This window comes from Actinospongiicola halichondriae, assembly GCF_049103745.1.
GTDB lineage: Bacteria > Actinomycetota > Acidimicrobiia > Acidimicrobiales > Salinilacustritrichaceae > Salinilacustrithrix > Salinilacustrithrix halichondriae.
Genome location: NZ_CP171622.1, coordinates 3,730,967 through 3,788,637 on the forward strand (window position 1 = coordinate 3,730,967; position 57,671 = coordinate 3,788,637).

At 69.3% G+C, this 57,671-nt stretch carries 52 protein-coding genes and 1 tRNA gene (2 of these 53 running past the window's edge); 27 read left to right on the forward strand and 26 right to left on the reverse strand.

What is annotated here, in order from left to right:
• The 3 genes from AB8619_RS18535 to AB8619_RS18545 all read right to left on the reverse strand — a co-directional run.
• A protein-coding gene (locus AB8619_RS18535) for an EAL domain-containing protein (RefSeq protein ID WP_436794105.1) crosses the window boundary here: on the reverse strand, positions 1-203 show its start. The gene continues 1,033 nt to the left of window position 1, outside the view; only the first 203 of its 1,236 coding nucleotides appear in the window; the start codon lies at positions 201-203; its stop codon lies off the left edge, out of view.
• 88 nt (positions 204-291) lie between these two features.
• Positions 292-1,242, reverse strand: coding sequence for an amidohydrolase family protein (locus AB8619_RS18540; protein ID WP_436794106.1), 951 nt, complete (start codon positions 1,240-1,242; stop codon positions 292-294).
• Positions 1,243-1,256: 14 nt separating this feature from the next.
• Positions 1,257-2,273: a DUF7064 domain-containing protein gene (locus AB8619_RS18545; RefSeq protein WP_436794107.1), complete on the reverse strand. Its 1,017-nt coding sequence runs from the start codon at positions 2,271-2,273 to the stop codon at positions 1,257-1,259.
• A gap of 119 nt (positions 2,274-2,392) precedes the next feature.
• Here AB8619_RS18545 and AB8619_RS18550 point away from each other — a divergent pair, with 119 nt between their 5' ends.
• The 8 genes from AB8619_RS18550 to AB8619_RS18585 all read left to right on the forward strand — a co-directional run bounded on the left by AB8619_RS18550 (position 2,393) and on the right by AB8619_RS18585 (position 12,817).
• Positions 2,393-3,784: an aldehyde dehydrogenase family protein gene (locus AB8619_RS18550; RefSeq protein ID WP_436794108.1), complete on the forward strand. Its 1,392-nt coding sequence runs from the start codon at positions 2,393-2,395 to the stop codon at positions 3,782-3,784.
• Between the two features lie 135 nt (positions 3,785-3,919).
• The gene (locus tag AB8619_RS18555; RefSeq protein WP_436794109.1) at positions 3,920-4,882 is read left to right on the forward strand and encodes a helix-turn-helix transcriptional regulator; all 963 of its coding nucleotides are present in this window, start codon (positions 3,920-3,922) and stop codon (positions 4,880-4,882) included.
• A 153-nt stretch (positions 4,883-5,035) separates the two neighbouring features.
• Positions 5,036-6,055, forward strand: coding sequence for an ATP-binding cassette domain-containing protein (locus AB8619_RS18560; protein ID WP_436794110.1), 1,020 nt, complete (start codon positions 5,036-5,038; stop codon positions 6,053-6,055).
• On the forward strand, positions 6,052-6,855 hold the full coding sequence (locus tag AB8619_RS18565; protein WP_436794111.1) for an ABC transporter permease: 804 nt from the start codon (positions 6,052-6,054) through the stop codon (positions 6,853-6,855). Before AB8619_RS18560 ends, AB8619_RS18565 begins: the two co-directional genes overlap by 4 nt.
• A 62-nt stretch (positions 6,856-6,917) precedes the next feature.
• The gene (locus AB8619_RS18570; RefSeq protein WP_436794112.1) at positions 6,918-8,501 is read left to right on the forward strand and encodes a peptide chain release factor 3; all 1,584 of its coding nucleotides are present in this window, start codon (positions 6,918-6,920) and stop codon (positions 8,499-8,501) included.
• A gap of 29 nt (positions 8,502-8,530) precedes the next feature.
• Complete coding sequence (locus AB8619_RS18575) at positions 8,531-10,654, forward strand: serine/threonine protein kinase (protein WP_436794113.1); 2,124 nt, start codon at positions 8,531-8,533, stop codon at positions 10,652-10,654.
• A complete protein-coding gene (locus tag AB8619_RS18580) occupies positions 10,651-11,847 on the forward strand; it encodes an RNA polymerase sigma factor (RefSeq protein WP_436794114.1) in 1,197 nt (398 codons plus the stop codon). Before AB8619_RS18575 ends, AB8619_RS18580 begins: the two co-directional genes overlap by 4 nt.
• Before the next feature lie 73 nt (positions 11,848-11,920).
• A complete protein-coding gene (locus AB8619_RS18585) occupies positions 11,921-12,817 on the forward strand; it encodes a GGDEF domain-containing protein (RefSeq protein ID WP_436794115.1) in 897 nt (298 codons plus the stop codon).
• A 2-nt stretch (positions 12,818-12,819) separates the two neighbouring features.
• Here the strand turns inward: AB8619_RS18585 and AB8619_RS18590 are convergent, their stop codons facing one another.
• Genes AB8619_RS18590 through AB8619_RS18605 form a run of 4 tightly spaced genes read right to left on the reverse strand, consistent with a single transcriptional unit; the run spans position 12,820 to position 16,585 of the window.
• The gene (locus AB8619_RS18590) at positions 12,820-14,295 is read right to left on the reverse strand and encodes an alpha/beta hydrolase (RefSeq protein ID WP_436794116.1); all 1,476 of its coding nucleotides are present in this window, start codon (positions 14,293-14,295) and stop codon (positions 12,820-12,822) included.
• Positions 14,292-14,792, reverse strand: coding sequence for a DUF1003 domain-containing protein (locus tag AB8619_RS18595; protein WP_436794117.1), 501 nt, complete (start codon positions 14,790-14,792; stop codon positions 14,292-14,294). The genes AB8619_RS18590 and AB8619_RS18595 overlap by 4 nt, the downstream gene beginning before the upstream one ends.
• A gap of 12 nt (positions 14,793-14,804) precedes the next feature.
• Positions 14,805-16,091: a magnesium transporter MgtE N-terminal domain-containing protein gene (locus tag AB8619_RS18600; RefSeq protein ID WP_436794118.1), complete on the reverse strand. Its 1,287-nt coding sequence runs from the start codon at positions 16,089-16,091 to the stop codon at positions 14,805-14,807.
• 53 nt (positions 16,092-16,144) lie between these two features.
• Positions 16,145-16,585, reverse strand: coding sequence for a PaaI family thioesterase (locus AB8619_RS18605; protein ID WP_436794119.1), 441 nt, complete (start codon positions 16,583-16,585; stop codon positions 16,145-16,147).
• A 33-nt stretch (positions 16,586-16,618) separates the two neighbouring features.
• Here AB8619_RS18605 and AB8619_RS18610 point away from each other — a divergent pair, with 33 nt between their 5' ends.
• Genes AB8619_RS18610 through AB8619_RS18620 form a run of 3 tightly spaced genes read left to right on the forward strand, consistent with a single transcriptional unit; the run spans position 16,619 to position 20,167 of the window.
• Entirely contained in the window at positions 16,619-18,205 is a 1,587-nt protein-coding gene (locus AB8619_RS18610) for an outer membrane protein assembly factor BamB family protein (RefSeq protein ID WP_436794120.1), read from the forward strand.
• A gap of 44 nt (positions 18,206-18,249) precedes the next feature.
• Complete coding sequence (locus tag AB8619_RS18615; RefSeq protein ID WP_436794121.1) at positions 18,250-19,641, forward strand: wax ester/triacylglycerol synthase domain-containing protein; 1,392 nt, start codon at positions 18,250-18,252, stop codon at positions 19,639-19,641.
• 7 nt (positions 19,642-19,648) lie between these two features.
• On the forward strand, positions 19,649-20,167 hold the full coding sequence (locus AB8619_RS18620) for a DUF1353 domain-containing protein (protein ID WP_436794122.1): 519 nt from the start codon (positions 19,649-19,651) through the stop codon (positions 20,165-20,167).
• 17 nt (positions 20,168-20,184) lie between these two features.
• Here the strand turns inward: AB8619_RS18620 and AB8619_RS18625 are convergent, their stop codons facing one another.
• From AB8619_RS18625 to AB8619_RS18640, 4 genes are all read right to left on the reverse strand, one after another.
• Positions 20,185-21,345 (reverse strand): acyl-CoA dehydrogenase family protein, encoded by a 1,161-nt coding sequence (locus tag AB8619_RS18625; protein ID WP_436794123.1) that lies wholly within the window; start codon positions 21,343-21,345, stop codon positions 20,185-20,187.
• Positions 21,346-21,390: 45 nt separating this feature from the next.
• Complete coding sequence (locus tag AB8619_RS18630) at positions 21,391-22,086, reverse strand: hypothetical protein (protein WP_436794124.1); 696 nt, start codon at positions 22,084-22,086, stop codon at positions 21,391-21,393.
• Positions 22,087-22,144: 58 nt separating this feature from the next.
• On the reverse strand, positions 22,145-23,332 hold the full coding sequence (locus AB8619_RS18635; RefSeq protein WP_436794125.1) for a hypothetical protein: 1,188 nt from the start codon (positions 23,330-23,332) through the stop codon (positions 22,145-22,147).
• A gap of 123 nt (positions 23,333-23,455) precedes the next feature.
• Entirely contained in the window at positions 23,456-24,478 is a 1,023-nt protein-coding gene (locus tag AB8619_RS18640; RefSeq protein WP_436794126.1) for a TauD/TfdA family dioxygenase, read from the reverse strand.
• A gap of 240 nt (positions 24,479-24,718) precedes the next feature.
• Here AB8619_RS18640 and AB8619_RS18645 point away from each other — a divergent pair, with 240 nt between their 5' ends.
• A complete protein-coding gene (locus AB8619_RS18645; RefSeq protein ID WP_436794127.1) occupies positions 24,719-28,177 on the forward strand; it encodes an Ig-like domain-containing protein in 3,459 nt (1,152 codons plus the stop codon).
• A 17-nt stretch (positions 28,178-28,194) separates the two neighbouring features.
• Here the strand turns inward: AB8619_RS18645 and AB8619_RS18650 are convergent, their stop codons facing one another.
• Together AB8619_RS18650 and AB8619_RS18655 are read right to left on the reverse strand one after the other, a co-directional pair.
• Complete coding sequence (locus tag AB8619_RS18650; protein WP_436794128.1) at positions 28,195-29,844, reverse strand: PEP-utilizing enzyme; 1,650 nt, start codon at positions 29,842-29,844, stop codon at positions 28,195-28,197.
• On the reverse strand, positions 29,844-30,800 hold the full coding sequence (locus AB8619_RS18655; protein ID WP_436794129.1) for an SAM-dependent methyltransferase: 957 nt from the start codon (positions 30,798-30,800) through the stop codon (positions 29,844-29,846). Before AB8619_RS18655 ends, AB8619_RS18650 begins: the two co-directional genes overlap by 1 nt.
• An 86-nt stretch (positions 30,801-30,886) precedes the next feature.
• Here AB8619_RS18655 and AB8619_RS18660 point away from each other — a divergent pair, with 86 nt between their 5' ends.
• From AB8619_RS18660 to AB8619_RS18670, 3 genes are all read left to right on the forward strand, one after another.
• Positions 30,887-33,718, forward strand: coding sequence for a helix-turn-helix transcriptional regulator (locus AB8619_RS18660; protein WP_436794130.1), 2,832 nt, complete (start codon positions 30,887-30,889; stop codon positions 33,716-33,718).
• A gap of 82 nt (positions 33,719-33,800) precedes the next feature.
• On the forward strand, positions 33,801-34,394 hold the full coding sequence (locus tag AB8619_RS18665) for a hypothetical protein (RefSeq protein ID WP_436794131.1): 594 nt from the start codon (positions 33,801-33,803) through the stop codon (positions 34,392-34,394).
• Positions 34,391-35,134 (forward strand): cupredoxin domain-containing protein, encoded by a 744-nt coding sequence (locus AB8619_RS18670; RefSeq protein WP_436794132.1) that lies wholly within the window; start codon positions 34,391-34,393, stop codon positions 35,132-35,134. The genes AB8619_RS18665 and AB8619_RS18670 overlap by 4 nt, the downstream gene beginning before the upstream one ends.
• Positions 35,135-35,139: 5 nt before the next feature.
• On the opposite strand, the gene AB8619_RS18675 is transcribed toward AB8619_RS18670, so the two are convergent.
• Entirely contained in the window at positions 35,140-35,952 is an 813-nt protein-coding gene (locus tag AB8619_RS18675) for an acyl-CoA thioesterase (protein ID WP_436794133.1), read from the reverse strand.
• Between the two features lie 80 nt (positions 35,953-36,032).
• Here AB8619_RS18675 and AB8619_RS18680 point away from each other — a divergent pair.
• Positions 36,033-36,109 (forward strand) — tRNA-Ala (locus tag AB8619_RS18680).
• Positions 36,110-36,253: 144 nt separating this feature from the next.
• Positions 36,254-37,699: an alpha-L-fucosidase gene (locus AB8619_RS18685; RefSeq protein WP_436794134.1), complete on the forward strand. Its 1,446-nt coding sequence runs from the start codon at positions 36,254-36,256 to the stop codon at positions 37,697-37,699.
• Here AB8619_RS18685 and AB8619_RS18690 read toward each other — a convergent pair whose 3' ends face one another.
• A complete protein-coding gene (locus tag AB8619_RS18690) occupies positions 37,700-38,146 on the reverse strand; it encodes an SRPBCC family protein (protein WP_436794135.1) in 447 nt (148 codons plus the stop codon). It lies immediately after the preceding gene.
• 18 nt (positions 38,147-38,164) lie between these two features.
• On the reverse strand, positions 38,165-39,631 hold the full coding sequence (locus AB8619_RS18695; protein ID WP_436794136.1) for an FAD-dependent oxidoreductase: 1,467 nt from the start codon (positions 39,629-39,631) through the stop codon (positions 38,165-38,167).
• 145 nt (positions 39,632-39,776) lie between these two features.
• Between AB8619_RS18695 and heR the strand changes: the two genes are divergently transcribed.
• The gene (gene heR / locus AB8619_RS18700; RefSeq protein ID WP_436794137.1) at positions 39,777-40,571 is read left to right on the forward strand and encodes a heliorhodopsin HeR; all 795 of its coding nucleotides are present in this window, start codon (positions 39,777-39,779) and stop codon (positions 40,569-40,571) included.
• Positions 40,572-40,591: 20 nt separating this feature from the next.
• Here heR and AB8619_RS18705 read toward each other — a convergent pair whose 3' ends face one another.
• The 3 genes from AB8619_RS18705 to AB8619_RS18715 all read right to left on the reverse strand — a co-directional run bounded on the left by AB8619_RS18705 (position 40,592) and on the right by AB8619_RS18715 (position 42,836).
• Complete coding sequence (locus AB8619_RS18705) at positions 40,592-41,047, reverse strand: hypothetical protein (RefSeq protein WP_436794138.1); 456 nt, start codon at positions 41,045-41,047, stop codon at positions 40,592-40,594.
• Positions 41,048-41,054: 7 nt separating this feature from the next.
• Positions 41,055-41,393, reverse strand: coding sequence for a hypothetical protein (locus AB8619_RS18710; RefSeq protein ID WP_436794139.1), 339 nt, complete (start codon positions 41,391-41,393; stop codon positions 41,055-41,057).
• A 72-nt stretch (positions 41,394-41,465) separates the two neighbouring features.
• On the reverse strand, positions 41,466-42,836 hold the full coding sequence (locus AB8619_RS18715; protein WP_436794140.1) for a YibE/F family protein: 1,371 nt from the start codon (positions 42,834-42,836) through the stop codon (positions 41,466-41,468).
• Between the two features lie 190 nt (positions 42,837-43,026).
• On the opposite strand from AB8619_RS18715, the gene AB8619_RS18720 reads away from it, so the two are divergent.
• The gene (locus AB8619_RS18720; RefSeq protein WP_436794141.1) at positions 43,027-44,076 is read left to right on the forward strand and encodes a metal ABC transporter solute-binding protein, Zn/Mn family; all 1,050 of its coding nucleotides are present in this window, start codon (positions 43,027-43,029) and stop codon (positions 44,074-44,076) included.
• 22 nt (positions 44,077-44,098) lie between these two features.
• On the opposite strand, the gene AB8619_RS18725 is transcribed toward AB8619_RS18720, so the two are convergent.
• Entirely contained in the window at positions 44,099-44,665 is a 567-nt protein-coding gene (locus tag AB8619_RS18725; protein ID WP_436794142.1) for an isochorismatase family protein, read from the reverse strand.
• Between the two features lie 109 nt (positions 44,666-44,774).
• Here AB8619_RS18725 and AB8619_RS18730 point away from each other — a divergent pair, with 109 nt between their 5' ends.
• Positions 44,775-45,455 (forward strand): cupin domain-containing protein, encoded by a 681-nt coding sequence (locus tag AB8619_RS18730; RefSeq protein WP_436794143.1) that lies wholly within the window; start codon positions 44,775-44,777, stop codon positions 45,453-45,455.
• Between the two features lie 59 nt (positions 45,456-45,514).
• The gene (locus tag AB8619_RS18735; protein WP_436794144.1) at positions 45,515-46,564 is read left to right on the forward strand and encodes a hypothetical protein; all 1,050 of its coding nucleotides are present in this window, start codon (positions 45,515-45,517) and stop codon (positions 46,562-46,564) included.
• Here the strand turns inward: AB8619_RS18735 and AB8619_RS18740 are convergent.
• Complete coding sequence (locus AB8619_RS18740; protein ID WP_436794145.1) at positions 46,551-47,291, reverse strand: hypothetical protein; 741 nt, start codon at positions 47,289-47,291, stop codon at positions 46,551-46,553. The two genes, AB8619_RS18735 and AB8619_RS18740, sit on opposite strands and share 14 nt — an antisense overlap.
• A gap of 180 nt (positions 47,292-47,471) precedes the next feature.
• Here AB8619_RS18740 and AB8619_RS18745 point away from each other — a divergent pair, with 180 nt between their 5' ends.
• The gene (locus AB8619_RS18745) at positions 47,472-47,894 is read left to right on the forward strand and encodes a response regulator (protein ID WP_436794146.1); all 423 of its coding nucleotides are present in this window, start codon (positions 47,472-47,474) and stop codon (positions 47,892-47,894) included.
• Positions 47,895-47,909: 15 nt separating this feature from the next.
• Here the strand turns inward: AB8619_RS18745 and AB8619_RS18750 are convergent, their stop codons facing one another.
• Both AB8619_RS18750 and AB8619_RS18755 read right to left on the reverse strand, forming a co-directional pair.
• Entirely contained in the window at positions 47,910-48,599 is a 690-nt protein-coding gene (locus tag AB8619_RS18750; protein ID WP_436794147.1) for a nitroreductase family protein, read from the reverse strand.
• 31 nt (positions 48,600-48,630) lie between these two features.
• Positions 48,631-49,521 carry an SDR family NAD(P)-dependent oxidoreductase gene (locus tag AB8619_RS18755; RefSeq protein WP_436794148.1) on the reverse strand — a complete coding sequence of 297 codons (891 nt, stop codon included), beginning with the start codon at positions 49,519-49,521 and terminating at the stop codon, positions 48,631-48,633.
• A 62-nt stretch (positions 49,522-49,583) separates the two neighbouring features.
• On the opposite strand from AB8619_RS18755, the gene AB8619_RS18760 reads away from it, so the two are divergent.
• The 5 genes from AB8619_RS18760 (at position 49,584) to AB8619_RS18780 (ending at position 54,861) form a co-directional block, all read left to right on the forward strand.
• Entirely contained in the window at positions 49,584-50,849 is a 1,266-nt protein-coding gene (locus AB8619_RS18760; protein ID WP_436794149.1) for an amidohydrolase family protein, read from the forward strand.
• Positions 50,850-50,854: 5 nt separating this feature from the next.
• Positions 50,855-51,703 carry an acetoacetate decarboxylase family protein gene (locus AB8619_RS18765; RefSeq protein WP_436794150.1) on the forward strand — a complete coding sequence of 283 codons (849 nt, stop codon included), beginning with the start codon at positions 50,855-50,857 and terminating at the stop codon, positions 51,701-51,703.
• The gene (locus AB8619_RS18770; RefSeq protein ID WP_436794151.1) at positions 51,700-52,965 is read left to right on the forward strand and encodes an amidohydrolase family protein; all 1,266 of its coding nucleotides are present in this window, start codon (positions 51,700-51,702) and stop codon (positions 52,963-52,965) included. Before AB8619_RS18765 ends, AB8619_RS18770 begins: the two co-directional genes overlap by 4 nt.
• Positions 52,962-54,197: a cytochrome P450 gene (locus AB8619_RS18775; RefSeq protein ID WP_436794152.1), complete on the forward strand. Its 1,236-nt coding sequence runs from the start codon at positions 52,962-52,964 to the stop codon at positions 54,195-54,197. The genes AB8619_RS18770 and AB8619_RS18775 overlap by 4 nt, the downstream gene beginning before the upstream one ends.
• 91 nt (positions 54,198-54,288) lie before the next feature.
• Entirely contained in the window at positions 54,289-54,861 is a 573-nt protein-coding gene (locus AB8619_RS18780) for a hypothetical protein (protein WP_436794153.1), read from the forward strand.
• Positions 54,862-54,875: 14 nt separating this feature from the next.
• On the opposite strand, the gene AB8619_RS18785 is transcribed toward AB8619_RS18780, so the two are convergent.
• The 3 genes in view from AB8619_RS18785 to AB8619_RS18795 are tightly spaced (at most 4 nt apart) and all read right to left on the reverse strand, a layout consistent with a single transcriptional unit that may run on beyond the window.
• Complete coding sequence (locus AB8619_RS18785) at positions 54,876-55,793, reverse strand: transglutaminase family protein (protein WP_436794154.1); 918 nt, start codon at positions 55,791-55,793, stop codon at positions 54,876-54,878.
• 1 nt (position 55,794) lies between these two features.
• Positions 55,795-56,772, reverse strand: a complete 978-nt coding sequence (locus tag AB8619_RS18790; RefSeq protein ID WP_436794155.1) for an alpha-E domain-containing protein — start codon at positions 56,770-56,772, stop codon at positions 55,795-55,797.
• Positions 56,773-56,776: 4 nt separating this feature from the next.
• Positions 56,777-57,671 carry the 3' portion of a circularly permuted type 2 ATP-grasp protein gene (locus tag AB8619_RS18795; protein ID WP_436794156.1) on the reverse strand. 560 nt of this gene lie beyond the right edge of the window, so the window shows 895 of its 1,455 coding nt (coding positions 561-1,455); its start codon lies beyond the right edge, outside the window — the gene reads right to left on this strand; it ends in the stop codon at positions 56,777-56,779.

Here is a 57,671-nt window from a genome sequence, read left to right on the forward strand (position 1 = left end):
GACTCGAGATCACCCACGAGTCCTCCGGCCTTGGCGGCGGCGAAGAGGTCGAGGGGCATGGCGAGCGGCGACTCACGTGGGCCACGCGCGAGCGCCTCGTAGCCGGCGAGCGAGAGGTCGTCGAGCCAGAGGATCGGCTGGAACAGGGGTTCCACGGCGTCGACGGCCGTCAGCAACTCGTCGATCGAGTAGACGGCCGTCATCGTGCCCGCGTCGTTTCGTGCCCGATCATCTGGCTGAAGTGTGCCAGCCGTCGTTCCGGGACTGGTGGCACATGGGGCGCGGGCGGGGTCACAGCCGGTAGACGCGGCGAGCGGTGCCGGCGAACAACGCGTGCTGTTCGTCGACGTCGTATGGCTCGGCGATGACCCGCATGGCATCCCAGTAGGTGGCGAAGTCGAGCGAGAACTTGTCGACGGGGAAGTTCGACTCGAACATGCACCGTTCCGGGCCGAACGACTCGATCGCGTGGTCGTACCACCGGCGTTGTGCGGCCACGAACGTCGCCACGTCGGGTCGGGAGGACTCGTCGACGTGCCAGCCGAAGCCGTTGTCGGGCATGGCCAGGCCGCCGAGCTTCAGGACGACGTTCGGACAGCCGGCGAGGTCGCGGATGTCGTCGGTCCAGGTCGCGAAGATCTCGTCGTGGCGACCGGCCCACGGTCCCACACCGAGTGGCGTGCCGAAGTGATCGAGGACCATGGTGGTCTCGGGTACCGCTCGGGCGAGGTCGAGGAACTCGCGGTTCTGCACGTGGTAGTGCCACGTGTCGTAGGTGAGGCCGCGCACGCCGAGGCGGCGTACCCCGCGGCGGAAGTCGGGGTCGGCGCCGAGGGCGACGGGAGCACGCCCGGGGATCATGAGCGAGTCACGGACGTCGTCGGTCGCGCGGCACAACGCATGGCGGATGCCCCGGAATCGGCCGCCCGCAGCGACGGCGTGCGCGTCGAGCACCTCGTCGAGGACGCCGGGAGGAAGGCGCAGGTCGGTGCTGGCGACGATGCCGGCGATGGTCGCACCCGCCGCCGACTCGCTGGCCTCGGCGATCGCGGCGACGAACTCCGTCTCACCGACCGGGCGGAGGTGGGCCGGCCCCTCCGTCCGGTACTCGGATCCGCACTCGACGAAGACCGTCTGGACGATCTCGGGCACCATCGCCGTGTCGGCGTGCAGATCGGCGAGCAGGTACTCGCCCATCCCGCGGTCGTGCCAGAGATGATGATGCGGGTCGACGATCTCCATGCCGGGCTGCCTCGTCAGACGACGTCAGCGCCGATGGGACGGCCGTCCTCGATCTGGTCGAGGTACTCGCTCATCCCGATGCCGGTCTGTCCACGACATTCGAACTTGGTCATGGCCTCGGTGATCCGGGTGAGGAGTTCGTTGCCCTCGGGGTCCTTGCGGCGGTTGCGCAGCGGGATGAGCGACAGGACCTCGCCGGTGACCTCGTAGGTGTCGTGGTCGGTGGTGACCGTGCACCGCATCGCTGTCTGGTAGTGGTTCTCGTCCCAGTCGGACTCGATGGTGCAGTCGCGGATGAGGTGGTATTCGTCGCCCTCGAGGACCATGCCGCCGGGCCGGCCGCCGACGATCGAGATCATCATCGCGAACTCGTCCGAGAACACCAGCGGGAGCCAGCGGTACCACGAGATCGCCTGCCAGAACCGCGGACCCCACGACTTGTCGCGCAGGCCGAGGCCGTTCATGTCGATGGTCTCGTCGCCGACCCGGATGGTGCCGGTGACCGCGCAGTGCTGTTCGTAGTGCGCCTTCGAGAACGACTTCTCGGCCTCGATCACGAGGTCGCTGCCGTCGTCTTCGTAGACCGGTCGGCCGCCGTACATCGGTGACGTGCCGTGGTAGTCGAGGTCGACCTCGCACTCCTCCCACGGGTTGTTCTTGAACGCCGTGCGGGGATCGGCCATCTGGCCGGGATCATCGAGCACGCAGACCTTGCCGGAGTACCGGACCTTCAGGTGCTTGAAGGGCTCGACGACGTCGATCGAGAGGCCGCCCGCGTTCATCTCGTCGTTGTTGTCGATCTGGGGGCGGGCGTAGACGAAGCCGACCCGGCCGCCGGAGAGATAGATGCAGACCGTCATCTCCGCGTAGCCCTCGTTGACGCGGTTGCCGATGCGGAACCAGCCGCCGAGCTGCTGCTCGAGGTCGAAGGCGTTGAGGTACATCGACTCGTTGTAGTTCGAGGCCTCGTCGGGCTGATGCGTGTACTCGTCCTCGGGTTCGAGGACGGTGATGATCTTGCGGTCTGCCACGGAGGCCCCCTGTTTCTGGATACGGCTGTTGCCACCGTAGCCGCCCTCCTGTGGGGACCACCGAGACGCCAGCCACCGAGGACCCGGAGGTCGTTCTGCTCCGGGTAGCTTCGCCCGCCATGAGCCCCGGCGTGCGTGCTGTCGTCAACCCATCGACCGGCCAGACCGTGGCCGAGGTCCCCGAGGCCACGGCGGCCGATGTCGACGCCGTCGTCACCCGCGCTACGGCGGCGCACGGCGACTGGTCGCGGTCGACCGTTCGGAACCGTCGCGACGTCCTGCGCACCATCGCGTTGTTGATCCGCCGCGACGCCGACGACCTTGCACGGCTCGAGTCGGCCCACGCAGGCAAGCCGATCGCCGCGGCCCGCGGCGAGGTCGGTGCGGCGGCCGAGGTGTTCGAGTTCTACGCCGGTGCGGTCGACAAGATCCACGGCTCGACCATCCCCGGCAACGCCGACGGCACGTTGCTCACCTTCCGCGAGCCGGTCGGCGTGTGCGCCGCGATCGTGCCGTGGAACTTCCCGCTCCTCATCCTGTGTTGGAAGCTGGCGCCTGCGCTGGCGATGGGCAACGCCGTCGTCGCGAAGCCGGCCTCGCTCACCCCGTTGACCGCGCTCGCGCTGTCGCACCTCGCCGTCGAGGCCGGTCTGCCCGAGGGCACGTTCCAGGTGGTGACCGGACCCGGTGGCGCGGTGGGCGAGGCGCTCGTCACCCACCGGGACGTCCGCAAGGTCACGTTCACCGGTTCGACCGAGGTGGGGCGTCGGATCATGGCGCTCGCCGCCGACGACGTCACCCGGGTCGGTCTGGAGCTCGGCGGGAAATCGGCGAGCGTGGTCTTCGACGACCTGTCCGACGACCAACTCGACGTCTGCGTCGAGTCGTCGATCTGGTCGGTGTTCGACAACGCCGGTCAGGACTGCTGCGCACGCAGCCGGATGTTCGTCCACGAGTCCGTGGCCGACGCGTTCACCGAACGCTTCGTCGCCCGGGCGTCGTCGATCGTGGTCGGTCCGACCGAGGACGAGGCGACCGAGATGGGGCCCTTGATCTCGTCGGGCCAGCGAGAGGAGTCGGAGGCGTTCGTCGCGTCGGCCGAGGCCGAGGGTGCGCGGCGTCTGTGTGGCGGCGAACGGCCGGACCTGCCGGGCCACTACCTGACGCCGGCGGTGTTCGATCGCGCCACGCTCGACATGCGCTTCATGCGAGATGAGATCTTCGGCCCGGTCGTCGGCATCCAGACCTTCCGGACCGAGGACGAGGCGGTGGCGTTGGCCAACGACTCGATCTACGGCCTCTCGGGCTCGATCTGGTGCCGCGACATCGGCCGCGCACTCCGGGTGTCGCGCGCGATCGAGACCGGGATGCTCTCGATCAACACGTCGTCGTCGGTCCACATCGAGGCGCCCTTCGGCGGCGTCAAGCAGTCGGGGATGGGCCGAGACCAGGGTCTCGCCGCCCTCGACCACTACTCCGAACTCAAGACCGTCTTCATCGCCAACGACTGACCCCCCCCCGAAGCCCCGAAAAATCTGGTTCTGGGTGCAAGAAGTGGACGTCAGATGGCGATTCGCGCACCCAGAACGGGATGTGAGGGGTGATTGCGGACGAGATGTGGCCGCAATGCGCGCGACAGTGGGCTCGTGAACGACCCGACGACGCGGACCTTGCGTCTGCTCTCGCTGCTCCAGACCCACAAGTTCTGGCCGGGCGGTGAGCTGTCCGAACGACTCGAGGTGAGTGGCCGGACGCTTCGTCGTGACATCGACCGACTCCGCGAGCTCGGCTACTCGGTCGACGCGACACCCGGGGTGGCGGGCGGCTATCGGTTGGCGGCCGGACCGCACATGCCGCCACTCGTCCTCGACGACGACGAGGCGATCGCGCTCGCCGTCGGCCTGCGTGCCGCCGCCGGAGCGGCCATCGCCGGCATCGAGGACACGGCGATCCAGGCGCTGGCCAAGCTCGAGACCGTGTTGCCCGACCGACTGCGACGACGGGTGAACGCGCTGCATGCCAACACCGCCGAACTCCGGTGGGCCTCTGCCGACGCGTTGGTGGATCCCGAGGCCCTGGGGACGCTCGCCCAGGCCTGTCGCGATCGGGAGGAGGTGCGGTTCGACTACGTGCGCAAGGACGGCGAGGCGTCGGCGCGGCTGGTCCAACCGCACCAACTCGTGTCGGTCGGTCGACGCTGGTACCTGGTCGCGTTCGACGTCCGGCGCGACGACTGGCGCACCTTCCGACTCGACCGGATGGAGACGCCACGGCTGGCGGGCGTGCGGTTCGACGAGAGAGCGCTCCCCGACGGGTTGGATGCCGCGGCCTTCGTCGGTCGCTCGATCCGCCAGAGCCCGACGGCGCACGAGGCCGACGTGACGGTCGTGGCCGAACCCGATGCCGTGGCCGACGTCGCCCGCTGGCTCGACACCGGCATCGAGAATCTGGGTGACGGGCGGTGCCGCGTCCATCTACGGTCCGACACCCTCGGCTGGCTGCTCACGCAGGTGACCACGTTGGCCACCCACTTCGACGTGTCGGTCGACGGTGGTGACGACCTGGCGGAGCTCGTCGCCACCACGGCCGCACGCCTGGCGAAATCCTGAACCCCCGACCGATTGCGGCCACGATCCGACCGCAACTGTTCGTACCGTCGGAATCGCCAGATCCCAGACGACGAGTCCCCGGACGATGAGTTCCGGACGCCGGACACGTCATCACTGCAACGAACCGAATCCGAAGAAGCCCCTGGAGTTCCCATGTCATCCCCCATCGCCATCCGGGCCACCGGCCTCACGAAGCGCTACGGCGACGTCCTCGCCCTCGACGGCCTCGACCTGACCGTCCCCGAAGGGTCGGTCCTCGGTCTGCTCGGCCCCAACGGCGCCGGCAAGACGACCGCGGTCTCGATCCTGACGACGCTGCTCGTCGCCGACGAGGGGTCGGCCACCATCGCCGGCGCCGACCTGCGCACCGAGCCGCAGCTCGTGCGCGAGCGGATCGGGCTCTCGGGCCAGTACGCCGCAGTCGACGAGGTCCTCACCGGCTACGAGAACCTCGACATGATCGGACGGCTCTACCGCCTCGGGAGGAAGCGTTCGCGAGCGAGGGCCCGCGAGCTGCTCGAACGATTCGACCTGGTCGACGCCGGCGACCGTCCGGTGAAGACGTACTCCGGCGGCATGCGCCGCCGACTCGACCTGGCCGGCGCCCTCGTCGCCGAACCGCCGGTGCTGTTCCTCGACGAGCCGACCACCGGGCTCGATCCTCGTAGCCGGATCGAGCTGTGGGGGGTCATCCGCGAGCTGGTCGAACGCGGCGCCACGCTCCTGCTCACCACGCAGTACCTCGAGGAGGCCGACCAACTCGCCGACGAGATCCTCGTCATCGACCGTGGCATCGAGTTGGCACGCGGGACGTCGGACCAGCTCAAGACCCAGCTCGGCGGTGAGCGGATCGAGGTCACGGTCGCCTCGTCCGCTGCGATCGACGGCGCCCTCCAGGTCCTGGGCGGCGTCGGCATGGGCGACGTCGACGTCAACACCGCCACCCGCACCCTGCAGGTGCCGATCCAGGGTGGTGTCGCCACACTCGCGACCGCGGTCCGGGCGTTCGAGGAGCGCCAGATCGCCGTCACCGACATCGGCCTCCGTCGGCCGACGCTCGACGACGTGTTCCTCACCCTCACCGGACACCGCACCGACGACGAGACCCAACCGTCGGCCGATGCCGACGACCGGCGAACGCCGTCGTCCGAGCTCGAGGAGGTGGCGTCATGACCGCCGTCTCGCTCGTCTTCGCCGACGCCGCCGTCGTCGCCAAGCGCAACGTCATCAAGATCACCCGGGTACCCGAGGTGCTGGTTTTCGTCCTGCTCTCACCGATCATGTTCGTGCTGATGTTCAGCTACGTCTTCGGCGGCTCGATCGACATCCCGGGCAGCAGCTACCGCGAGTTCCTGATGGCCGGCATCTTCGCCCAGACGGTCATGTTCGGCGCCACGTTCACCGGTGCCGGGATCGCCGAGGACATGCAGAAGGGGATCATCGACCGTTTCAAGTCGCTGCCCATGTCGCGGTCGGCCGTCCTGGCGGGCCGGACCGCGTCCGACGTGATCTACAACCTGCTGTCGCTCGCCATCATGGTGATCACCGGCCTGCTGGTCGGGTGGCGCATCCGCGGTTCGATCCTCGAGTCGATCGCGGCCCTCGTGTTGCTCCTCCTCTTCGCCTACGCGATCTCGTGGGTGATGGCGTTGGTGGCGCTGTACGTGCCCAGCCCCGAGGTGATCAACAACGCGTCGTTCATGGTCATCTTCCCGATGAGCTTCGTGGCCAACACGTTCGTCACGTCCGACAGCCTCCCCGGCCCACTCCAGACCTTCGCCGAGTGGAATCCGGTGTCGACCGTGACCCAGGCATCACGCGAGCTCTTCGGCAACATCCCGGAGGGGACGCCCGAACCGACCGCATGGCCGCTCCAGCATCCGGTCGTCTACACGCTGGCCTGGGTCGTGCTCCTCGTCGGTGTGTTCGCGCCGCTGTCGGTGCGTCGGTACGAGAAGGCCTCGACCAAGTAGTGCCTGGCGTCCGGTAGGGCCGGAGTTGGTGGCTGTGGGGTCGTCGCGGCCACGATGAACCCGTGTCCAAACCCGTCGAGGAAGCCGAGCGGCGCCGCACGTTCGCCATCATCAGCCATCCGGACGCGGGCAAGACGACCCTGACCGAGAAGTTCCTGCTGTACGGCGGGGCGGTGCAGGACGCCGGTCAGGTCAAGGCCCGTGGCGAGCGTCGGCGCGTGCGTTCCGACTGGATGGAGATGGAGCAGCAGCGCGGGATCTCGATCACGTCGACCGTGCTGCAGTTCCCCTACCGCGACACGGTGCTCAACCTGCTCGACACCCCGGGTCACCGCGACTTCTCCGAGGACACGTATCGCGTGCTGGCCGCGGCCGACGCCGCGATCATGGTCCTGGACGCGAGCTCGGGCATCGAGCCCCAGACCCTGAAGCTGTTCGAGGTCTGTCGCGAACGCCGGATCCCGCTCCTGACCTTCATCAACAAGTGGGACCGCCCGGGCAAGGAGGCGCTCGAGCTCACCGACGAGATCGAGAAGACCCTCGACCTCGCGGCCATGCCGGTCACCTGGCCGGTGGGCATCGCCGGTGACTTCCGTGGCCTGCTCGACCGACGCTCCGGCGACTACATCCGCTTCAGCCGATCGGCCCACGGCGCGACCGAGGCCGGCGAAGAGGTCCTCGGAGCGGAGGAGGCCGAGGAACGCGACGGCGAGAGCTACGTGAACGCCATCGAGGAGATCGAGCTGCTCGAGGCGTCGGGCTCCGACCTCGACCGCGACTTCTTCCTGTCGGCCGATGCGACCCCGGTCTTCTTCGGCTCGGCCCTCACCAACTACGGGGTTCGTCTGCTGCTCGACGCGGTGGTCGACCTCGCTCCCTCGCCGCGTCCTCGCCCCGACGTCGACGGCGCCGAGCGTGCGCTCGACGATCCGTTCTCCGGGTTCGTGTTCAAGGTGCAGGCCAACATGGACAAGAGCCACCGCGACCGCATCGCGTTCGTGCGCGTGTGTTCCGGCGAGTTCGAGCGCGGGATGGTCGTCACCCACGACCGCAGTCGCAAGCCGTTCTCGACCAAGTACGCCCACTCGGTCTTCGGCGCGGAGCGCGAGACACTCGAACAGGCCTACCCCGGCGACGTGGTCGGTCTCGTGAACGCCACCGAGGTCCGTGTCGGCGACACGTTGTGGCTCGACGAGCCGGTCACCTTCCCGGGGATCCCGGCGTTCGCCCCCGAGCTCTTCGCCGTCGCCCGTCCCAAGGACGTCGGCCGCTTCAAGCAGTTCCGCAAGGGCATCGCCCAGCTCGACGAGGAAGGCGTCGTCCAGGTCCTTCGTGACCGAGACCTCGGCGACCAGGAACCGATGCTGGCGGCAGTGGGTCAGATGCAGTTCGAGGTCGCTTCGGCCCGCCTCGCAGACGAGTTCGGTTCGCCCGCCGAGCTGTCGATGACCCGCTACTCCATCGCTCGGCGCACCGACGAGGAGACCATGCAGCATCTCAAGGGCATGACCGGCGTCCGGGTTCTCGAACGGTCCGACGGCGCACTGCTCGCCCTGTTCGAGTCGACGTACTGGTTGCAGCGCATCGAATCCGACAATCCCGACTGGACGCTCGACGCCCTCGTGGCCGAGGGCATGGCGGGCTGAGTCACCGGAGCAGTCGGTAGCCTCCGGGGATGCCCGGAATGCCTGTGCCCGGAGCCGAGTGGGCCGGCTTCCGAATCGAGGAGCAGATCGGGTCTGGTGGTTTCGCCCAGGTGTTCTCGGCCTGGGAAGTCGGCGTCGATCGACGTGTCGCGCTCAAGGTCGTCCCGGCCGGGACCGATCCGGCGGCGACCGCCCGCTTCGTGCGCGAGTCCCGTCTGGCCGCCGATCTCGCGCACCCCGGCATCGTGCCGATCCATCGTGTGGCCGAACTCGACGGGATGGCGTACCTCGTCATGGGGCACATCGGGGGCGGGGACCTGGCGCAGGAGATCCACACGTCGCCGCTGACCCTCGACCGTGTCCGGTCGGTCATGGGGCAGCTCGGCGGGGCCCTCGATCGAGCGCACCGCGCCGGTGTGGTCCACCGCGGGGTCGAACCGGCGAACGTGCTGTGTGGCGATGGCGACGAGGTGTACCTGACCGGCTTCGGCGCCCCCGAGGCCTCGGTGCACGATGCATCGCCCGAGCTCGTCCGTGGCGAGGTGCTGACCCCGGCCAGCGACGTCTACGCACTCGGTTGCACGCTGTTCGAGTGTCTGACCGGCCGTGTGCCCTTCCCGGCCGAGACGCCGGAGCAGGTGGCGTCGCACCACCTCGGGTCGCCACCGCCGCGGGTGACCGCGCTGCGGCCGGACCTGTCATCGGAGCTCGACGAGATCGTCGCCCGGGCGATGGCCAAGGACCCGGCCGAGCGTCACCCGTCGACACGCCACCTCGCCGAGGCCGTCGCCCTCGTCCGCACCGACACGGCGGGCTCCCACGAACCGACCGCGGCGATCCTCGCCGTCGAACCGGAAGCCGCCGAACCCGACGTCGTCGGTGGACGCTCCGTGTTCGACGAACCGACGGCGGTCAGCGCACCGCTCACCGCACCCGTGGCCGTCACGGCGCCACCGATCCGACGCGGCGATGCGCCGCTCGACGGCGCAGCGTTCGGGATCTACGAGGAGGAGCGTCGACGATCGCGACTCCCTGTCGTGATCGGTGCGCTCCTGGTCGTCGCGACGTTGGTCGTCGGCGCACTGGTGCTCCGCGCGATCAACACCGATGCCGAGCTCAGCAGTGACACGGCACCCTCGACGTCCTCGACCACGCCCGACGAGGACGCGTTCGAAGTGACGGTCGACTCGCTCCGGGCGCTGGTCCCGTCAGCGGTCGACACCTGTGTCGAACCGCAGAGTGACGCCGTCGACGTGCCCATCGTGTTCCTGTGCCCCCTCGACGGCGTGCCCGAGTCGCTGGCCCTCGAACTGCATGCGTCGACGGCCGACCGTGACGCCCGCTTCGCCCAGTTCGTCGACGACCTCGGTGTCTCGGACCGTGACGACGCCGAATGCGCGCTCGGCCGCATGGGTCGCCACGACTACGCGGCCGATGGTCACGGAGGCGAGGTCGCCTGCATCGAGACCGGAGGTCTGGTCGAGTTCGTCTGGACGCGCGACGACGCGCCCGTGGTCCTGGTCGCGAGCGGTGGCGGACGCTTCGCCGAGTACGAGGATGCGTGGGAGGAGCTCGCCGAGCGCACCGACGGGACGTTCCCGTTGCCCGAGGAGCAGATGTTGCTCGACGCACTCCCGCAGGAGTTCCTCGTCGACTGCGCCCGGGACCTGACCTTGGCGATCGACGCCGGCGGCGAGGTCGCGGCGGCGTGCAAGCCGCCCGACGCCAGTCCGACGGTGATCTCCTGGGTCCTCTTCGCGGACGACGATCCGATGGACGACTGGATCGACTCCCAGCGGGCGTCGCTCGACTCGAACAACTTCGACACCACCGACGATGGCTGTTCGCCGCAGGGCTTCGGACAGGTCGACTCTCTGGAGGAGACGACCGAGGTCCCGGACGAGGACGAACCCGCCGACAGCGGTGAGGCGGCCCCGATCGCCGGCCCCCCTCCGGACGCGGCGTACCTGGACTACGACATCGACGGTTCCAACGGCACCGTGCTGTGCTTCGTCAACACCAACGGACTCAACGCCGTCTTCTGGACGCGGGACGGCTCGCGCATCGGCTCGATCGCCGTCTCCGATCGCGGGGCGGGCGACTCGATGATCGACCTGTTGCGCTGGTGGCGAGACGGCGGACACCGACCGTGAGCCGACCGACGGATCGCGAGCTCTCCACCGCTCGTCTCGTGGTCGACCGGGTGGTGCGCGCTCGGATCTCGGACCCCGTCGATGCGGAGGACCTGACGCAGGAGACGCTGGCGCGCGTGATCGCGGCCTGGGACGACGTCGGACCCGACGACCTCGAGTCGTTCGTGGCGACGGTCGCGCTGAACGTCATGCGTGACCAATGGCGTCGCACCGCCACTGCTGACGTCAAGCTCCCGCACCTGATCGACCTCCGTGAGCCCGAGCGGCCCGACGACGTCGCGGTCGATGCCGAGATGTCCGATGCGTTGCACGGTGCGCTGGCGCAACTCCCCGCCGATCGCCGCGATGCGCTCCTCGCCCACGAGCTCTCGGGCGTCACGACCGCAGAATTGGCCGGGCCGACGTCGTCGCCGGGCGCGATGGCATCGTCGTTGGCCAGGACCCGCGCACACCTCCGGGTCGGATTCCTGCTCGCACACCGGCGCGTCGACCTCCCCACGGATGCGTGCCGACCGGTGCTCGACGCCGTGTCGTCCGCCGACTCCCGCCGTCGGGCGCGTCTCGACGTCGAAGACCACCTCGCACACTGCGCGACCTGTGCCGAACTCGCACCGCTCCTGCGTCGTGGTGGCGGCATCTGGCTCGGGGTGGCCGCGCTCGTCGCTCCGACCCTCAAGCGTCGCAAGCGCGAGCTGGGGGCTGCCGCAGCTGCGACGGCGGTGGTCGGTGCGCTGATCCTCACGGGAGGGGCCGACGCAGACGACGTCCGACCGGATGCCGCATCGGGGGTGGCCGCCCCGCCGACCGAGTCGCCTACTCCCGTCGGCGAGGCCGCGCCGTCGGCCGACGCTCCGGCCGACCGGACGGACCTCGATGCGCCGGCGGAGACACCGCCCGATGCCTCCGCTCCGCCACCGTCACCGCAGCCCTCCGCCACTCCGGGACCGCAGGTCGTGGTCGAGGACGCGGACCAGCAGCCGGAGGCGTCGTCCCCAGACGACGACGAACTCCGACCCGCCGTCCACCTTCCGCGACCGAGCGCGCTGCTGGGCTCTGACGTCGTCGCCGACCACCCGCTCCTCAGCCCGCTCGAGCCCGTTGCGTGCGAGCTCCTCGAGATGCTCGGTGATGCCGGCCTCCCGCTGTCGTGTCGGTCGTCGGAGCCATCGGATCTGGCGCTCCTCGGCGGCTGACCCTGATGGGTCGAACGGATCAAATCGCCCAGATCGACGGCATGCGGGAGGGCGTCGTGCGTCCCAACTCGCGATGACCGGAACTCCGTCCGTGCACGACACGAACACCGCCTCGTGGCCCCGCGCCCTGCTGGCCGCGTCGCCGGACGGGTACGTGGCGCTCGATCGCAACGGCTCGGTCCGCTACGCCAATCCTGCTGCCGCGGATCTGCTGGGTTGGTCGCTCGAACAACTGGCGGTCCGCGCCTTCGCCACGATGTTCCATCCCGACGACGAGGAGTCGGCACGCGAGACCATCGAAGGGCTGGTGGCCGAGAGAGCGGGCCTCACTCGCGCACGCCTCCTGGCTCGTGCCGAACATGGTGTCGTCCGGGTGTTGGACGTCGTCCTCCGCGACCTCCGCCACAGCGAGGCCATCGAGGGCTTCGTCGTGACGATCCGAGACTCGACCGCCCAGGTCCAACGTGAGCGTGACCTGTCACACCAGTTGGCCCACGACACGTTGACCGGCGCGATGAGTCGCGGTGAGTTCCTCGAACGGGTCGAGGCCGCGTTGACCGACCGTCGCCGTCGGCGGCCCATCGGCGTCCTGTTCGTCGATGTCGACTACTTCAAGCTGGTGAACGACCAGTTCGGTCATCACGTGGGAGACCGATCGCTGGTGTCGGTCTGCGAGATCATCCAGGGCGCGGTCCGCGACGGCGACATCGTGGCCCGCTTCGGGGGTGACGAGTTCGTGGCGCTGTTGTACGACGTGCAGGGTTCCGCCGATCTGGGCGACGTCGCCGAGCGAGTGGTCGAGTCGGTACGGCTCCGCGGTCAGGTCGACGACGAGGTGCTGGCGGTCACGGTGAGTGTCGGCGGTGCGCTCAGCGCCGAGGACGGGGTCGCCGGTCTGCTGCACCGCGCCGACCACGCGCTGCTCGACGCCAAGAACGGCGGACGCGACCAGGTCGTGCTCGACGGCTGAGGTCAGCAGCGGGAGTCGTGCGCCGGTGGCTCGAGGTCGACGAGGTAGTCGACGGCGATGGTGTCGACGCAGGAGCTGCCCTGGAACGTGATGGTGTGTCCTTCGCCCTCGTAGGTCAGCAGCACGCCGGAGGTCAGGCGCTCGGCGACGGTGACACCGTTCTCGTACGGCGTCGCCGGATCGCCGGTGGTCGACACGACGAGGATCGGCGGTGCGCCGTCTGCGGTGACGCCGCCGACCGGGTCGGGTTCGACGGGCCACACGGCGCAGCGGATGTAGTCGTTGACGATCGCCTCGCCGAAGCGGGGAGCGTCGGCCTCGGCCGCTGCCGCGCGTGACAAGAACACGTCGGTCGAGTCCGGCCACGCCGAGTCGAGACACGACACCGCGAAGTAGATCGAGAAGTCGGCCAGCCCGGCGTAGCTGTCGGCGAGGGCGACCATGCCGGCCCCGTCACCAGCGAGCGCATCGGCGAGTGCCCGGTCGAGCGATGGCCACAGCGTCTGGTTGTAGAGCGGATAGGCGAGTGCGATGGCTGCCTCGCCCGGGCCGAGGACCCTGGCACCGTTCGACGACTCGACGCCCTCCTCGGCGAGTGCCAGCACCTCGTCGACCACGTCGAGCGGGTCGTCGAGACGGCAGTTCGACCGGGACGGGCACGCCGCCGCCCAGTTGGCCAGTGCGGTCTCGAAGCCCTTGGCCTGGTCGATGGCACTGTCGATGCCCGCCGGCTCGGGGTCGACGAGGCCGTCGATGATCATCGCTCGGACACGGTCGGGGAACAGCTCGGCGTAGGCCTGGCCGATCGAAGTCCCGTAGCTGTAGCCGACGTAGGACAGCCGGTCGTCGCCCATGCCTGCTCGGATCAGGTCCATGTCGCGGGCCACGTTCTTGGTCCCGAGGTGGGGGAGCATCGCCCCCTTGGCCGCCTCGCAGTCGTTCGCGTACCGGGTCGAGATGTCGATGAGGGCCGCGGCGTCGGTCTCGTCCTCGATGGTGGGGTCGGCCGAGTACAGGGTCGCGGGGTCGAGCCCGCAGTCGAGTGGGGTCGACTGCCCCACACCGCGCGGGTCCATGCCGATGATGTCGAACCGTTGACGGATCGAGTCGGGGATGGGGAACTGGGTGATGAGGTCGGCGGCACCGGCGCCTGGCCCACCGAAGTTGAAGAACAGTCCGCCGATGCGATCACCGGTGGCGGGGAGGCGTTTCACGAACAGCGAGATGGTCTCGCCCTCGGGGTCGTCGTGGTCGAGCGGCACGACGACCGTGGCGCACTCGCCGCCTCCGCAGTCCGACCAGTCGACATCGGGTGGCGTCGGGGCGGGTTCCGTCGACGGGGTGGGCGCGGGGACGGTCGACGAGGTCGTGGTGGTCGACGTCGTAGCCGCTCGCTCGGGCGCCGCGTCGCTCCCACATGCTGCGACGAGCAACGAGAGCGTGACGAGGGCGATCCTGATCGAGCGGCGCTGGTTCACGACGAAGAGTCTGGCCCCTGGTCGAGCTTGGTCTCGATGCGGGCCATGGCCTCGGCCAGGGTGGCGACGGCGTCGTTGAGTTCCTCGATGGTGGCCACGTCGGCGAGGGTCAAGCGCACCGACGCCAGTTCGCGGGCCAGGAACTCGGCTTCGGCCTGGGTCCTCGCGTTGACCTCTCGGTCCTGCTCGGCCTGTTCGCGGTCGCGTTCGTCCTGTCGGTTCTGTGCGAGGAGGATCAGCGGCGCGGCGTAGGCGGCCTGGGTCGAGAACGCCAGGTTCAGGAGGATGAAGGGGTACGGGTCCCATCGGAAGCGGGCGAGCGCGACCACGTTGAACGTGATCCACAAGCAGACGGCGATGGTCTGCCCCATCAGGAACCGTCCGGTGCCGAGGAAGCGGGCGATCGCCTCGGAGAAGCGCCCGAACGCGTCGGGGTCGAAGTGGATGCCGATCACGCCACCGCGAGCGGGGCGCGTCAGGTCGTCGGAGCGTCGCAACAACCCCATGGTTCAGGCCTCCGGACCCCGCCCGCGGGCGGCGTCGGCCTGGACGCGGAGCTGGAGGCGGCGGCGCCATCCCTTGGGGAGCATGTGGTCCATCACGTCGTCGATGGTGACCGCGCCGATGAGTCGCCGAGCGCTGTCGCACACGGCGACCGACACCATGTCGTACGCCGCGAGACGACCGGCCACGTCGATCTTCTCGACGTCGGGGGTGAGGTACTCGGGCCGATCGGGCACGAGGTCGCCGAGCAGCATCGACGGCGGATGGCGCAGGAGACGCTGGATCCCGATCGCACCCAGGTACCGGCCGGTGGGAACCGACGTCGGCGGGTTGACCACGAAGACCTGCGCAGCCAACGCCACCGGAAGCGCCTTGACCCGCAGCAGTGCCAGGGCTTCGGCGACGGTCGACTCGGGCGGCATGATCACCGGCTCGGGCGTCATGAGACCACCGGCGGTGGCCGACTCGTAGGTCAGCAGTCGCCGCACCGGGGTGGCCTCGTCGGGCTCCATGGCGCCGAGCAGGCGGGCCCGCTCGTCGGCCGGCAACTCGCCCAGGAGGTCGGCGGCGTCGTCGGGGTCCATCGCCTCGAGGACGTCGGCGGCCCGCTCGAGGTCGAGGCCTTCGATGATCCGGATCTGCTCGTCCTCGGGCAACTCCTCGAGCAGGTCGGCGAGGCGGTCGTCCTCCATGATCTCGGCGAGCCGTTGGCGCTTCTCGTGGGGCAGGGCGCGGATCCGGTTGGCGACGTCGGCGGGCCGCATCTCACGGAGTTGGGCGACCTCTTCGGCGTCGGCGCCGACGTCGAAGAGCGCCGGCGCCGCAGTCCAGGGAACGATGGTCGGGTTGCGGCGTCGGGCGAGGGGCCCGCGGCCACCGAGCGCCAGCGTCGTGAGCTGCCACGTGGCGCTGAACGTGTCGGTCGGGGCGATGCCGACGTCGATCACGTAGAGGTCGTCGACCGGGGATCCGACGATGTCGCCGAGGGCGAGCAGTTCGCCCTGGCGCTTCCGGAACGGGCGGACGTCGATGGTGCCCAGACGCATGCGGACACCGGTGGCGTCGATGTCGCCGATGCGGTTGGCGTTGACGAAGATCTGGCGGCGCTGCACCGAGGTGACGAAGCCGAGCACCTTCGGTGCCGACCGTCCGGCCGGCCCGACGACGACGTCGCTCACCTGGCCGATCGTCGCTCCGTCACCGTCGACCAGCGAGAGCCGCGCGACGCGCGACACGTAGCGCAGATCGGGCCGCAGATCAGTCTGTGTCTCGCTCGCGGTCGTCTCCGGCACGGGCGAAGTCTACGGCCGACCCCCGAGTCGTCACGCGTGTCTCGCGGACCCGGTCACGACTGACGGATGGCGTAGACCAGCGAGCCCTCCATCACGAGCTTGCCGTTGCTCGTCGCCTCGGCCCGGCAGTAGGCCATGGTCCGCCCGCGCCGCGTCACCCACCCTTCGGCGATGGTGTCGGCCTGGGTGACGGCGCCGACGTAGTTGATGTTCATGTTCACGGTGACGAACTGGACCTCGGGTCCGTACGCCGTGCCGATGGCGGGAACGACGACGGTGTCCATCAAGGTCGCCAGCGCGCCGCCGTGGACGACACCCGCAGGCTGGTCGAGTTCGGTCCGGTACGGGAGCCGCATCCGGCAGTAGTCGCGCCGCATCTCCTCGACCTGGAGCCCCACCAGCGAGGGGAAGTACGTCCGGCCAGGCCAGTTCGCGAAGTTCCTCCACGGGGCGAGCTTGTCTTCGGGCAGGGTCTCGAACTGGTCAGCGCGCATTTCACGACGGTACGCCCCCCGTACACTCCTGCCGTGCCTCGCCGCCTCCCGCTGCTACCGATCGCGCTGGTGGGGTTGCTGGTGATCGCGGTCACCTGGTGGATCGACGACCGTGGCACCGACGATCTCGCGTCCAGCGGTGGCTCGGGCGCCCGAGTCGATGTCGTGGCCGACACCACCACCACGACCACCGAGCCGCCGTACGAGGGCTGGTCCGACCCGTCGAAGTCGGGGAAGCCGTGGCCCGGTGCCACGGTCGAGGGCCTCCTCACCTTCCGCGGCAACCCGACCCGCAGCTTCTACGGCTCCGGCCCGGTGCCCAAGACCGAACCCGAGGTGGGGTTCCGGTTCCCGCGTGAGGGCGGGATGTGCAGCGAGTCGACCAACCTCGGGACGACCAAGGTCTGGTGCGGCATGGGCTGGACGGGCCAGCCGACGATCTTCGAGCGCGACGGCCGGACGTGGGCCGTCTTCGGCGCCTACGACGGTGCCGTCCACTTCATCGACGCCGACACCGGCGAGCGGATCCTCCCGGACTTCCCGACGGGCGACATCATCAAGGGGACGGTCACCATCGATCCCGACGGGTTCCCGCTCGTCTACTCCGGGTCGCGCGACAACCGGTACCGGGTCCTGTCGGTCGACGGCACGGAGCCGGTCGAGCTCTGGTCGATGCACGCCGACGACTTCTCGCCCGTCAAGTGGAACGACGACTGGGACTCGTCGGGGATGATCATCGACGATCACCTCTTCGTCGGCGGCGAGAACAGTCGGTTCGTCATCGTCAAGCTCAACCGTGGCTACGACGCCGCGGGCAACGTGTCGGTCGCTCCCGAGATCGTCTTCGACGTCGCCGCCTGGGACCCGGAGTTGCTCGACGCCATCGGCGACGAGACCGTCTCGGTCGAGTCGTCGCCGACGGTCGTCGCCGACACCGTCTACTTCGCCAACTCCGGTGGTCTGATCCAGGGCTACGACATCGCCGGCCTGGAGGGGCTCTCGGAGGGGGGCGGCACGGAGCCGACCCGCACCTTCCGGTTCTGGACCGGTGACGACACCGACGCCTCGGTCGTGGCCGACGTCGACGGCATGCTCTACGTGGCCAGCGAGTACGAGCGCGCCGGCACTGCGGCCCGGTCCGACGTCGTGGGGCAGCTCATGAAGCTCGATCCCACCGTGGCCGAGGGCGAGGACCCCTTGGTGTGGTCGTTCTCCGACAACCGCACCCGACCCGGCGGCATGTGGGCGACGCCCGCCATCCACGGCGACGTGATCTATGCCGCGACCAACGGCGGCCGGCTGCTGGGCATCGACCGGATGACGGGACGCGAGCTGTGGTCGAAGTCGCTGCCCGGACCGCTGTGGGGGTCGCCGGTGGTGGTCGACGACGTCTTGTTGATCGGTGACTGCAGCGGCGTGTTCCACGCCTTCGACGTGTCGACCCCCGGCGAGGACCCGCCGAGCCTCTGGGACAAGGAGCTCGGTGGCTGCATCGAGGCCACACCCGCGGTCTGGGGCGGACGGATCCTGGTGGGCACCCGGTCCGGGGCGCTGTACTCCCTCGTCGCCCCGAAGGCCGCTGCCGCAGAGACCACCACCTCCGACGCCGCCGACGGGTGATCTCCCCGGAGCGGGGACTGCAGGCCGGGACCTACGCTCCCGACATGGCACGAGAGCGCGAGATGAGCTTCGAGCGGCACATGAGCGACAACGAGGCGCTCATGTGGAACCTCGAGAAGGATCCTGCGCTGTCGTCGTGGTTCGCGAGCATCACCATCCTCGACACGGTCCCTTCGATCGAGCGGCTGCGGTCGCGCCTGGCGGTGGCAGTGGCCGACATCGCCCGCCTGCGTCAGCGTGTGGTCCCGAGTGTCGGTCGACTCTCCCCCCCGATGTGGGCAGAGGACCCCGAGTTCGACCTCGACTATCACATCCGCCGGATGGCGGTCCCGTCGCCGGGTGGCCCGGCCGAGCTGCACGAGATGGCGGCCAACCTGTTGCTCGACCCGTTCGAGCGGACGCGCCCGCTGTGGCAGTTCGTGGTCATCGAGGGCCTCGAGGGCGGCAAGGCGGCGCTCTTCCAGAAGATGCACCACACGATCACGGACGGCGAGGGGGGCATCCGGCTCGCCGAGAAGTTCACCGACTTCGAACGCGACGCCAGCCATGACGACCCGGTGATCGAGGTCGGTCAGCGCCCCGTGGGCGAGGACTTCGGCGAGTCGGCGCGCGAGGCACTCGGTCACAACGTCCGTCGGGTCGGCGGGGTGACGCAGCGGGTCGTGAAGTCGGTGGTGCTCAATCCGTTCGGTACCGCAGCCGGCGTGGGCGCAGTGGTCGGCGAGGTCGCGAAGACCCTCGCCCCGGCCGGTGATCCGTCCGAGGCCGTGGGTTCGCCCCTGTGGAAGACGCGTTCGCTCAAGCGGTGGTACGGCACGATCCAGATTCCCTTCGACGATGCGAAGAAGGCCGGCAAGGGACTCGGAGGGACGATCAACGACTTCTTCGTCGCTGGTGCGCTCGCCGGGTCCGTGGCCTACCACGAGGCCCGCGAATCGGCGCCGCACAAGCTGCGGGTGGCGATGCCAGTCAGCACCCGCAAGGACGGGTCGGCCGGAGGTAACCAGTTCTCGATCACGACCAACGAACTCGACGCTCCCACCGGCGCCGCCGCGGCGTTCGAGGTCGTGCGCGACGGTCTGGCCGACGCGAAGGCGGGGACGTCGGTCGACATCCTCGGCAGCCTGTCGATGGTCATCAACCTGCTGCCCACCTCGGTGTTGGCGAAGTTCGCCAAGGACGCCGCGTCGTCGGTCGACTTCACGGTCTCCAACGTCCGCGGTGCGCCGTTCGAGGTCTACATCGCCGGTGCCAAGGTCGAGGCGCTCTACCCCATGGGCCCGATCGCAGCGACGGCGTTCAACCTGTCGATGATGTCGTACGCCGGAATGCTCGACATGGGCCTCGTCGTCGACGCCGGCGCCGTCGACGAACCCGAAGAGCTGCGCGACCACATCGAGGCCGCCTACCGAGAGCTCATCGAGCTCGGGACGTGAGTTCGTCGTGAGCCGCTTCACCGCCCCGCTGCTCGTCACGCCGATGAGCGACGGCCGGACGTGGCTCATCGTCACCGACGACTTCCGCTACGAGATCGGCAACGAGGGGTCCGGCGACGAGATCCACGTGCCCCAGTGGATGGCGACCGACTTCGCCAGCGTGCCCCGCCCGGTCTGGTGGTTCGTCGCTCCGTGGGGTCGTCACGGCCATGCCGCGGTGGTCCACGACGCCGGGTACTACCTCCAGACCCGTTCGCGCCGGGCGTACGACCGGGTCTTCCTCGAGGCCATGACGGTGCTCGGCACCAACCCCGTGAAGGCCCGGCTCATGTACCTGGCCGTGCGGGCCTTCGGCGGCCTGGCGTGGCGGGCCAACGCTCGTCGGTCGGCCGAACACCCCGGGTGGAAGATCGAGGATCCCGTCGACCTCGGCCTCCCGGCCGGCGATGCCGCGGTCGCCATGCTCTGTTCTCACCGTGACGAGGCGCCGTCCCTGCGGAGCGTCCGCGCCGAGATCGATCCCTGACCGGTCGGTGAGGAAGCTCAGATGCCGAGCTGGCGGGAGGCGAGATCGCGCATGATCTCCTCGGAGCCGCCACCGATGGCCTGCACCCGCACTTCTCGATAGAGGCGCTCGACGGTGTCGCCGCGCAGATAGCTCGCGCCGCCGAGGATCTGTGCGGCCTCACGGGCGCAGAACTCGAAGCACAGCGTGGCGTTGACCTTGGCCTCGGCGATCTCGGCCACGGGGTTGTCGCCCTGGTTCAGCCGCCAGCTGAGCAGCTCGAGCCAGGCCTGCGAGGCGTTGATGCAGCGGTCCATCTCGGCCAGCTTGTGACGGATCACCTGGTGGTCGGCGAGGCGCTTGCCGAACGTCTCGCGCTCGCGTGCCCAGTTGACGGCTTCGTCGAAGCACACCCGGCTGAACGCCGTCGACTGCACGGCGAGGTCGATGCGCTCGGCGTTGAAGTTGTTGACGATGGCCGAGAAACCGGCGTTCTCCTCGGTGATGAGGTTCGCGACCGGGACCCGGACGTCGTCGAAGTACAGGGTCGCGGTGTCGGAGGCGAGCCAGCCCATCTTGTCGAGCTTGGTGCGGTCGACGCCGGGCCGGTCGCCCTCGATGAGGAGCATCGAGATGCCGGCCGGACCTTCGCCGCCGGTACGGACGGCGGTCGCGAAGAAGTCGGCCCGCATGCCCGAGGTGATGAATGTCTTCGATCCGTTGACCACGAAGTCGTCGCCGTCGCGTCGTGCCGTGGTCTTGATGCGCGCCACGTCGGAGCCGCCGGACGGTTCGGTGATCGCCAGCGCGGCGATCTTCTCGCCGCTCATGCACGGACCGATCACCCGAGCCTTCATCTCGTCGGACCCGAACCGCTGGATCGGCGGCAGACCGATGTAGTTGGAGAAGATGGCCGCGACCACGCCACCGGACCCCGCTCGGCAGAGTTCCTCCATGAGGACCAGGCGCATGAGGGCGTCGCGCTGGCCGTGGCCGCCGTACTCCTCGTCGAAACCGTCCCCGAAGAGACCGATCGCCCCGGCCTTGGTGTAGAGATCGCGGGGGACCTCACCCGCCACGTCCCACTCGTGGACGTTGGGGGTGATCTCCTTCTCGGTGAACTGACGGACGACCTCGCGGTACGCCTCGTGGTCCTCGGTGTAGAAGGGGCTCGAGATGGTGGTGGCGGAGCGACTCATCGCCGCGAGCCTTTCACACCGGATCGGTCGAGACGACCGTCCGGATCACTCGCCGCCGCCCTTGCGGTACTCCTGTTCGGCGCAGGCGATCTCGTCACCCTCGTCGCACTGGCTGCTGATGGCGTCGTCGGGGGCCATCGAGTAGCTGTTGCCGAGGCCGTAGTTGCCCTGCGCCGTCAGTCCGTCCTGTTCGAGCAGGTCGCACGCTTCCGCGAAGCCGTCGTAGATGCAGGCGACCTGGGCCTTGACGAGGTCGTAGCTGTCCTGGTCCTCGTCGAGCGGGATCTCGAGGTATTGGGTGTTGACCCAGCCACCCGTCGCCAGCAGCGGCGTCCCGATGTTCCACCACACGGCACCGTCGGAGGTGACGGCGCAGGCGTCGGCGTCGTCGCGTGTGTCGACGTACTCACCCTGGGGCAGCACGTCGATCTCGTCTTCGCCGGCACCGGGCAACTGCCGGGCGACCAGTCCACCGTCGGGGTCGTCGTCGGCGATGCCGGTCACGACGTAGACGGGCGCCAGCGGCGTCTGGGAGTAGTCGCACGTCCCGATCCCGGTCGGCGTCTCGTCGGGGTCGTCGTCCGGCGCGTCGTCGCTCGCCTCGGTCGTCGTGGTCTCGTCGACAGCCTCGGTCGTGGTGGAGCTGTCTGCGCTCTCGTCGGACGAGTCGCCGTCGGAACCGCACGCGCCGAGGGCCAGCAGTGCGACCGCCGCCGCGGCAAAGAGTCGTTGGATCGCCATGAGTGAGTGCCTCCCGTGTACCGCCTCCGCCGTGCGGCTCGTGGGCGACCGTAGTGGCTCAGTGATCGTGGTCGGTGTGTCCGTCGTCAGCAGCGGCCGCGTCGTCCGGAGCGTCGGCACCGTGGTCGCCGTGGCTGCAACCTGATCCGTGCGATCCCTCGATGCCGGCGAACGGTCCGCACTCGTGCTCCATCAGCCACACGTGGATCATGGGCTGGGTGGCCCGGAACTCGCCGCGCACGCACGAGCCGGTCGCGTTGGTGGTGCCGACGACCCGGCTCCCCTCCCAGCACAGGTTCTGGTGGTCGTGCCACGGCGTGAGGTCGCCGGCGATGTCGGGAGCGTCGTCCATCGTGAAGCCGAACGGGAGGAGGTACATGGCCGATGCCACTTCCTTGGTCCCGTCGGGGTTGACCTTGAGCACGATCGACTCGATGCCGTTCGGGTCGAGGTACGCCGGATCGGCGATGAGCCCCACGTTGATGTAGTGCTCCCAGCCGGTTCCGCCGTCGCCGATCGAGGTGTATCCGGCCGCCTGCACGGCGGCCTCGTCGGGGAAGGCCTTCATGGCCTCGGTGGTGTCGACGAGCAACTTCTCCGCAGCAGCCCGTTGGTCCGGCGTCTCGGCGGTGTCGAGCCACGAGACGAACGCGGCCGGGTAGCCCAGTTCGGACGCCGTCGGCACGACGTCGTCGGGGGTGTCGCCGGTGTCGTCGTCGTCATGGCCGTCGTCGTGCGCCGTGCCGTCGTCGGTGGCGAGTTCGGCGCCGTCGTGGGCGTGGGACGAATGGTCGTGTTCGGTGGCCATGGCGGGCACGACGGCGATGAGCATCGCGGTGGCGAGCACGGGAACCAGTGGGCGTGGGAGCGCTCGTGCACCGATGTCGAGGAGGGAGACGCCGGCGGCCACGATGGCCACGAGTTCGAGACCGACGGCCAGGCCGTCCTGGAGTCCGAGGGTCTGCGCCCCGTCGAGGCCGTCGACGAAGGAGATGCCGACGGTGCGAGCGGCGATCCAGGTGCCGAGCGCGATCGTCTGGAGTGCGATGCCGGCGAAGACGACCGCTCGCTCGTCGCGTGTGACGGCCAGTGCGGCCCATCCGAGTTGGGCGATGGCGGTCAGGCCGAAGAGGACGGCCAGGGTGCCGAGTTCGGCGTGGGAGCCCGCGGCGGAAGCGTGGACGAGGCCGGCGACGGCGGAAGCCGCCGCGGCGAGGAGGAGCACGGGCGACTTGGCGGGTTTCATCAGACTCTCGTGACGTCGGTCGGAAGGACCGCGAAATCGTACGACGGACCCGACCCGGTGGTCACCTGGCGGTTTGCCCGTTTCGCGTGGAGATCGCCCGGTTGTGCCGTGCCGCCGACGGCCTCAGACGACGATCTCGCTCTTCGTCTTGCCCTTGCTGGCCCAGTGCGAGTCGGTGCGCCCGAGTCGGAACGCCTCCGGCTTCTGCTCGTCGCCGAGGAGATCGGTCTCGAGCCAGAGTCGTTTGAGGTGACGGATCTTGCCGGCCTCGCGGTCGTCGGCGTAGCCCTTGCGAGCGTGGAGCACGTGGTAGTTGTTCACGAACTGCATGTCGCCGGGCCGCAGCGCCATCGAGACATGGAAAGTCGGGTCGGCGCACATCGCGTCGACGCGGTCCATGGCCTCGTTCGCCGCCTCGGACGGGCGGGGTGCATCGGCGTGTCGCCGTGAGGCGATGATGTACGGCCGGATGTAGCGGACGAACAGTCGGTCCTCGGTCCGGTTGGCGATCGGCATCGTGTACCAACCCTTGCCCCCCGGGGCCTGTTCGCCGCGGAAGTCGTAGGGCATCGGTTCGTACAACGCCGCCGCCAGTTCGGGCTCGGTCCGGGTCAGTTCGTTGTGGATCGACACGACGTTGGCCACGAGGCTCTCGCCGCCGGCCTTCCCGGCATCGAGGCAGAACAGACCGACGAGGTCGGAACCGTCGGAGTGGAACGGGAACGGGACGCCGCCGATCTCGTTGCCGCGAGAGGTGGGGTCGTCGACTGCCTTGCCCTGGTCGGTGACGTCGCCGAGCAGGTGGCCCTTGGCGTTCTGCGGCCACGGCATCCCGAGGTGGGTGCCGATCCCCCAGTAGATGGTCGATGCCCGCTCCTTGCCGTAGCGGTCGACCGGTACGCCGCGGATCAGCGACACACCGGCGCCGTTGATCAGGTCTTCCTTGATGCGGTCGAGTTCCGGCCCGAGCGTCGGCAACGGGAAGTGGTGCTTCTCGATGTCGAGCACGTCGTCGGTGACCGACTCGGCATGGGTCAGCGCGGCATCCAACTCCGCCACGTGGTCGTCGGTCAGTTCGAAGACGTAGCGGTCGCCGAGGCTCTCGGACGTCCACTCGCAGCGCTGTTCGAGCGGCTCGGCTCGCATGCCATCTCCCCCCGCACCCACCGTCGATCGGGGACGCTCGGACCAGTGTCGCACCCGCGCACCCGGTTCCGCGTCGAGTGCAGAAGTGCTGGTCAGCGGCATTGTCGACGACCAGGGGTTTCGCGGCCGACTCGCAGGTCGACGAGGGCGCCTCAAGCGGCGACCACGAGATGCCGATGTTGTATGCGGACGCGGCGCACGGCGCGGAGGGAACGAGTCCGTAGGGGGTGAACCGGAGTGGTGGACGAGAAGCGGTGGTCGGCTCGACCGTGGGCGTCGCGCGCCGTCAAGGTCGCGGCGTTCGTCACTCCTCTCGCGATCTCGGTGGCTGCGACCATCGTGGTCAGTCACCTGGTCGCCCCGCCGGAATCGCTCCTCGCCCGGTTCGCGTGGTGGGTCGCACTGTCGGCGATGGCCACGGTCATCCTGGTCGCGGTCGACCGTGTGTCACGTCGGCTGCTGCCGCTGTCGGCGCTGCTCGGTCTGTCGTTGGTCTTTCCCGACGAGGCGCCGTCGCGGTTCCGGACCGCGATCCGCAACGGCACCGTGCGGCAACTGGAGCGCCGGATCGAACAGGCCCGGACGGAGGGGCTGGGGGACGACGAGGGCGAAGCGGCGCGTCGCCTGGTCGAGCTGGCGGCGGCGCTGTCGGTGCACGACCGATTGACCCGCGGTCACTCGGAACGGGTGCGGGCCTACACCAAGCTGATCGCCACCGAGTTGAAGCTCCCGGACCGTGACGTCGACCGGCTCCAGTGGGCGGGTCTGGCGCACGACGTGGGGAAGCTCTTCGTCGCGCCAGAGATCCTCAACAAGCCGGGTTCGCTCACCGACGCCGAGTACGAAGCGGTCAAGCTGCATGCCGCACGGGGAGCCGAGCTCGTCGAACCGCTGCGGGGGTGGCTCGGAAGCGCCATCGAAGGGGTCGGGCAGCACCACGAGCGATGGGACGGCAAGGGCTACCCGCAAGGACTGATCGGACCGGAGATCAGCAGCGCGGGCCGGATGATCGCCGTGGCCGACGTGTTCGACGTGATCACGAGCGTGCGCAGCTACAAGAAGGCGAGCGCCGTCCTCGCCGCACGCGAGGAACTGGTCCGGTGTTCGGGCACCCAGTTCGACCCGAAGATGGTGCGAGCGTTCCTCAACATCGGCCTTGGCCGCCTGCGGATGATGGTGGGTCCCCTGTCGTGGTTGGCGCAGCTCCCGGTCGCCGGACGTGTCCCGATCGGGCCGGCGGCCGTGGCCGCCGCCGGCGGGCTCGCCGCCAGCGTCGCGCTCGTGCTGGGTGGGGTCGCCCCGTCGGGCGAGCCGGACGATTCGGTGGCGATCGGCGAGGTGCCGGGCGTCGACGAACCCGCCGCCGTCACCGAGATCGATCGCATCCCCGAGCCGATCGTCTCCGTCGACACCGTGCCCGACCCCGACTTCGACCCCGCCCCCGATCAGGCACCGACGTCGCTCCCCGTCGTCACTGGGACCACGACGCCATCGTCCACGCCCACCTCGGTGCCCTCGACGCCGTCGCCCACCGTTCCGCCTGCGCCGACTCCCGACCCACCGTCACCTCCGCCGCCCCCGACGCCTCCACCGTCGACCACGACCACGACCACGGTGCCGGCACCGCCTCCTCCTCCACCCCCACCTCCGCCACCACCGCCCCCGGTGCCCCCGTCGGCCCTCGACGACACGGCGTCGGTCGACGAGGACGGCAGTGTCCTGGTGGACGTCGTCGCCAACGACCTGGCGGGAAGCGGGGGTCCGATCCGTGTGATCGGCGTCGACCCGACGCCCTGGGGAACGGGCACGATCGTGGGTGGCCAGTTCTTCTTCACGCCGTTCGCCGACACGAACGGCGAGATGACCGTCGGCTACACGATCGAGGACGACCTCGGGCAGACCGCCTCGGCCTCGGTGGTCGTCACCGTTCTGCCGGTCAACGATCCCCCGAGCTTCTCGGAAGGTGTCGATCCGTCGGTGCTGGAGGACTCGGGAGCGTTCGTGGCCACCGGGTGGGCATCAGCGCTCGTGGGGGGTCCGGCGGACGAGGACCAAGCGCTGTCGTTCGTCGTCGGCGCAACGGACGAGTCGTTGTTCGCCGTCGTCCCCTCGGTCGACGGCGGCGGGACCCTGCGGTTCACGCCGGCGTCGGATGCGAACGGGTCGACGCTGGTCTCCGTCGAGGCGTTCGACTCGGACGGTGCCGGGAGCGGGACGCGGTCGTTCACGATCACGATCGACCCGGTGAACGATGCACCCCAGGCCGAACCGGAGTCGTACCAGACCGACCTCGGTGTCCCACTGGTCATCGCGGCCCCTGGTCTGTTGGACAACGACAGCGACCCCGACGGGGACACGCTCTCCGTGCGGGCAACCCCGGCGTCCGGACCCTCGAACGGCAGCGTGACGCTGAACGCAGATGGCGGGTTCACCTACACGCCCGGGCTGCTGTTCACCGGGCTGGATCAGTTCACCTACGTCGTCGACGACGGCGCCGGCGGCGTGGACTCGGCGACGGTCGACGTGTTCGTCGACTCGACGCTCCTCCCGCAGGGCCTCTACTTCGGCGTGGGACCAGCGACGAGCAACCGGTGGCCACTCCTCGGGGCACAGGCACCCCCGCCCCCGCCGCCCCTGCCGGGCGAACCCGATCACGATCTCGACGGTTCCGCCGGCCTCACGCTGCGGGACTCCGACCAGGAACTCGCGAACAGCGACCCCTCGCGTTCGCAACACTGGACGCTGGCGCCGTTGGTGCCGCTCACGCTCCGCGGACCGGTGACGTTGGACCTCTGGAGCACCGTGGCCGGCTTCGAGGACGACAAGGACATGGACTACTCGGCCTGGTTGCTCGACTGTGCCCTCGACGGCACCGGTTGCACCGTGATCACCAGCGCGGTCGACCGGCACATCGACGACTGGAACGGGGGCGTGTCCGGGTGGGTCCACAAGACGCTCAACGTGGGCTCGGCCGACCATGTGGTGCTCCCGGGTCGCTCCCTCGAACTTCGTCTCATGGTCGATCACGAGGATGCTTGGATCGCCATGAGTCCCTCCCGCCCGAGCCGACTCAACCTCACCCTGGGGAATTCGACGCCGATCGCCAACGACGACTCCTACACGGTGCTCGAGGACTCGGGCGTCACTCCGTTCAACGTCCTCACCAACGACGTGGACACCGACCTCGTGCCGTCGAGCGTCACGGTGCTCTCCGGCCCGTCGATCGGGTCGGCGAACGCGAGACCGGACGGGGTCGTCGAGTACACGCCGGATCCGGACGCCAACGGAACGGACAGCTTCACCTACCGAGTGTGCGACCTGGTGCTGGTGTGTGACACCGCCGTGGTCACGATCGGGGTGACCGCCGTCAACGACGCCCCGACCTTCGCCGGCGGGACGGCGATCGTGGTTCCTGTCGACAGTGGGTCGCACAAGTTCGACCCGTGGGCGACCGCGATCTCCACCGGAGCCGCCGACGAGGACGGCCAGAGGGTGTCCTTCGTCGTGACCAACGACGCGAACGGGCTCTTCTCGGCGCAACCGGCGATCGACCGGGACGGAGAGCTCTCCTTCGAGGTCGCCCCCGGAATGACCGGTCAGGCGACGGTGACCGCGGTGATCCAGGACGACGGCGGGACGGCCAACGGTGGCGTCGCCGTCGGGACGACCGTCGTGTTCACGATCGACATCACGCCCTGATGCTGCGGGCGGAGTCGTCAGCCGCCGATCACCGTGATCTCGTCGCCGTCGGTGACCACGCCGAGATCGCCGATTCCGACCACCGCCGGGATGCCGACCTCTCGGGCGGTGACCGCGGTGTGTCCGAAGGGGCCACCGACGGCGGTGACCACGGCGGCCGCGATCGGGAACACGACGTTGTAGGCGGGGTTCGTGACCGGACAGACGAGGACATCACCGGGCTCGAGACGCTCGATGGCGTCGTCGGCCGACATGGCCACGACCGCCCGTCCGGTGCCTGCCCCGCCGCCGATGCCGTGCCCGGTCGCGACGACCGTCCCACCGACCTCGACGCGCCCGGTCTCGGCGCGTTCCGTGGGTGGGGGGAACCGCAAGCCGAGGTAGGTGCTCACCGCGGCGGTGATCGCGCCGAGACCCTTCGGGAACACCGATGGGTCGGGCGGCGCCCCGGGCTCCCCGCCGAGGACGTGGGGTGCGTCCAGGTCGTGCGCCGCGAGGAACTCGGTGTTCCGATCCCGGATCTCGGCGATCGTCGGCTCAGCCGCGCCGCGCAACACGGCCCCGACCTCCTGCGTCGTGAGCAGGAACACGTCGTCGACGTCGTCGAGGCGCCCGACCTCGACCATGCGGCGACCGGCGTCGAGCACCACTCGTCGGAGCAGCCCGATCGCACGACAGGCCATCGCCGAGTTGTCGTCCATCATCTCGTAGCCGGCTCCGGCCTGGCGGAGCAGCCGCTCGACCCGCGCCCGGTCGTCGGCCGGGATCCGGGCGACGAGATCGAGGATCGGGTCGGTCGGGCCCTCCGCCCGCCCGACCTCGCCGGCGGCCCGGACGGACCGCGCCAGGACGTCCGGCGTCTCGGCCAGGGTCGGAGCGTTCAGGTCGTCGCCGAGCGATCGCCAGCCGTAGATCGCCAGGTACTGGTCGACCAGGCCGCGGACCTCGTCCGAGGCGGCGCGCAGGGCGTCCAGGTCGGCGGGTGATCCGGCGCCCGACCGATCGACCGCTGCGGCGATCGCACGCAACGCCACCGTCGGGGCGGCGGTCGCGGCCGAGCACCCGCGGAGCGCTTCGGCGACCTCGGCACCCTCGATCCCGTGCTCCTGCGCTGCGAGTACCGCCAGGCCGACTCCGGCTGCGGGCGTCACCAGCTCGAAGTGCCGTCGGAACATCGCCCGGGCATCGATCTCCATCCGTTCCAACTCGTCGGCGAGTCGACCGTCGTCGAGTGATCGGAGGTCGAGCGACTGGTGGGCGTCGAAGGTCTGGACCCACCGGGGGCGCTCGTCCCCCCACGCAGCGACGTCGTCCATCCACACCTCGGTCTCGATGGCTCGCCGGGCGTTCTTCTCCCTGCGTCGGAGCTCGGGGTGGACCCGGGTGAGCACCTTCATGACCAGGTCGGGTGGTGGCTTGGCGGAGCCACCCGGTCGGTCCGGCGCGCCCGCCGGCACCATCCGCAGGTATCCCCACCCCCGGACGTGGCACGACTCGGCTCGTGCCAGGGGTGCACCGAGGCGCTCGAACGTCGTCGCGAGACCGGGGCCGAACTCGTCGTCGAACAGCGGGCGCATCATCGGGGTGCGGGGGACGCTCACGTGATCGGCGTCGCGCTCCCAGACCCGGCCGTCGGGCGAGTCGAACGCGGTCGTTGTGGTCGGCATCAGTCTTCCAATCTCTCTGCGGTCACGAGGGTCATCTCGGGACGCGACGTGGGTACGAGGTCGAGGTGTCCGAACCCGGCGGCGGTGAGCCAACGGGCGTAGTGGTCGAGGGTCCAGCAGCGCCCCGTCGACGTGCGGGTCAGGAGGCCGAGTTCGTAGCCCGAGATCCCGTCGGCTCGTGCGCGGTCGGTGGCGACGGCGTCGATGACGGCGATCCGGCCGCCGGGTGCGCACCACTCGGCGGCGCGGGCGAAGAGTGCTTCGTTGCGGTCCGGACCGACCAGGCGACAGAACGCCGCGAGGAGGACGAGGTCGGCGGTGCGATCGAGGTCGACGTCGAAGACGTCGCCGGTCACGAACTCGTACCGCTCGTCGTGACCGTCGTGGGCGACCACGGCGCGGGTGGTGTCGATGACGTGGGGGAGGTCGACGGCGGTGACGGTCGTCGTCGGATCGTCGGCGCACAACGCGCGACCCCACGGCGACGATCCCGCCGCCAGCTCGAGCACGTGTTGACCCGGATCTCGCAGCGCCGGGATCAACTCGTCCTGGAGCAGCGAGGCCATCCAGCCGATGCGCTGTGCGACGCGGGTGTAGGTCTCGTCGGAGACGTCGGCGTCGGACACATCGCGCATCGGCCCACGACCCCGGAGAAGTGTGGACAGCGCCTCGCGTGGGATCGTCATCTCGAGCGCGGCCGGGTCCCGGAGGACCCAGCGTTCGTCCGGCGTCCGATGCACGACGGCGGTCCGGCTGGCGACGTCGAGCGCGAGCTCGAGTGGTCGACGTTCCAGCCCGAGCGCCGCTGCGAGGTCGTCGACGCGCTGCGGACGGTCGTCGAGCGCCGCGAACACCCCGAGCTCGACGAGGGAGTCGAGCACCCGAACGGTGATCGACGCGTCGTGGAGCCAGAACGGCGGAGGGAACGTCACGTCCCGTGTCTCGACTGCGACCATGAGGCAATGATGGTGGGCGTGTGGGGAGGCTGCATCGGTAGGGGATACGTATTCGTCGGTGGCGTGTGCGTACGGGAGGGGTGGGCATGAGCGCGGACGGGGCGATCACCCCGCCGCCGGGCCGGTCCGTCGAGGCCGAGCGGCTGGTCGGTGCACTCGATGCGCTCGAGCGTGGTTCGGGTGGCGTGGTGGTGGTGTCGGGCGAGGGCGGGGTCGGCAAGACCACGCTCTCGGCATGGGCGGCCGAGGACGCCCGCCGCCGCGGCGCCCTCGTGCTCGACGCCCCCTGCTTCTCCCTCTCGGTCGACACCCCCTATGCGTGCCTCGTCGCCGCCTTCGGACCGGTGCTCCGGGGTGAACGCGTCGCTGACCCCGCTGCGCTGACCGATGGCTTGTCGTCGTTGTCGCTCCTCTTCGACGGCATCGCCGGTCAGCACCCACCGTTGGACGACGGAGCGCTGAACCGCACCCGACTGCACGGCGCGTTGGCCACGGTCGTCAGCCGGATGACCGGGGTCGCTCCGGTCGTCCTCGTGGTCGACGACCTCCACTGGGCCGACTCGGCCTCGATCGAGGTCCTCCACGTCCTGGCCAACGACCTGCCCGACGTGGCACTGCTCATCGTGGCGACACTCCGGCCGTTCGAGAGTTCCGAGCGCGCCGAGACTCGTGGCCTGCTGCGGTCGTTCCGACGCTCACCCTGGGGCCAGGTCGTCGAGGTCGGTGGGCTCCACGTCGAGGCCACCCGGGCGCTCCTGCACCAGCGACTCGGAACCGTGATCCCGACCGGGCTCGCCGAACTGGTCCAGGCCCGGTCCGGCGGGACCCCCCTCGTGGCCGAAGAGCTCGTCGAGGTCATGATCGAGACCGGCGCGCTCCGGCCCATCGGCCGTCGCTGGGAGCTGCGCACCACCGACGAGATTCCCGTCCCCGCGGTCGCCGACGAGCTGATCGGTGACCGATTCTCCCGGCTCGACGCCCACCTGATCGAGCTGGTGGCCGCAGTGGCGATCGGCGGAGAGCCGGTGACGACGACGCTGCTCGCCGCCATCACCGGCCGCGATCTCGAGCCGCTCGGCCGCGATCTGGAGTCGCTCCGGCGGGCCGGCCTGGTCGATCGTGCCGAGGTCGGGACCCAGACCGCGTGGGTCGTCCACCACCCGATCATGGGGGAGGTGGCCGTCGCGTCGCTCGCGGGGGCCGACGTCGAGCGGTTCCATCGGGCCTTCGCCGACGAACTCGCCGACGCTCCCGTTTCCCGCCGCGGCCGCCACGTGCTCGGTGCCGGCGACCAGGCCCGAACGGCACCGCACCTGGAGATCCTGGTCGCAGCCGGTCGCGCGGCGCTGGACCGGGGCGCACCCGCCGAGGCGTGCCGCCTCCTCGGTTCGGCGCTCGATGCGATCGACATGACCGGCGTCGCGACCGAGCAACGGGTCGCGGTGCTCGCGATGCTGGGCCAGGCATGGGGTCGCCGTGGCGAGTACCTCGTCGCGACCGACCACCTCGACCGCGCCCGCGAGCTGGCACGAGCCACCGGCGACCTGCGGGCCGAGGCGGCGTTGATGTTCGACCTCCAGCAGGCCGCATGGGGCGGCAACGTCGGGCGGATCGACTTCGAGGCCGAGTGCGACGAGCTCTTCCCCCGACTCGAGGCCGCCGGGGAGTGGACCGCGGCGCATCAGCTCCTGCGCAGCCAGCTCATGCGCAGGCTCCGGTCCGGCGACGCCTCGACGCTGCGTTCGCTCGTCGGTGAGCTCGAACGGGTGGGCGCGCTGGCCGAGGACGACGAGGCCGACCTGTGGTCACGGCACCTCCGCCTGCTGCCCGAGCTCCAAGAGCTGCACGACGGCCGGGAGCTGCTGGCCGAGCTCGACGAGATGCGTCCGCTCGTCGAGCATCCCGAGCTGGTGCGTCGGAACCTGCACGAGCGCCTCGACCTGTTGCTCCTGCTCGGGACCCGCGACGAGATCCTCGAGGCGATCCGCGACGAGCGTGCCCACGACGAGCGGTGGGGCGATCGGCCGACCTGGCGCATCGCCCTCGCGACCTGGGACGTCGCGGCCGGTGACGGCGACGTCGCCCGGATGCGCGAGATCCAGGACATGCTCCCCGACGTCGCCAACGAGCGAGCGGTGGGATACGTGGCCGTGGCCGAGACCATCACCTCGCTCCTCGCCGACGGGACCGGCACCACGCCGCCGGTCGTGACCCACGATGGAGACACCGTGATCACGCATCTGCTCGCCATGGCCGACGTGTGGCGTGGCGCCGGCGACGGCCATGAGGCCATCGACTGGTATCGGCAACGTCACTACGTCGCTGGTGTCCCGGTGCTCGGCCCAGTGTCGGCCGGTCTTGCGATGGTGCGGGCCGGCGATCGGGAGGCGGCGTCGGAGCTCATCGAGAGGCTGTACGACTTCGGTGGCGGCAGCGGGCGGACAGCGGCGTGGGCAGTGGTCCTGCGCGCCGAGCTGGCTGACGGTGCCGGACGCGCCGCCGGTCATCTCGACGCCGCCGACCGGTTCGAGGTCCTGGGCCGCCCGATGGACGCCGCCATGTGTCGGGTCGCCGCCGCCGAGGCGGGCGGAACCCTGACTGCGGCGCAGATCGAGACGGCAGCCGCCCGGTTCGAGGCCGCCCCGTCGCCGTGGATGCTCGAACGGTTGCGGGGGGCCGTCGGCGCCGATCTGACGCCGTCGACGCCCGGCCCGGCCGAGACGCACGGGCTCACCGCCCGCGAGCACGAGGTCGCCGTCGAGGTGGCGCAGGGCCTGAGCAACCGGGAGGTCGCCGACCGCCTCTTCATCAGCATCCGCACCGTGACGAGCCACCTCGACCACATCTACACCAAGCTCGGGATCGGCTCGCGGGCCGAACTGACGGCGATCTTCCGGGCTCCGGGCGCGGATACGTAGTCGCGTTACGCATCGGTACCGATGCCCACCAGCGAGGGTCCGTCGCACACTCCGGTCACTGACCACCTGTGCTGGAGGATCCATGTACCGAACACAAACCCTGAAGCGCCGGACCGGCGCCGTCATCGCCCTCAGTCTCGGGATGCTCGCCGTCGTCGCCTGTGGTGACGACGACGATGCTGTCGCCGGCGGCGTGGGCGATTCACCGACCACGACGACCGAGGTGGACGACGGTGGCGGCGAGCCGCTCCTGGTCACCGCGAAGGACTACGGCTTCGAGGGCCTCCCGACGTCGGTCGAGGTCGGTACCGAGTTGGCCCTCACCAACGTCTCCGAGGAGGAGGTCCACGAGATCGTCCTCCTGAAGGTCGACGACGCCGAGACCCGTCCACTGAACGAGCTGCTGGCTCTCCCGGAGGCCGAACGCGACGCCATCGCCGTGTTCCGTGGCGTGACCGTCGCCTTCCCGGGTGAGGACGCCGGCTTCACCGACGGCTCGATGACGCTGAGCGAACCGGGTCGCTACGTCCTGATCTGCACGATCCCGACCGGTGCCGATCCGCAGGCGTACCGCGATGCCGTCGCCGATCCCGAGGCCGAGGGCCCGCCCCAGGTCGACGGCGGACCGCCGCACCTGGTGAACGGCATGGTCGCCGAGATCGAGGTGGCGTCATGACCACCGTCGACGAGCGCCGCACCGAAGGCGCGATCACCGGTCCACCGTCGGCGTGGCGATCGGCGGCATCGATCAGCGCGGTGGTCGCGTCCTTCGGGTTGCTGTCGCTGCTGGTCACCACCGGCGAGATCATCCCGCCCGCCATCGTCCTCGGCCTGCTGTTCCTCGGCACCGCAGTGGCACTGCGTCGCACGACGGGTCGATGGCCGCTCTACGCAGGCATGGCGCTGCCGGTCATCACGATCGCCGGCAACGCGCCGTTCATCGTCGAGGACATGTCGCATCCCGACTCCGCCGCCGGCTTCGTGCCGTCGGTCGTGATCCTCGGCGGCGTCCTGCTCACCCTGGTGGCGTCGGTGCTCGCGAAGCGGGAGTCGTCGTCGACGCCCCGCCCGCTGGCGCTCGCCACGCTGGGTGTCGCCTCGGTGGCGATCGTCGCCTCGCTCGTGTCATCGGCGTCGCTGTCCGACGACGAACGACAGGAGGGCGACGTCAGCGTCGTGGCCAGCGGGGCCGAGTACCCCGACGAGATCCGGGCGACCGCCGGCGAGGTCGGCCTGTTCGTCGAGAACGACGACGCCATCCGCCACACGTTCCTGATCGAGGGGACGTCGGTCGACCAGGAGGTCCCGGGAGCGACCGATCGACGGGTGACCGTCGACCTCGAGCCCGGCACGTACCGCTACTACTGCGACGTCGTCGGCCACGACGGCATGGAAGGCACCCTCGTCGTCGAGTGACGGCGCTAGGGGGTCCGGATGATCGCCGTCTGGGTACCTGTCCCGAGCAACGTCCCGTCCTGCGCCCAGATGTGGACGGTGCCGTAGCCGTAGCCGTCCTGCACGGCGCCGGCTCGGATGTCGAGCAGGACCCAGTCGGCGTCGGGCGGGGGAGCGGCGGCGAAGCGCACGGTGTTGTCGAGGCTCGTGCCCATCGGCATCCGGCCCATGGCCGCACCGATCGACAGCGGTACGCAGTCGGCCAGCCACCCGAGCGCCGCGCGGGTGCAGCCGCCGATGCCGCTCGTGCTGGCCCACATGCCGATGTGGCCGTCGTCCTGGGCCGGGCCGAATCCGGGGAAGTTGCCGTAGGCCATGCGGCGGTCGGCGCGCTCGACCGCCGTGTCGATCACGTAGGCCGGTCGGTCCTCACGGTTCGGCTTGGGCAGGGTCTCGGGATCGGGCGCGTCGGGCATGGTGACCCAGTGTCCGCTGAGGCCGTCGGACTTCCCGGCGCCGACGCCCAGCATCGTCTCGAAGATGACCTTGCCCTCACGCGTGCCCGTGACGGTGACCTGGCTCGTGCGCTTGCCGGCGACGTCGACCCGGCAGTCGACCTCGATCAGGTCGCCGATGTTCGACGGGCTCAGGAACCGAGTCGTCGACCAGCGGCACGGTGCCCCGACGACGTGCTCGGCCATCTCGATCGACACCGCCACCGGCGCCCCGCCGTACAGCGATCCGAGCGGGTTCGACATGCCCTTCGACACCTCGAGCGTCCACGTGGTGTCACCTCGTTCGACGTCGAGGAGATACCCGGGGGACGTGTTGTCGGCCACGGGCGGAGTGTACGAGTGGCCGACGGCGCCGGACGCCTCGGGAGTGAACGACGTCGCCGTCTACAATCGGCGGACCCTTCGGGGACGTAGCTCAGTTGGCTAGAGCACCTGCTTTGCAAGCAGGGGGTCGTGGGTTCGATTCCCATCGTCTCCACCACATCGACGCCGCTGACCGGCTCGCGTCGGTTCTCGTGACGTGAGGCGCGCCCCTGGGGCGCGTGGTGTTGCAGGAATTCCTGCACTGGCCGGACTCTCGAACGCGGGTGTGTCTGCGGGCGGGTCGGCAACGTACGGTCCGGCCGTGTCCCCCCACCCTGACGACGCCAAGGCCATCCTCACCCGCCACCACGCACCGCCGTGGTTCGAGGACGCCAAGCTCGGGATCTTCGTGCACTGGGGCCTGTACTCGGTGCCGGGTTGGGCGCCAACGCTCGATGGTGACGGCCCGGCGTTCACACAGATCGTCGATGCCATGGCCGACGGCACGATCCCGTATGCCGAGTGGTACCTCAACAGCATGCGGACCCCGGGCAGCGCCACCGAGGCGTACCACCGCGAGCACTACGGCGACGCCCCCTACGACGACTTCCGGGCCACGTTCACGGCCATGCTCGACGACTGGGACCCGGAGGCGTGGGCCGACACGTTCGCGGCGGCCGGCGCCCGCTACGTCGTGCTCACCACCAAGCACTCCGACGGGTACCTGCTGTGGCCGTCGGCGCACCGGCATCCGTTCAAGGACGACTGGCAGACCGAGCGTGACGTCGTCGGCGAACTCGCCGACGCGGTGCGCGCCCGGGGAATGCGCTTCGGGATCTACTACTGCGGCGGCCTCGACTGGTCGTTCGTGGAGCGGCCGATCACCGACCTGGCGTCGGTGTACTCGACCGTGCCGACCGATCCCGTGTACCGCGCCTACGCCGAGGCCCACGTGCGTGAGTTGATCGACCGCTACGAGCCGAGCGTGCTCTGGAACGACATCTCGCTGCCGCCCGAGTTCGCCCGTGACGAGATCCTCGTCGGGTACCTCGACCGCGTCCCCGACGGCGTGATCAACGATCGCATGCGCGTGGTCCCGAACCGGATCGCCAAGGTGCTCGACACTCGGCCGGGTCGGTCGGTCGCCAACTTCCTGGGGCGGAAGGTCTCTGCCGGCGGGGGCATGGTCCAGTCGGTGCCCTACTTCGCCGACTACGCCACCCCGGAGTACACGGCCGAGTCCGAGATCCGCGCACACAAGTGGGAGACGTGTCGCGGCTTCGGGCACTCGTTCGGGTACAACCGCGTCGAGACCGACGACGACATCATCGATGCCACCGAGGTGATCCGCGGCTTCGTCGACACGGTCGCCAAGAACGGGAACCTGCTGCTCAACGTGGGGCCGACCGGTGAGGACGGCGTCATCCCCGAACTCCAGACCTCGCGGCTGGCGACGCTCGGCGGATGGCTCGACCGAAACGGCGAGGCGATCACCGGTACCCGTCCCTGGACCCGCGCCGAAGCGACCACCGACGCCGGCCTCGACGTGCGCTTCACCCAGGCCGACGGCGCGCTCTACGCCATCATCTTCGGCGATCCCGCGCCCGGTCCGGTCGCCATCGCCGGCGTGGCACCGAACGGCCCGGTCGAGCTGCTCGGCCACGGCCCGATCGAGCGAGGGTCGACAACGAACGGTCTCGACATCGTGTGGCCGACGGACGTCTCGTCGGCGGCCGCACACGTCCTCCGCATCGGAAGCCGGGGCTGACTATCCGGGAACGGAGGTCCGCTCGGCCACGACGTCGGCGAGTCGGGCCAGCGACCGATGGTTGCGGGCATGGATGATCGGATCGATGAGAGGACGGGCGAGGTCGGTCAGCGGCCGGAACGCCGGCTCCTCGGTCAGTGTGACGACGCACCGGCGATCGTCGCCGACCAACTCGAACGTCGCTTCGGCCACGACGAGCGGGCGTGACCGGACCCGGAGCTTCAGTCGGCGGTCGGGTTCGACATCGATGACCTCGGTCGAGTCCGGGATCACGAAGGGCTTCGCACCGACCAGGTGATGGAACTTGGTGCCCGGCGACGGCCAGTTGTGGTCGACGTCGCGGATCTCGGATGCGCCGATGAGCCAGTCGGGGTACGTGGTCGGATCGGTGAGTACGGCGAAGACCTCGGATGGAGGTGCCTCGATCTCGCGTGCGGTGAAGGCCATTCGGTGGATCCTCTCGGGCTACTGGGGGGTCAGGTCGGACACGGCGGGACCGTGGAGGAGGGCGCCGCCGCGTTCGAAGCGCGACCCGTGGAGGGGGCAGTCCCACGTCGACTCCGCCTCGTTCCACGTGAGGATGGCGCCGAGGTGTGGGCAGACGCCGGAGACGCGGCATTCCTGGCCGGTCTCGTCGACCGACACGGCAACTCGGTCCAGGCCGTCGGCGACCACGCGTCCCTGGCCACGGCGCGGCCGCGGTCGGGGCACGAACGTGTTGACCCACCCGCCGGCGAGGTGGGCACCGACGTCGAGGTTGGCTCGGACGAGCTCGCGTGCTCCTGCGAGCGGGAGACGGGTCGACGACATCGTCGCGGCCCAGGACGGTGGTTCGGTGCCGAGGATGGTCGCGACGTTCACGGCGGCGGCGGCGACGCCGTTGGTGAACCCCCACTTGTTGAAGCCCGTGACGACGAGAACGCTGGTCGGGCCGGGGTGGAGTGGTCCCACGAACGGCACGGAGTCGGGCGTGGCGAAGTCCTCGGTCATGAACCGGTGGGTCACGGAGCGCACGCCGAAGTGCTCGTCGGCCCACGACACCAGACGCCGGTAACGCTCCACGGTGTCGCCTCCCTGCCCGGTCTTGTGGCTCTCGCCGCCGACGAGGAGGACCTCGGTGTCGCCGGTCGGCGATGGCGCCGTCCGCAGCGAGCGCTTCGGTCCGTCGTGCGCGAGATACATGCCCTCCGGTGGCGGCGCCTCCACCTCGCACGCAACCACGTAGGACGACTGTGGTTCCGTGCGAGCGAAGAAGAGCCCGCGGTCGAGGAACGGGAGCCCGGTCGCGGCCACGGCCCAGCGCGCGGCGATCGTGCCGCGATCGGTGTGGACCCGAACGCCGGTGCGGCCGTCGCTCACGCCGGTGACCCGCACTCCCTCGACCACCGTGCCGCCCCGTTCGATGACATCGGCAGCGAGGTCGAGCACGAACGGCACCGGATCGAACTGCGCCTGGTCTGCCAGACGAGCGGCGCCGGCAGTTGCGTATGGCAGGCCTGACGCGGACGACTGCGCATCGAGTCCGGCAGCGTCGAGTAGTTCGACCTCTCGTTCGACCGCGTCCAGCGAGGACCCGTGCAGTGCGTAGCTCACCGCGGGCCGGACCTCCCACGCGCACTCGATGTCGCGGTCGCGTCGCCGGCGCTCGATCCAGTCGAAGCCGTGCCGGTTCGCCTCCAGGTAGGCGAGGGCAGCATCACGGTCTCGGGTCGCCTCGATCGATTGCGCGGTCAGGTCGTGCAGTACCGAGACCTTGGCTGAGCTGTAGCCGGTCGCGCCCCGGGCGATCTGCCGGGCCTCGACGACCGCGACGTCGACGCCCTGCTCGGCGAGCAGCACTGCCGTTGTGAGGCCGGCGATGCCGGCGCCGATCACGACGCAGTCGACCCGGGTGGGCAGGTCGGCGCCGTCATGATCGATGCGCTCCGACACGGGGTGGTCGAACCAGAGCGACTCGGATGTAAGAGGGAGCGGAGTGGTCGATCGCATGGAGGCTCATGCGGATACCCTCCACGACGCGATTCCAGACGTGCCGAACGCCGGTATGGACTCCGATGTCGAGGGGTAGAGAGGCGAGATGCAGGGCGGCCAGACCATCGACGTCACCAAGGCGGAAGGCGGCCGACTGCGCCGGTGGAACGTCGCGATGGGGCTTCTCCACGCAGTCTCCGGGGCGTTGATGTTGGCCCTCGGCGATGGCACCTTCGAGCTCCCGGTCTCGGTGTTCTCGCTCGGTGGTCCTCCGGGCACATCCCTCGCAGACGGCGACCTCTACGAGGTGGTCGGGGTACCGCTCGCGCTCGGCACCGCGGGCTTCTTGTTCCTGTCGGCGCTCTTCCACGGGATCATCGCCACCGTCGGGTTCGACCGCTACCTCGACGAGCTACGCCACGGACGCAATCGGTTCCGCTGGATCGAGTACTCGCTCTCGGCGACGCTGATGATCGTCTTGATCGCCCTCGTCACGGGCATCGCCGACCTCGCGGCACTGATCGCCATCGCCATCGTCAACGCCACGATGATCCTCTGCGGTTGGCTGATGGAGGTCGCCAATCCACCCGGCCGAGAACGCACGTGGTGGACGCCGTTCGTCGTCGGGAGCATCGCCGGCGCCGGCCCGTGGATCGCGATCGTCGCCGTCCTCGTCTCCAACGCGACCCGCGACGGAGCTGCGACCCCGCCAGGGTTCGTCTACGGGATCATCGTGTCGATCTTCCTGCTCTTCAACTGCTTCGCACTCAACCAGTGGCTGCAGTTCCGAGGACGCGGCAGGTTCGCCGACTACCTCCACGGCGAGCGCGTCTACATCGTGCTCAGCCTGGTGGCGAAGAGCGCGTTGGCCTGGCAGATCTTCGCCAACACCCTGATCTGACCCCGGCGATCAGATCCCGGTCACGCCAGCGCGCTGAGCCCCTGGACGACGAGCAGGCCGAGGATCGACGCGAAGCAGTACCAGTGGTCGCGATGGATCTCTCGGGCGATGGCCGACTGCGTCGCCCGGTCGTCCTCCCGGGTGCCGAGACGGACGGCGTTCGGGACGACCCGAGCGGCAGCCAGCGCGATGGGCGGGACGGCGAGGGCGACCGAGGCGACGACCCAGACGAGTCCGGGGTGGCCGGTGAAGGCCTCGCCGACGAGGCCCGCGATCGTGACGACCATGCCGAAGGTCACGAAGCGGTTCATCGGCCGGGCTGTCGTCGTGACCCGGGCGTAGTACCCGGCGATCGAGGCGAGCACCCGCTCGGGGAGCACCTCACCGTCCTGCCCGCGGACCTGCACGTCGAACATCAGGTCGAACCACAGTACGGCGAGCAGGAACCCGGCGCCGGCGGTCACGACACCGGTCATCGATCGGTCACGGTTCCATCACGACCCAGCCCCGTCGCTGGAGTTCGGCGGCGAGGGCGGCGTCGGAGAGCTTGCGGATCGCCCGGTCAGCAGCGGTCAGTCGCTCCGGTGCCGGGCGGTGCGGTGCGTTCGGTTCGTCGACACGCTCGTACTGCTCGGCTTCGAGTTGTTCGATGAACGCCGCTGCCTCGTCCCGCGTGAACTTCCCGGCGGCCTGACGTTGCGTGAAGCCCATGGGGCCTCGTGCGTCGCGGAAGTCGGAGTGGCCGGCCTCGTTGAGCAACTCGAGGAGCTGGTTGATCTCGCGTGCCGTCGCAGGCGGACCGGATGATTGACCGAAGGCCACGACCACGAGTCTGGTCAGCGCACGGGCTCGCGTCGTCGATGGTCGAGCGGATTCGGCCCGGGACCGCGCGACTCAGAACTCCTCAGGAGCGGGCACGAAGTCGTCCCAGGTGGTCGACGACGGTTCGTCGGCCGGTTCTGGCGCCGGCGAACTCAACGGACGACGGAGACGGGGTACGCCCGACCCGGTGACGACGAGCGCCGCCAGGATGGTGGTGAGCGGCACCGCCGAGACGAGCCCGATGCTGCCCACGAGGGTGCGGATGATCTCGACGGCGATGATCTCCGACGTGATCGACTCGCTGAGCCCGATGCCGACGTTGGAGTAGAAGAGGAGCAACGGGAGCGCCGCCCCGGCGTAGGCGAGCACGAGGGTGTTCACGGTCGAGGCGATGTGGTCTCGGCCGATGTGGACGCCGGTGCGGTACAGGTCGCGAACGGTGTACTCGGGGTTCGCCTCGTGGAGCCGAGCCACGGCGGAGACCTGGGTCACGGTGACGTCGTCGAGCACGCCGAGGCTGCCGATGATGATCCCGGCGAGGACGAGACCCCGCAGGTCGATGCCCTCGGCCGAGACCAGCAGGAAGATCTGGTCCTCGGACGCCAGTCCGGTGATCTGGGCGGCCGACGTGAAGACCGCGCCGAGTACGCCGGTGACCGCGAGCGCCGCCATGGTCCCGAGCAGCGCGACGGTCGTGGTGTCGTTGACGCCGTGCGCGAGGTACAAGGCGGCGAACGCGATCACCGACGCGGACACGAGCGCGACCGGCAGGGGAGGGTGGCCGTCGAGAAGTGCCGGGAAGATGTATCCGAAGAGCACCATCGCCGAGACGACGAGCCCGGCGAGGGCGCGGACGCCCTGGAACCGACCGAGCGCCACCACGGCGATCACGAACAACGCGGCGAGGGCGATCAGCGGCCTGCTTCGCTGGTGGTCGGCGAAGCTGTGCGCGAGCTCGCCGGTGTCGCCCAACACGTACTCGATGACGACGATCTCGTCGCCGGCATCGAAGTCCGGGGTGGGCCCCTGGCTGTCGGGGTACATCTGGAAGCTCCCGGTGGTGCCCGCGTTGGGCCCACTGGTGATCTCGATCTGGATCTCCTCGCAGCGGACCGCCGCCCCGAAGTCCGGGCCGGCGCAGTCCACCGGCGTGTCTCCGATGACGGTCGCGTTGACGCGGTCACCCTGACCGTCGATCCCGGTCGAGAGGCCGGCGCCGCCGCTCGGCCACCAGACGACGAGCCCGACCACCGTCGCGACGGCGACGAGCCCGATCAGGAGGCGGAGGACCCGACGGACGCCGTGGGCGGTGGTCAACGGTCCGTGGTGGTGGTCGTGGTCGTGGCTGGACTCGGTCACCGATCCATCGTCCCCGACGGCGGCGCCGGCGTGGTGGACCGACGATTCGTCCGACCGGGCGACGTCGTTACGATCGTCGGCCATGTGTGCGACCTGCGTAGCCGAGGGAGTGACCTACGTGGGCGGCTCGGTCGGAGCGCTCCGGCTGATGGCGTACCGAGCGTCGCGTCGGCGGAAGCGAGGGTTCGCTGCCGCCCCCGAGACCGAGCATGCGAGCGGCTCCGTTCCCGTCCCTGCCGAGGACGCTTCGGCTTGAGCCGCAGGGCGTTTGTGGGTGCTTCGGCGCGCCCTCTATCTTCGCGAGAGTGATAGTCATTCTCATTACAGTAGTGGAGGAGTCATCGTGAGGTCGTTGTGCGTGCTGGTCGGAGCGGCGTTGCTCGTCGCCGGATGTGGACGAGGTGTCGAGCAGTCCGATGGCAACGGCCGTCCGACGATCGTCGTCACGACGAGCATCCTCGGCGACGTCGTCGCCGAGATCGTCGGCGACGATGCTGAGGTCGTGACGATCATGCCCGTGGGCGCGAGCCCGCACGACTTCCAGTCGTCGGCGCGTGAAGCAGCACAGATCCGCGACGCCGACGCCTTGATCGTCAACGGTGGCGGTCTCGAGGAGTCGCTGGTCGACGTGATCGCCGGGGCGGTGGACGACGGCGTCCCGACCTTCGAGGCGTTGGATGCGGTCGAGGCGCTCCACGACGATCATGAGGACGACGATCATGAGGACGACGATCACGAGGACGACGATCACGAGGACGACGGCCACGGCCACGACGATCACGACCACGGTAACGAGGACCCGCACTTCTTCACCGACCCGGTGCGAATGGCGGAAGCGGTCGAGGGAATCACGGACTTTCTGGTCGACACGGTGCCCGCGCTCGACGGCCCGCTCCTGCATCAGCGGGCGGATCGCTATCGCGCAGCGTTGGAGGACCTCGACCTCTCGATCGTCGCCCTCTTCGCCGACCTCTCCCCATCGAGTCGGGTGCTGGTCACCAACCACGAGGTGTTTGCCTACTTCGCCGAGCGGTACGACTTCACGGTCATCGGTACGGTGATCCCCGGTTCGTCGACCACCGACGCCGCCAGCGCCGGCGATCTCGCGGCGCTTGCCGACGCGATCGAGCGCGGCGGTGTCCCGGCGATCTTCGCCGACACGTCGTCGCCGGACCGGCTCGCACGAACTCTCGCCGACGAGATCGGCGACGTCACCGTCGTCGAGCTGTTCTCCGAATCGCTCGGATCAGCCGGCTCGGGTGCGGAGACCTACGTCGAGATGATCGAGACCAACGCGACTCGAATCGCCGACGCGCTGCGTTGACCGCGGTGGTCGACGAGGAGGGTCATGCGATGTGGGGCGGGAAGGTGACCTCGGCAGCCGTGACGGTGTCGCCCCGTCGACCGGGAGCATCGGTGTACTTCCAGTAGAGGTTGGTGTGCGCGATGACCTGTGAGGCATCGAGCGGTGCGCCGTACTTGCTCGGGTCGTCGGTGGTGTGTGCATCGGCGACGAGGGTCGCGTCGTAGCCACGCACCAGGGCGCCGTGCAGCGTGTTGCGGATGCAGGCGTCGGTCTGGGCGCCGGCGACGACCAGGTGCCCCACGGCCCGCTCCGCCAGGAGCTCCTCGAGCTCGGTCTCCTCGAACGAATCGCCGTGGTGCTTGTGGACGAGCGGCTCCGACGGGTCGCGCCGCAGTTCGTCGACGTACTGCCAACCTTCGCTTCCCTCGGGGAGGTCGTCGTCGCCGTGCTGGACCCAGATGACCGGTGCCCCCGCAGCCCGTGCGCGGTCGAGCGCCACGTTGATGTTGGCGATCACCGCGTCACGATCGTGGGCCTCGGCCACGACGTCGCGCTGGACGTCGATGATCAGGAATGCCGTGTTGGGGCGCTCGGGGAGTGAGGTCATGGTCACGTCCTCCACGCGATCGGGTACCGCGACATCGGTGACTCTACGGATGTCTCCGCGCCGTGTCGCTAGTCTTGACCGCACGGTCAATTGACTCCCAGGGGGATCCATGACGGACACCACAGCAGCACGGCCCGACGCCGACGCGGCAGCGGAGGACGCGGCCACCGACGAGGCGGCCGGTCGCTACCAGTCGCCGCGTGGCAAGTTCGAGATCTTCCGCGCCCCCGACCTCCCCAAGCCGCCGACGCCCCAGGTGATGGAAGGCGTCGACCTGTCCGGAGCCGCCGACGGCTTCGACTACAGCGGACTCCTCGACGACAACGACGAGGGCGAGGTCCGCGACGCGATCGGCGAGATGGTCCGCGCCATCGCCCCGGGCACGGTCACCACGCCGCTGTTCGGTCAGGGCGGCAAGGACGGGATGTCGTTGGTGCACGTCTGGTTCGGTCCGGACTTCCCGCTCTTCCGTCACAGCCACCCCCGCTACGGCGACTGCCTCTACTACGTGATCGCCGGCGAGGTCGTCCTCGGCAGCCAGCGCCTCGGTCCGGGTGACGGGTTCTTCGTCCCCAACGAGATGCCGTACAAGTACAAGGCCGGACCCGAGGGCGTCGAGGTGCTCGAGTTCCGCGCCGGCGGCGGGGTCAAGGGTGGGCCGGGGATGAAGCTCGACGAGCGTTCGGTCGCCGGCATCCGCAAGCTGGCCGAACTCGCCACGGCGCAACACGAGACCTGGGCATCGGCCGCGCCGGCGCCCGGCGGAGCACTGTTCGACCCCCAGGCCTAGACGTCCTCGCAGACCCCGCCGCCCGGGGTGCGGGCACGAGGCGGCTACGGTCCGAGGACATGGCGATCGCGGGCACGCCGGCAGTTTCGACGCGTCACTTCGACGTGCGCTGGATCACGAGGGCACCCGTCGACGTGCTCGTCGCCTTCGCCTGGGTGCCGATCTGGCTGGTGGCGCACGCGGTTCGGGCCGACACCGACGCGGTCGCGGCCCTGGCCGGGTGGGTGCTGCTGATCTCGTTCGCGCACCAACCGGTGACGCTGCCCCTCATCTACGGCGACGTGCGTGAGCGACGACGACGGACCCGACTCCTGGTCGCCGCGCCGGTGGTCGCCGTCGTGGCCGCGTTCGTCGGCCTGACGATCAGCGTGCTGGTCACCGCGCTCGCGGCCGCCGCCTGGAACGGTCACCACACCCTCCGACAGCGTTACGGCATTCTGCGTGTCTACGGACGCAAGGTCGGCCAGACCGACGGTGACCATGAGCAGGGGATCCTGTTCTGGTGGTTCGGGGCCGCCGTCGCTGTCGTGTTCGCCGACCCCGGTGCGCCGGACAAACTGCAGGCGCTCCCGCTCGGTCGCGTCAACACACAGATCATCGACTTGTTGGCGATGCTGCGGCCGATCGCCGTCGTGGTCGCCCTGGTGACGATCGTCGGGGCGAGCATCACGACGTGGCGGTGGGCGTCGCTCGAACGGACCCGCGACCGGCTGAACCCGGCCAAGTACCTGTACCTGTTCGGCGCGTTCGGTCTCTTCGCCATGGCTCCCGTCGACCCGGTGGCCACCGTGTTGGGGTTCGCGTTGGCCCACAGCATCGAGTACTTCGTCGTGGTCCACGGCACCGTGCGGCGCCGGGCGACGGCCGGATCGCTGCTCGAGCGTGTCGTACGGCCGCGCTTCGGCCCGGCGCTGTTCCTCACGATCTACACCGGGATGGTCCTGGCTCTGGTCGCCGGACTGAAGACCGGACTGTCTCGCAACCTCTTCGGTGCGATCTATCTCGGCTTCGGGGCACTGCACTTCGCCTACGACGGGCTGATCTGGAAGCTCCGGTCGCCGGCGGTGGCTCAGCAGTTCGATGTGGTCCCGGGTCTCAGTTCTGACTGATCCAGTTGCGGGTCCAGGCCTTCTGGTCGGCGTTGCAGTGCATGTCCCACTCGAAGCCGGTCAGGGCGAAGGCATAGCAGTCGGCCCAGACCTCGGCGGCGTTGCCCGCACCGGGGAAGCCTGTGGGCGGAGCGCCCAGGTAGGCGTTGGTGCCGTACTCGTAGGCCACGAGGTGGCCGATCTCGTGCACGGCCACGAAGGCGATGTGGTCCCACGAGTCGTCCGCCTGGCCGGCGCCGATCTGGACGAGCCGGTTCGGCCAGGCCCACGAGGTGTTGCCGGGGATCCACTCGAGGACATAGTCGACCCGGTCGCGGTGGCGGGCCGGGACGTAGGCCTCGATCGCGGCACGGGCTCGCTCGAGACCAGCCGCGGGACCGGGGTCGATCGACGGAGTCGGCGCCGGTGCGGGCTCCGGTGCTGGTGGCGCGGTCGTCGTGGGCGGGGGCTCGACCGGCGCCGGGGTCGTGGTCGGCGGGGTCACGACGACCGGCGCCGGTGCGGGGGTTGGAATGACGACGGTGGAAGGCCACACGCCGATCGTGGCTCGGGTCGGGAGTTCGTCGGTGGCGGAGGCCGCAGCGGTCTCGGTCGCCGTCGTCGGGAGGGCGGCCACGGGGTCGGGCAGTGCGCCGGTGGTCTCGGCGGTTGCGGTGATGCCGACGATGGTGGCGAGGGCGATGGTCACGGCGGTGGCGGTCGTCACGAGGAGGTGGCGCAAGCTCATGCAGGTCATCGTGAAGACGGCGGATCTGGTGCCGATCTGGGAAACCTCAAGATCGGACCAAGACCGAGGTCGAGCATCCGAGATGCCGCTCTGCCCTTCGATCGGGGATACTGAGCGGCATCCCTCCTCCCCCCGAAGGGCCCCCCGATTGAGTGACGTGCGCGAAGGCTCGTGGTCCCCGTGACGGGCGACGACGCATCAGCCGGGCAGCCGCGAGTCCGTGTCCTCGTCGTCGAGGACGAGTGGATCAACCGCCGGCTGGTGATCGCACAGCTCGAACGACTCGATCACGACCCGGTGGGTGTCGAGACCGCGTCCGACGCGCTCGCCGCTCTGCGCTCGCCCGAGCGTGTCGACATCGTGTTGATGGACTGGCAGCTACCGGACCTGAACGGCCTCGACGCCACTCGACGGATCCGCTCGATCGAGGAGTCGACCGGCGGTCACGTCCCGATCATCGGCATGACGGCGCGGACCGCCGAGGGTGATCGAGAGGCCTGCCTGGACGCCGGGATGGACGACTTCCTCCCGAAGCCGATCGTCCTCGACGAACTCGAGGTCGTGATCGAACGGTGGCGGCCGGTCTCGCCGATCGGACCGTGAGGAGCCCGTCGAGGCTCAGTCCGTCGGCTGGTTGCCGTAGCGGTCGACGTGGAGCACGTCGGCGACGTCGGGGCGCGTGGTCGGGCCGTACTTCCCCTTGGCCCAGCCGATCGGGATGATGCAGACCGGGTTCATCGATCGGGGGAGATCGAGGATCTTGCGGGCGGCGGGAACACGCCAGATCGGCAGCGTCTGCAACGAGGCACCGAGGCCCACGGCGCGGCATCCGAGCAGCAGGTTCTGCACCGCCGGGTACACCGAGCCGTAGTAGCTCGACACCGAGATCTGCGGCCGACCGACGGGGCGGTGCTTGAGGTTGCGGCGATAGCACGGGATCACGAACAACGGGATCTCGTCGAAGTGGGCCATCTGCCACTCGCCGGGACGCATCTGCCGTTGGCGTGCTTCGTCGTTGCGGGCCAGCCACCGCTCGACGGGCTGCATGCGTCTGTGGAGTTGGGCGTAGAGGTCGCCGAGGGCTCGTTTCTGGTCGACGCCGGTGATCACGAGGAACGACCAGTCCTGCGAGTTCGAACTCGTGGGGGCCTTGAGTGCGAGGGCGAGCAGTCGCCGGATCAGTTCGGGATCGACCGGGTCGGGATGGAGACGTCGGACGGCGCGCTGCGTCATCATCGCGTCGACGAGCGGCATCTCGAGTCGCTCGAGTGCCTCGTCGAGGGTGGGAGGGGTGAACGTGTCCGCCATGGCGCGACGGTAGGTCGTCGCCGCGTGCGAGTCAGATGTCCATGCCGTGGTGGGGCGGCAACTCGGCCCGACCGATGGCGTCGGCGCGACGGTGGAGGAGCGCCGCGGTGTCTTCGAGGTTGCGACCGATGATGAAGTCGCCCCGCTTGGCGCCTTCGACGGCGAAGCGTCCGAGCGCGGGCACGTCGGCCACGGGGACCTCCTTGCCGCCCTTCTCGAGTGCGGCCTTCAGTTCCGTGAACGTCATCGATCGGCGTGCGGCGGTTCGTTCCCGGGCGAACTCGGCTGGCCGGTTGCGATTGGCGGTGTAGAGGCCCGAGTCGATCAGGCCACCGCTCGGGTAGAAGACCGAGGCCCGGATCGACGTGCCGTCGGAGATGAGGTTGTGGGCGAGCGCCTCGGTGAAGCAGGAGACCGCGGCCTTGGACGCGGCGTAGACGCTCGCCCGCGGGACCGGCGCGAAGCCGCCGTCGCCCGACGAGGTGTTGATGATCCGACCGGGCTCGCCGGACTCGATCATCCGCGGGATGAACGCGGCGCACCCGTTGGCAGTGCCGAACACGTTGACGCCGAAGCACCAGCGGAAGTCGTTGAACTCCTGCTCCCACGGCTTGCCGCCACCACCGCTCGTGACGCCGGCGTTGTTGAACAGCAGGTGACACGCGCCATGGGTCGAGAACACCGAGTCGGCGAGGGCCTCGAACGACGCGGGGTCGCTGACGTCGGTCCGGATGCCGATGACGTCGCCCCGGCCGGCGAGTTCGGCCACGGTCGCGTCGAGGACCGGTTCCTCGATGTCAGCGATCACCACGCGGGCGCCCTCGTCCAACAACGCCTCGACGATCGAGCGACCGATGCCGTTGGCGCCGCCGGTGACCACCGCGACCTTGTCCGTCAGGCCCGAGAGATCTGGTTCGCTCATCGGCAGGACCCTATTCCTCCCTGCTAGAACGTGTTCTAGAAAAGTGAACCGGGGGGTTCCGCATGTCCGTGACCGATCTGCCGGCCGACGACCGCTACGTCGTCATCTCGTCCGACTGCCACGCAGGCGCGAGCATCAGCGCGTATCGGGAGTACCTGGCGTCGGAACACCACGACGACTTCGACGCGTGGATGCAGACGTTCGACAACCCGTACAAGGACCTGACGGGGGACGATGCCGAGCGCAACTGGGACTCCGCCCGTCGTCTCCGTGAGATGGAGGCGGACGGCGTGGTGGCCGAGGTCGTCTTCCCCAACACCATCCCGCCGTTCTTCCCTGCGGTCAGCCTCGTCAACCAGGCGCCGCCCGCGAACGCCGGCGACCTCGACCGTCGTTGGGCGGGATTGCAGGCCCACAACCGCTGGCTCGCCGACTTCTGCGCCGACGCGCCGGGTCGACGGGCGGGCATCGCGCAGATCATGCTCCACGACGTCGACGCTGCCGTCGCCGAGGTCCGCTGGGCGAAGGACCATGGGCTGACCGGCGGGGTGCTGTTGCCCGGTGCCCCTCCCGGCTCCGGCGTGGCACCGCTCTACGACAAGGTCTACGAACCGCTGTGGCAGGTGTGCGACGAACTCGGCATGCCGATCAACCACCACTCCGGCAGCGCCGCCCCCGACTACGGCGACTACCCCGAGGCGAAGATGATGTTCATCCTCGAGGTCACGTGGTGGGCACACCGGACGCTGTGGCACCTGATGTTCTCCGGCGTCATGGAACGGCATCCCGACCTGCAGTTCGTGTTCACCGAACAGGGGTCGGAGTGGGTGCCCGAGGAACTGACCCGTCTCGACAACATGTACACCCGCTTCACCATGGCCAAGGGCAGTCAGGAGGCGGCGTTCGCCGCCGGCGCCATCGACCAGATGTCGCGGACGCCGAGCGAGTACTTCGCCCGGCAGTGCAGCCTCGGGTCGAGCTTCATCCGTCGTCACGAGGTACGGATGCACGAGACGATCGGTACCGACTCGATCATGTGGGGGAGCGACTTCCCGCACCTCGAGGGCTGCTGGCCGTGGTCCAAGGACCACCTCAAGATGAGTTTCGGCGGCCTGTGCGACCCGGCAGAGATCCAGGCGATGGTCGGCGGCAACGCCGCCCGCATCTACGGCTTCGACATGGACGCACTGGCGAAGATCGCCGCCGACGTCGGACCCACCGTCGACCACCTCACCGTTCCGTTGAAGCGAGCCGACATCCCCGACGAGGCGCTGCGGTGCCCGTCGTTCGCCATCGGCAAGTTCCGCCCCGACCCCGACCTGGACTGAGCACCATGACTGCGACCATTCGCTACGGAGCACGAACGGCCGAAGACCGCGAGGTCGCGGCGACGAAGGTCGGCGCATGGTCGACGTCGTTCACCGCGCTGTACGAGACCGACCCGGGACTGGTCGAGCAGGTCCTGCCGCCGCCGCTCGTCGCGACCGCACAGCCGCTGGTGAAGGTGTCGATCGCCACGGTGGAGATCGACCGACCCGGGGTACCGACGTTCGGTGCCGGCACATTCGGTGTGCAGTGCGAACACGACGGGCTGGTCGGGTTCTACCCGCTCCTCATGCCGATGACGACCGAGCAGTCGGTGATCGGCGGGCGCGAGACCTTCGGCGAGCCGAAGAAGCTCGCGCAGGTGGCGCTGGAGCGGGACGGCGACGCCCTCGTGGGCACCGTCACGCGCATGGGCGTGACGATCATCGAGCTCCGAGGAACCGTGACCGGTTCGGAGGAGCCGCCGGCGCCTCTCGAACGGACCGACTTCTACCTGAAGTTCCTGCGCGACCCCGGGGGAGCCGGCTTCGACGCGCCGCCGAGCCTCGTGCACTGCCATCGCAACGAGACCAACCGGACCAGAGAGGCCGTCGACGGCGAGATCATCCTCCGCGAATCCCGCTTCGACCCGGTCGCCGACCTTCCGGTCCGCGAGGTCCTGGAGATGAGCCTGTCGGAGCGGCAGAGCCAACAGCGGGGCGAGATCGTCGCCACGCTCGACCCGGCCGAGATCCTCCCCTACGCGCACCAGCGCTACGACGACATCCACCCCGCCGCTCCTCGGCCCCAGGGGGCCTCGTCGCTACCGAGTTGTTCGGCAGGGCCTCACAACTCGACAACGGAGCACGAAGCATGAGCAGCGACCGATTCCTCGTCATCTCCGCCGACTGCCACGCCGGCCTCCCCAACGCCGAGTACCGCGAGTGGCTCGACCCGGCCTTCCACGACGCGTTCGCCGAGAGCCTCGAGGATCGCGAGCGCCAGCGACAGTTGGCCATGCAGGGGTTCCTCAACAAGGAGTTCGCCGACGAGTGGGCCGAGGAGAACGAGGACGGTCTGCGCGGCTCGTGGGACGCGGTCAAACGTGACCGCGAACTCGACAACGACGGTGTGGTCGGTGAGGTCATCTTCCCCGACGGCGACTCGGTGAGCTCGGGAGCGTCGGCTCCCTTCGGTGCCGGTCTCGGCCAGAGCGGTGAGACGCCTCCCGAGCACCTGCTCGCCGGCGCCAGGGCTCACAACCGTTGGCTGGCCGAGCTGTGTGCGACGAGTCCGGAACGCCGACGCGGCATCGCCGTGGTCCCGATCGCGTTCGTCGACGTGGACGTCTCCGTGGCCGAGATCCGGCGTGCACACGAGTCCGGCCTGCGTGGCGGGATCCTCATCCCGCCGATGTGGCAGCCGGGGGCGCCGTACCACGATCAGAAGTACGACCCGATCTGGGCTGTCTGCCAGGAACTCGACCTCCCCGTGCACGTCCACTCCGGACCGGCCGACAAGGCGTCGTACGGACCCCACATCGGCATCTACACCGCCGAGGTGCGGTTCTGGTCGTCCCGACCGCTGTGGTTCCTGATCTGGTCGGGGGTCTTCGAGCGGTTCCCGCGCCTCAAGTTCGCCGTCACTGAGTGCGGAGCGTTCTGGGTCAACGATCTCCTGTGGCGCATGGACTCGGTGTTCGAGCGTGAGCACGGGTCGAAGAAGCTCGGCGCCCAACTGACGACCAACCTGTCGATGCGTCCGTCGGACTACTTCGACCGCAACTGCTTCATCGGCGCGTCGAACACCCACCGACGTGAGCTCGAGCGTCGCTACGAGATCGGTGTCGGCAACCTCATGTGGGGCAACGACTTCCCCCACCCCGAGGGCACGTGGCCACACACCGCCGAGTTCCTCCACCGAGCGTTCAACGACATCCCCGAGGACGAAGCCCGCGCCATGCTCGGTGGGACCGCGGCGGAGGTCTACGGCTTCGATGTCGCCGAGCTGCAGCCGCTCGTCGACGAGTTCGGACCGACGGCCGAGGCGCTCGGTCAGACCGAGGGACGCGACCTGTCGAAGTGGGATGCGCTCCGCGAATCGGGTCGGCCGTGGCTCACCGAAGAGGGCTCGTATTGACGGACATCTCCGTCCCCGTCTCCTTCGACCCGTTCGAGGAGGGGTTCACCGAATGGCCGTACGCGCAGTACGCGCGACTCCGTGAGAACGACCCGGTGCATCACAGCGACCTGATGCAGGGCTGGATGTTGACCCGCTACGTCGACGTCGACCGGGTGCTGAAGGACCCGGGCATGAGCGCGGTGATCGACAACGCGACGCCGACGCCGAACACGCGGATGGAGATCGAACGTCGGGCCGAGATCGGCTACGACGCCAACCCGCTCCCACTCCTCGACGAGCCCGACCACAGCCGGGTCCGCAAGATGATCGCCCCGACGTTCCGCAAGGGTTCGGTCAAGGACCTCCGGGCCACCATCGAACGTCACGTCGACGACCTGCTCGACGGGATCATCGATCGACAGGGGTCGGCCGGCACGTTCGACCTGATCGGCGACCTCGGCTATCCCATGCCGGTGATGGTGATCTGCGAGCTGATGGGGATCCCCGACGAGGACGGCCACGAGTTCCGTCGCTGGGTGCAACTCGTGGCGCTCGGACTCGATCCGATCATCGACCCCGACACCCGTGAGCGAAGCCTGGCCGCGGGGGAGGAGATGCGCGACTACCTGCGAGGTCAGATCGCCGCGAAGCAGGCCGCCCCGACCGACGATCTCACTTCCGCTCTGGTGCACTACGAGGAGGACGGCGATCGTCTCGACGCCGACGAACTCCTCGCTCAGATCCAGACCCTGTACATCGCAGGGCACGAGCCGGCGACGGCAGTACTGGGCAACGGCATGCGCGGTCTGCTCGGACAGCCGGACGAGTTCCGGCGTCTGTGGGACGACCGGTCGCTCGTTCCCCACGCCGTCGTCGAACTGCTCCGCTACGACGGACCCAACCAGTTCGTGCGCCGCATCGCGTTGGAGGACCTCGACTTCGACGGCGGCACGGTTCCCGCCGGGGCAGTCGTCTATCCGTGCATCGCGGCAGCAAACCACGACCCGACCGAATTCGGCGACGATGCCGACCGCATCCGGGTCGACCGACCCGAGGCCGTGCACCACCTCCAGTTCGGCGCAGGCATCCACTCCTGCCTCGGCACCCATCTCGCGAAACTCGAGCTCGAGGTCACCCTGGGCCGCCTCGTCGACCGCTTCTCCGACCTCGAGGTCGTGACGCCGCCGACCTGGTCGCCGCGCATGGTCCTGCGCAGCGTCAACGAACTCGAACTCCGCTACTCGACGTGAATGAGTACCCAACGCGCACCGGTTGAGTAGCGCGATCTCGCCCCGATCGGAGATGATCCGATCAGTACTCCGACGAAGCAAGGACGAGACGATGACCCGATCACGAACGTGGATGGCGGCGCTGCTCGCCCTGGTGCTCCTGTTCGCCGCGGCCTGTGGTGGCGATGACGACGACGCTGCCGACACCGGCACCGGCGACGCGACCGATCAAGCGTCCGATGACGCAGCCGTCTCGGACGACGACGGTGACGACGCCGATGACGACGGGACGACCGACACCGACGACGACGCTCCGGCCACCGGAGAGTTCGGGACGATCACGATCAACGGCGACGTCTACCCGGTCACGATGCTCAACCGCTGCATCCCGTTCTCGGGGAGTGACGACGACCTCGACCTCCAGGCGTTGGGCGAGGGCGTGAAGATCAACATCTACGCCTCTGCCGGCGTCGTCGACGACGTGTCGATCGACGGGAGCACCGTGACCTCCGAGTACGGCAGCCGGGCCTTCGGCGGCTTCGACAGCGTCATCGCCGACCAGTCGACCGACGGTGGCCGGACGACCGGGTCGGCGACGATGCCCGACGCCACCGGTGGTCCGACGACCGTCGAGGTCGAGTGGGACGTGGAGATCCCGAGCGACGTCCGCGACTGCAGCCTCTAGGCGGGCAGTCGGCCCTACTGCTGCTGCTGGACCTGTTGCATCGAGAGGTCCTGCGTGGGCGGCGTCGACTGCGCCGACAGCAACCGCATCTCGACACCGGTCTGGAACGCCGCCGAGGCGTCGCCGGCGTACACGCCACGGATCGGCGGCACGTCGTCGTAGTCGCGGCCGCGGCCGATCGTGATGTGGCGTTCACCGACGGCGAGCGCGTTGGTCGGGTCGAGGGCCAGCCACCCGGCGCCCGGGATCGCAGCCTCGAACCACGCATGGGTCTGGACCTGCGCGGTGTCTCCGAGCGCCATCGCCCCGGTGGCATCGTCGGCGGCGAAGAAGTAGCCGGAGACGTAACGAGCCGGCACGCCGAGGGAGCGGCAGAGCGCGACCGCGAGGTGGGCGTAGTCCTGACAGACACCCTCACCGCCCTCGAGCACCTGATCCGGCGTGACGCCGATCTCGGTGCTGCCCGATCGGTAGGTGAGGGAGCGATGGACACGCCGGTGGACGTCGAGCACGAGGCTGACGACGTCGGTGTCGCTGCGTTGGCGGAGTTCCTGCGTGACCTGGTCGGTGCCCGGACCGAGTTGCGTGTGGCGGGTGGGCGACAGGTACTCGGCGTGCTGGTCGGCGAACTGTCGGTCGGCCAGCGCTGCCATCTCCGGTGAAGCGACCATGAGCGGCCGCTGTCGGGTCTCGACCGCCGACTCGGCGACGATCTCGAACGAGACGTGGGGTTCGCGGATCCCGTACGCGTCGACCCTGGTGCCCCAGTAGTCGGTGAACGAGTGGACGCGGGTGGTCGGGCTCGCGGCCACCCGGTACGACAGCAGCATCTGGTGCTCGTCGGTCAGCGGGCAGGCACGGAGTTCGTTCTGCGAGTGCCGGACGATGTTCTCGTACTCGAAGGCCAGCCGGTAGTGGATGTCGAAGCGCACGTCAGCCCCGAACCATGGTCGGGTCGAGCACGTTGATCGACATCTCGTCGGTGCTGCGGAAGTAGGTGACCTCGACCGACTCGGCCACCTGCCGGATGTTGTGCTCGATCATGTGGAGGTACACGCTCAGGTCGCCCGCGAGCAGTTCCTTCACGTCGAGGAATTCGACGTCGGCGCGCAGGCGTCCCAGCAGCCGCTGCGGTCGGCTCCTCGGGGACGACGTCCCCTCGATCCAACTGAGCGACTTCTCCGCCGTCTGGAGTCCGAACAGCACCGACCGGGGGAACTGCGGCGACATCAGCAGGAACGCCACGACGTCGGCCGGGTCCATCGAGGCGCGGTAGCGGCGGCGGAACGCCTCGGAGCCCGAGGCCGACTTGAGCGTCGACACCCAGTGGTGGAATCCGCCGGTGGCGCCGGCCGCCACGAGCTGGCTGTAGCGCACGAGGAGGAGTCGCAGCGTCGTGATCGACCGTTCGAGCATCCACCCGAGCGAGAGGAAGTTCCACGACTCGTCGCGCGGCATGGTCTCGTTCGCCACGCCGGCGATGGTCTGACACTGCGTGCGGATCATGGCGTAGAGCTCGTGGGGCTCGCCGGTCACGTCGTCGCGCAGGTCTCGGGCCGACACCCGGAGGTGGAAGGCGTTGATCGACTCCCACAGTTCGGTGCTGATCAACTCGCGTACCGCCCGCAGGTTCTCCCGGGCATGGGTGACGTTCGATCGGATCGTGCCGGGGTTGTCGGGGTCGAAGACGAGGAACTCGCTGACGACGTCGGCATGGAGGATCCGGTCGCTCTCCGAGAATGCCAGGTCGACGTTGAGGATCTTGAGGAGGTCGTGCCACGACACGCTCTCGTTGCCGGCCATGGCCTCGAGATGGGTGTGATAGGTGACGTCGAGCATCCGGGCCGTCGACTCGGCTCGTTCGATGTAGCGACCGGCCCAGAACAGCGACTCGGCGTGGCGTGCGAGCATCCGGCTATCCCTCCTCGGGCGCGAGGACCCAGGTGTCCTTCGAGCCGCCGCCCTGGCTCGAGTTCACGATCAGTGATCCCTTGGTGAGCGCGACGCGGGTCAGCCCACCGGGGATGACCTCGACCTTCTCGCCACACAGGACGAAGGGCCGCAGGTCGATGTGGCGGCCCTCCATGTGGTCGCCGACGAGGGTCGGATGGCGCGAGAGCTGGACCACCTCCTGGGCGATGTAGTTGCGAGGATCCGCCTCGATGTTGCGGCGACACTCCTCGAGCTCGGCATCGGTGGCCTTCGGCCCGATGACCACGCCGTAGCCGCCCGCCTCCGCCACCGGCTTGATCACCAACTGGTCGAGGCGGTCGAGGACCATCGCCCGCTGCTCGGGCTCCCACAGCAGATACGTCTCGATGTTGGGGAGGATCGGTTCTTCGCCGGTGTAGTACCGGATCAGGTCGGGGACGTAGGCGTAGACCGCCTTGTCGTCGGCGACGCCGTTGCCGACAGCGTTGGCGATGGTGACCGTCTGTGCCCGCGCCGCCGCCATGAGGCCGGGGACGCCGAGTGTGGAGTCGGGCCGGAACACGACCGGGTCGAGGAAGTCGTCGTCGATGCGTCGGTAGATGACGTCGACGCGTTGCATGCCCTGCGTGGTGCGCATCGACACGGTGTGGTCGTCGACCACGAGGTCGCGACCCTCGACCAACTCGACACCCATCTGCCGGGCGAGGAAGGCGTGTTCGAAGTACGCCGAGTTGTAGACACCCGGAGTGAGGACCACGACCGTGGGGTCGTCGCTGGCGGACGGCGGGGCGACCGACTGGAGGGCGTGCAGCAGCGACAGGCCGTAGTGGTCGACCGGTCGGACGTGGTGGTTGGCGAACACCTTGGGGAGGACCCGG

Coding starts and splice junctions, on each gene's coding strand:
- AB8619_RS18740 (WP_436794145.1), bottom strand. CDS start 47,291: ATGAGCTTGCGCCACCTCCTCGTGACGACCGCCACCGCCGTGACCATC.
- AB8619_RS18770 (WP_436794151.1), top strand. CDS start 51,700: ATGAGCAGCGACCGATTCCTCGTCATCTCCGCCGACTGCCACGCCGGC.
- AB8619_RS18615 (WP_436794121.1), top strand. CDS start 18,250: ATGGCACGAGAGCGCGAGATGAGCTTCGAGCGGCACATGAGCGACAAC.
- AB8619_RS18635 (WP_436794125.1), bottom strand. CDS start 23,332: ATGAAACCCGCCAAGTCGCCCGTGCTCCTCCTCGCCGCGGCGGCTTCC.
- AB8619_RS18540 (WP_436794106.1), bottom strand. CDS start 1,242: ATGGAGATCGTCGACCCGCATCATCATCTCTGGCACGACCGCGGGATG.
- AB8619_RS18790 (WP_436794155.1), bottom strand. CDS start 56,772: ATGCTCGCACGCCACGCCGAGTCGCTGTTCTGGGCCGGTCGCTACATC.
- AB8619_RS18630 (WP_436794124.1), bottom strand. CDS start 22,086: ATGGCGATCCAACGACTCTTTGCCGCGGCGGCGGTCGCACTGCTGGCC.
- AB8619_RS18670 (WP_436794132.1), top strand. CDS start 34,391: ATGACCACCGTCGACGAGCGCCGCACCGAAGGCGCGATCACCGGTCCA.
- AB8619_RS18565 (WP_436794111.1), top strand. CDS start 6,052: ATGACCGCCGTCTCGCTCGTCTTCGCCGACGCCGCCGTCGTCGCCAAG.
- AB8619_RS18715 (WP_436794140.1), bottom strand. CDS start 42,836: ATGGCCGACGATCGTAACGACGTCGCCCGGTCGGACGAATCGTCGGTC.
- AB8619_RS18765 (WP_436794150.1), top strand. CDS start 50,855: ATGACTGCGACCATTCGCTACGGAGCACGAACGGCCGAAGACCGCGAG.
- AB8619_RS18760 (WP_436794149.1), top strand. CDS start 49,584: ATGTCCGTGACCGATCTGCCGGCCGACGACCGCTACGTCGTCATCTCG.
- AB8619_RS18550 (WP_436794108.1), top strand. CDS start 2,393: ATGAGCCCCGGCGTGCGTGCTGTCGTCAACCCATCGACCGGCCAGACC.
- AB8619_RS18605 (WP_436794119.1), bottom strand. CDS start 16,585: ATGCGCGCTGACCAGTTCGAGACCCTGCCCGAAGACAAGCTCGCCCCG.
- AB8619_RS18735 (WP_436794144.1), top strand. CDS start 45,515: ATGGCGATCGCGGGCACGCCGGCAGTTTCGACGCGTCACTTCGACGTG.
- AB8619_RS18690 (WP_436794135.1), bottom strand. CDS start 38,146: ATGGCCTTCACCGCACGCGAGATCGAGGCACCTCCATCCGAGGTCTTC.
- AB8619_RS18575 (WP_436794113.1), top strand. CDS start 8,531: ATGCCCGGAATGCCTGTGCCCGGAGCCGAGTGGGCCGGCTTCCGAATC.
- AB8619_RS18725 (WP_436794142.1), bottom strand. CDS start 44,665: ATGACCTCACTCCCCGAGCGCCCCAACACGGCATTCCTGATCATCGAC.
- AB8619_RS18640 (WP_436794126.1), bottom strand. CDS start 24,478: ATGCGAGCCGAGCCGCTCGAACAGCGCTGCGAGTGGACGTCCGAGAGC.
- AB8619_RS18560 (WP_436794110.1), top strand. CDS start 5,036: ATGTCATCCCCCATCGCCATCCGGGCCACCGGCCTCACGAAGCGCTAC.
- AB8619_RS18665 (WP_436794131.1), top strand. CDS start 33,801: ATGTACCGAACACAAACCCTGAAGCGCCGGACCGGCGCCGTCATCGCC.
- AB8619_RS18780 (WP_436794153.1), top strand. CDS start 54,289: ATGACCCGATCACGAACGTGGATGGCGGCGCTGCTCGCCCTGGTGCTC.
- AB8619_RS18755 (WP_436794148.1), bottom strand. CDS start 49,521: ATGAGCGAACCAGATCTCTCGGGCCTGACGGACAAGGTCGCGGTGGTC.
- AB8619_RS18655 (WP_436794129.1), bottom strand. CDS start 30,800: ATGGTCGCAGTCGAGACACGGGACGTGACGTTCCCTCCGCCGTTCTGG.
- AB8619_RS18585 (WP_436794115.1), top strand. CDS start 11,921: ATGACCGGAACTCCGTCCGTGCACGACACGAACACCGCCTCGTGGCCC.
- AB8619_RS18660 (WP_436794130.1), top strand. CDS start 30,887: ATGAGCGCGGACGGGGCGATCACCCCGCCGCCGGGCCGGTCCGTCGAG.
- AB8619_RS18750 (WP_436794147.1), bottom strand. CDS start 48,599: ATGGCGGACACGTTCACCCCTCCCACCCTCGACGAGGCACTCGAGCGA.
- AB8619_RS18705 (WP_436794138.1), bottom strand. CDS start 41,047: ATGACCGGTGTCGTGACCGCCGGCGCCGGGTTCCTGCTCGCCGTACTG.
- AB8619_RS18650 (WP_436794128.1), bottom strand. CDS start 29,844: ATGCCGACCACAACGACCGCGTTCGACTCGCCCGACGGCCGGGTCTGG.
- heR (WP_436794137.1), top strand. CDS start 39,777: ATGCAGGGCGGCCAGACCATCGACGTCACCAAGGCGGAAGGCGGCCGA.
- AB8619_RS18730 (WP_436794143.1), top strand. CDS start 44,775: ATGACGGACACCACAGCAGCACGGCCCGACGCCGACGCGGCAGCGGAG.
- AB8619_RS18625 (WP_436794123.1), bottom strand. CDS start 21,345: ATGAGTCGCTCCGCCACCACCATCTCGAGCCCCTTCTACACCGAGGAC.